Origin of the sequence: Paenibacillus sp. HJGM_3 (assembly GCF_045062745.1) — a bacterium.
Classification (GTDB): domain Bacteria; phylum Bacillota; class Bacilli; order Paenibacillales; family NBRC-103111; genus Paenibacillus_AA.
The window spans coordinates 1-57,671 of record NZ_JBJGED010000005.1; the positions used below are offsets into that span (position 1 = coordinate 1).

At 55.7% G+C, this 57,671-nt stretch carries 50 protein-coding genes, 1 pseudogene, 1 riboswitch and 1 other annotated feature (1 of these 53 running past the window's edge); of the genes and pseudogenes, 37 read left to right on the forward strand and 14 right to left on the reverse strand.

Features of this window, described 5'->3' with window-relative positions; translation table 11 throughout:
• From ACI5FR_RS07055 to ACI5FR_RS07065, 3 genes are all read left to right on the forward strand, one after another.
• Window positions 1–1,863 (forward strand): helix-turn-helix transcriptional regulator (locus tag ACI5FR_RS07055; protein ID WP_405452244.1); only part of this gene is annotated, 1,863 nt, incomplete at its 5' end.
• Between the two features lie 80 nt (window positions 1,864–1,943).
• Window positions 1,944–2,600 carry an acetylglutamate kinase gene (locus ACI5FR_RS07060; protein ID WP_405452246.1) on the forward strand — a complete coding sequence of 219 codons (657 nt, stop codon included), beginning with the start codon at window positions 1,944–1,946 and terminating at the stop codon, window positions 2,598–2,600.
• Between the two features lie 105 nt (window positions 2,601–2,705).
• The gene (locus ACI5FR_RS07065; RefSeq protein WP_405452249.1) at window positions 2,706–3,371 is read left to right on the forward strand and encodes an NAD-dependent epimerase/dehydratase family protein; all 666 of its coding nucleotides are present in this window, start codon (window positions 2,706–2,708) and stop codon (window positions 3,369–3,371) included.
• Window positions 3,372–3,381: 10 nt separating this feature from the next.
• Here ACI5FR_RS07065 and ACI5FR_RS07070 read toward each other — a convergent pair whose 3' ends face one another.
• Both ACI5FR_RS07070 and ACI5FR_RS07075 read right to left on the reverse strand, forming a co-directional pair.
• Entirely contained in the window at window positions 3,382–3,783 is a 402-nt protein-coding gene (locus ACI5FR_RS07070; RefSeq protein WP_405452251.1) for an Imm7 family immunity protein, read from the reverse strand.
• Window positions 3,784–3,798: 15 nt separating this feature from the next.
• On the reverse strand, window positions 3,799–5,898 hold the full coding sequence (locus ACI5FR_RS07075) for a restriction endonuclease fold toxin (RefSeq protein ID WP_405452254.1): 2,100 nt from the start codon (window positions 5,896–5,898) through the stop codon (window positions 3,799–3,801).
• A 207-nt stretch (window positions 5,899–6,105) separates the two neighbouring features.
• On the opposite strand from ACI5FR_RS07075, the gene ACI5FR_RS07080 reads away from it, so the two are divergent.
• The 3 genes from ACI5FR_RS07080 (at window position 6,106) to ACI5FR_RS07090 (ending at window position 8,064) form a co-directional block, all read left to right on the forward strand.
• Window positions 6,106–6,903, forward strand: a complete 798-nt coding sequence (locus tag ACI5FR_RS07080) for a DUF2935 domain-containing protein (protein ID WP_405452256.1) — start codon at window positions 6,106–6,108, stop codon at window positions 6,901–6,903.
• Window positions 6,904–7,052: 149 nt separating this feature from the next.
• The gene (rpiA, locus tag ACI5FR_RS07085) at window positions 7,053–7,718 is read left to right on the forward strand and encodes a ribose-5-phosphate isomerase RpiA (protein ID WP_405452258.1); all 666 of its coding nucleotides are present in this window, start codon (window positions 7,053–7,055) and stop codon (window positions 7,716–7,718) included.
• A 19-nt stretch (window positions 7,719–7,737) separates the two neighbouring features.
• Window positions 7,738–8,064, forward strand: coding sequence for a DUF3147 family protein (locus tag ACI5FR_RS07090; RefSeq protein WP_405452261.1), 327 nt, complete (start codon window positions 7,738–7,740; stop codon window positions 8,062–8,064).
• Window positions 8,065–8,256: 192 nt separating this feature from the next.
• Here the strand turns inward: ACI5FR_RS07090 and ACI5FR_RS07095 are convergent, their stop codons facing one another.
• Entirely contained in the window at window positions 8,257–8,538 is a 282-nt protein-coding gene (locus ACI5FR_RS07095) for a hypothetical protein (protein WP_405452264.1), read from the reverse strand.
• Window positions 8,539–8,613: 75 nt separating this feature from the next.
• Between ACI5FR_RS07095 and ACI5FR_RS07100 the strand changes: the two genes are divergently transcribed.
• The 3 genes from ACI5FR_RS07100 to ACI5FR_RS07110 are packed head-to-tail and all read left to right on the forward strand — an operon-like array spanning window position 8,614 to window position 14,136.
• Window positions 8,614–10,548: a putative thiazole-containing bacteriocin maturation protein gene (locus ACI5FR_RS07100; protein ID WP_405452267.1), complete on the forward strand. Its 1,935-nt coding sequence runs from the start codon at window positions 8,614–8,616 to the stop codon at window positions 10,546–10,548.
• Complete coding sequence (locus ACI5FR_RS07105) at window positions 10,545–12,497, forward strand: TOMM precursor leader peptide-binding protein (RefSeq protein ID WP_405452270.1); 1,953 nt, start codon at window positions 10,545–10,547, stop codon at window positions 12,495–12,497. Before ACI5FR_RS07100 ends, ACI5FR_RS07105 begins: the two co-directional genes overlap by 4 nt.
• A gap of 16 nt (window positions 12,498–12,513) precedes the next feature.
• On the forward strand, window positions 12,514–14,136 hold the full coding sequence (locus tag ACI5FR_RS07110) for a SagB family peptide dehydrogenase (protein WP_405452953.1): 1,623 nt from the start codon (window positions 12,514–12,516) through the stop codon (window positions 14,134–14,136).
• Window positions 14,137–14,189: 53 nt separating this feature from the next.
• Here the strand turns inward: ACI5FR_RS07110 and ACI5FR_RS07115 are convergent, their stop codons facing one another.
• A complete protein-coding gene (locus tag ACI5FR_RS07115; protein ID WP_405452273.1) occupies window positions 14,190–14,894 on the reverse strand; it encodes a TioE family transcriptional regulator in 705 nt (234 codons plus the stop codon).
• 213 nt (window positions 14,895–15,107) lie between these two features.
• Between ACI5FR_RS07115 and ACI5FR_RS07120 the strand changes: the two genes are divergently transcribed.
• Both ACI5FR_RS07120 and uvrA read left to right on the forward strand, forming a co-directional pair.
• Window positions 15,108–15,515: a GNAT family N-acetyltransferase gene (locus ACI5FR_RS07120; RefSeq protein ID WP_405452276.1), complete on the forward strand. Its 408-nt coding sequence runs from the start codon at window positions 15,108–15,110 to the stop codon at window positions 15,513–15,515.
• Window positions 15,516–15,536: 21 nt separating this feature from the next.
• Complete coding sequence (uvrA, locus tag ACI5FR_RS07125) at window positions 15,537–18,047, forward strand: excinuclease ABC subunit UvrA (RefSeq protein WP_405452279.1); 2,511 nt, start codon at window positions 15,537–15,539, stop codon at window positions 18,045–18,047.
• A 74-nt stretch (window positions 18,048–18,121) separates the two neighbouring features.
• Here uvrA and ACI5FR_RS07130 read toward each other — a convergent pair whose 3' ends face one another.
• The gene (locus ACI5FR_RS07130; RefSeq protein ID WP_405452282.1) at window positions 18,122–18,568 is read right to left on the reverse strand and encodes a hypothetical protein; all 447 of its coding nucleotides are present in this window, start codon (window positions 18,566–18,568) and stop codon (window positions 18,122–18,124) included.
• Between the two features lie 140 nt (window positions 18,569–18,708).
• Window positions 18,709–18,871: riboswitch (cyclic di-AMP (ydaO/yuaA leader) on the reverse strand.
• Between the two features lie 279 nt (window positions 18,872–19,150).
• Here ACI5FR_RS07130 and ACI5FR_RS07135 point away from each other — a divergent pair.
• The 4 genes from ACI5FR_RS07135 to ACI5FR_RS07150 all read left to right on the forward strand — a co-directional run bounded on the left by ACI5FR_RS07135 (window position 19,151) and on the right by ACI5FR_RS07150 (window position 24,667).
• Entirely contained in the window at window positions 19,151–20,143 is a 993-nt protein-coding gene (locus ACI5FR_RS07135) for a LacI family DNA-binding transcriptional regulator (RefSeq protein ID WP_405452285.1), read from the forward strand.
• Window positions 20,144–20,214: 71 nt separating this feature from the next.
• The gene (locus ACI5FR_RS07140) at window positions 20,215–22,008 is read left to right on the forward strand and encodes an L-fucose isomerase (RefSeq protein ID WP_405452288.1); all 1,794 of its coding nucleotides are present in this window, start codon (window positions 20,215–20,217) and stop codon (window positions 22,006–22,008) included.
• 6 nt (window positions 22,009–22,014) lie between these two features.
• Window positions 22,015–23,718 (forward strand): ribulokinase, encoded by a 1,704-nt coding sequence (locus ACI5FR_RS07145; RefSeq protein WP_405452290.1) that lies wholly within the window; start codon window positions 22,015–22,017, stop codon window positions 23,716–23,718.
• Window positions 23,719–23,755: 37 nt separating this feature from the next.
• On the forward strand, window positions 23,756–24,667 hold the full coding sequence (locus ACI5FR_RS07150) for an NAD-dependent epimerase/dehydratase family protein (RefSeq protein ID WP_405452293.1): 912 nt from the start codon (window positions 23,756–23,758) through the stop codon (window positions 24,665–24,667).
• Window positions 24,668–24,810: 143 nt separating this feature from the next.
• Here ACI5FR_RS07150 and ACI5FR_RS07155 read toward each other — a convergent pair whose 3' ends face one another.
• Entirely contained in the window at window positions 24,811–25,758 is a 948-nt protein-coding gene (locus tag ACI5FR_RS07155; RefSeq protein ID WP_405452295.1) for a substrate-binding domain-containing protein, read from the reverse strand.
• Window positions 25,759–25,928: 170 nt separating this feature from the next.
• On the opposite strand from ACI5FR_RS07155, the gene modA reads away from it, so the two are divergent.
• A complete protein-coding gene (gene modA / locus ACI5FR_RS07160) occupies window positions 25,929–26,756 on the forward strand; it encodes a molybdate ABC transporter substrate-binding protein (protein WP_405452298.1) in 828 nt (275 codons plus the stop codon).
• A gap of 64 nt (window positions 26,757–26,820) precedes the next feature.
• Here the strand turns inward: modA and ACI5FR_RS07165 are convergent, their stop codons facing one another.
• A complete protein-coding gene (locus ACI5FR_RS07165; protein WP_405452301.1) occupies window positions 26,821–27,822 on the reverse strand; it encodes a TIGR03943 family putative permease subunit in 1,002 nt (333 codons plus the stop codon).
• Window positions 27,823–27,855: 33 nt separating this feature from the next.
• The gene (locus ACI5FR_RS07170) at window positions 27,856–28,857 is read right to left on the reverse strand and encodes a permease (RefSeq protein WP_405452304.1); all 1,002 of its coding nucleotides are present in this window, start codon (window positions 28,855–28,857) and stop codon (window positions 27,856–27,858) included.
• A gap of 175 nt (window positions 28,858–29,032) precedes the next feature.
• On the opposite strand from ACI5FR_RS07170, the gene ACI5FR_RS07175 reads away from it, so the two are divergent.
• Entirely contained in the window at window positions 29,033–30,259 is a 1,227-nt protein-coding gene (locus ACI5FR_RS07175) for a GTP-binding protein (RefSeq protein ID WP_405452307.1), read from the forward strand.
• 100 nt (window positions 30,260–30,359) lie between these two features.
• On the opposite strand, the gene ACI5FR_RS07180 is transcribed toward ACI5FR_RS07175, so the two are convergent.
• Both ACI5FR_RS07180 and ACI5FR_RS07185 read right to left on the reverse strand, forming a co-directional pair.
• Window positions 30,360–30,578: a DUF1540 domain-containing protein gene (locus tag ACI5FR_RS07180; RefSeq protein ID WP_405452309.1), complete on the reverse strand. Its 219-nt coding sequence runs from the start codon at window positions 30,576–30,578 to the stop codon at window positions 30,360–30,362.
• A gap of 56 nt (window positions 30,579–30,634) precedes the next feature.
• Window positions 30,635–31,990 carry an MFS transporter gene (locus ACI5FR_RS07185; RefSeq protein ID WP_405452312.1) on the reverse strand — a complete coding sequence of 452 codons (1,356 nt, stop codon included), beginning with the start codon at window positions 31,988–31,990 and terminating at the stop codon, window positions 30,635–30,637.
• A 105-nt stretch (window positions 31,991–32,095) separates the two neighbouring features.
• On the opposite strand from ACI5FR_RS07185, the gene ACI5FR_RS07190 reads away from it, so the two are divergent.
• The 10 genes from ACI5FR_RS07190 (at window position 32,096) to ACI5FR_RS07235 (ending at window position 41,411) form a co-directional block, all read left to right on the forward strand.
• On the forward strand, window positions 32,096–32,419 hold the full coding sequence (locus tag ACI5FR_RS07190) for an ArsR/SmtB family transcription factor (RefSeq protein ID WP_405452313.1): 324 nt from the start codon (window positions 32,096–32,098) through the stop codon (window positions 32,417–32,419).
• Window positions 32,420–32,557: 138 nt separating this feature from the next.
• The gene (locus ACI5FR_RS07195; RefSeq protein WP_405452316.1) at window positions 32,558–34,048 is read left to right on the forward strand and encodes a bacteriocin maturation protein; all 1,491 of its coding nucleotides are present in this window, start codon (window positions 32,558–32,560) and stop codon (window positions 34,046–34,048) included.
• The gene (locus ACI5FR_RS07200) at window positions 34,045–35,994 is read left to right on the forward strand and encodes a TOMM precursor leader peptide-binding protein (protein ID WP_405452319.1); all 1,950 of its coding nucleotides are present in this window, start codon (window positions 34,045–34,047) and stop codon (window positions 35,992–35,994) included. Before ACI5FR_RS07195 ends, ACI5FR_RS07200 begins: the two co-directional genes overlap by 4 nt.
• Before the next feature lie 132 nt (window positions 35,995–36,126).
• Complete coding sequence (locus tag ACI5FR_RS07205) at window positions 36,127–36,240, forward strand: MYXO-CTERM sorting domain-containing protein (protein ID WP_405452321.1); 114 nt, start codon at window positions 36,127–36,129, stop codon at window positions 36,238–36,240.
• Window positions 36,241–36,392: 152 nt separating this feature from the next.
• On the forward strand, window positions 36,393–36,842 hold the full coding sequence (locus ACI5FR_RS07210; RefSeq protein WP_405452324.1) for an NUDIX domain-containing protein: 450 nt from the start codon (window positions 36,393–36,395) through the stop codon (window positions 36,840–36,842).
• Between the two features lie 70 nt (window positions 36,843–36,912).
• Window positions 36,913–37,608 (forward strand): DUF421 domain-containing protein, encoded by a 696-nt coding sequence (locus tag ACI5FR_RS07215; RefSeq protein WP_405452326.1) that lies wholly within the window; start codon window positions 36,913–36,915, stop codon window positions 37,606–37,608.
• Between the two features lie 61 nt (window positions 37,609–37,669).
• Complete coding sequence (locus ACI5FR_RS07220; RefSeq protein ID WP_405452329.1) at window positions 37,670–37,945, forward strand: WGxxGxxG family protein; 276 nt, start codon at window positions 37,670–37,672, stop codon at window positions 37,943–37,945.
• 149 nt (window positions 37,946–38,094) lie between these two features.
• Window positions 38,095–38,235: a hypothetical protein gene (locus ACI5FR_RS07225; RefSeq protein WP_405452332.1), complete on the forward strand. Its 141-nt coding sequence runs from the start codon at window positions 38,095–38,097 to the stop codon at window positions 38,233–38,235.
• Window positions 38,236–38,404: 169 nt separating this feature from the next.
• Window positions 38,405–39,319, forward strand: a complete 915-nt coding sequence (locus ACI5FR_RS07230; RefSeq protein WP_405452335.1) for a hypothetical protein — start codon at window positions 38,405–38,407, stop codon at window positions 39,317–39,319.
• A gap of 80 nt (window positions 39,320–39,399) precedes the next feature.
• Window positions 39,400–39,654, forward strand: a binding site (T-box leader).
• Between the two features lie 77 nt (window positions 39,655–39,731).
• Window positions 39,732–41,411 carry a glutamine--tRNA ligase/YqeY domain fusion protein gene (locus ACI5FR_RS07235; RefSeq protein ID WP_405452338.1) on the forward strand — a complete coding sequence of 560 codons (1,680 nt, stop codon included), beginning with the start codon at window positions 39,732–39,734 and terminating at the stop codon, window positions 41,409–41,411.
• A gap of 1 nt (window position 41,412) precedes the next feature.
• Here ACI5FR_RS07235 and ACI5FR_RS07240 read toward each other — a convergent pair whose 3' ends face one another.
• A complete protein-coding gene (locus ACI5FR_RS07240) occupies window positions 41,413–41,922 on the reverse strand; it encodes a hypothetical protein (RefSeq protein WP_405452341.1) in 510 nt (169 codons plus the stop codon).
• A gap of 222 nt (window positions 41,923–42,144) precedes the next feature.
• On the opposite strand from ACI5FR_RS07240, the gene ACI5FR_RS07245 reads away from it, so the two are divergent.
• From ACI5FR_RS07245 to ACI5FR_RS07270, 6 genes are all read left to right on the forward strand, one after another.
• The gene (locus ACI5FR_RS07245; RefSeq protein ID WP_405452343.1) at window positions 42,145–43,386 is read left to right on the forward strand and encodes a Gfo/Idh/MocA family protein; all 1,242 of its coding nucleotides are present in this window, start codon (window positions 42,145–42,147) and stop codon (window positions 43,384–43,386) included.
• Window positions 43,367–44,431, forward strand: coding sequence for an alpha/beta hydrolase family protein (locus tag ACI5FR_RS07250; protein ID WP_405452346.1), 1,065 nt, complete (start codon window positions 43,367–43,369; stop codon window positions 44,429–44,431). Before ACI5FR_RS07245 ends, ACI5FR_RS07250 begins: the two co-directional genes overlap by 20 nt.
• A gap of 160 nt (window positions 44,432–44,591) precedes the next feature.
• Window positions 44,592–45,566, forward strand: a complete 975-nt coding sequence (locus ACI5FR_RS07255; RefSeq protein WP_405452347.1) for a LacI family DNA-binding transcriptional regulator — start codon at window positions 44,592–44,594, stop codon at window positions 45,564–45,566.
• 69 nt (window positions 45,567–45,635) lie between these two features.
• Entirely contained in the window at window positions 45,636–46,985 is a 1,350-nt protein-coding gene (locus ACI5FR_RS07260; RefSeq protein WP_405452350.1) for an ABC transporter substrate-binding protein, read from the forward strand.
• 24 nt (window positions 46,986–47,009) lie between these two features.
• Window positions 47,010–50,315: a carbohydrate binding domain-containing protein gene (locus ACI5FR_RS07265; RefSeq protein ID WP_405452353.1), complete on the forward strand. Its 3,306-nt coding sequence runs from the start codon at window positions 47,010–47,012 to the stop codon at window positions 50,313–50,315.
• Between the two features lie 122 nt (window positions 50,316–50,437).
• Window positions 50,438–50,692: a hypothetical protein gene (locus tag ACI5FR_RS07270; protein ID WP_405452356.1), complete on the forward strand. Its 255-nt coding sequence runs from the start codon at window positions 50,438–50,440 to the stop codon at window positions 50,690–50,692.
• Between the two features lie 10 nt (window positions 50,693–50,702).
• Here the strand turns inward: ACI5FR_RS07270 and ACI5FR_RS07275 are convergent, their stop codons facing one another.
• Both ACI5FR_RS07275 and ACI5FR_RS07280 read right to left on the reverse strand, forming a co-directional pair.
• Window positions 50,703–51,149, reverse strand: a complete 447-nt coding sequence (locus tag ACI5FR_RS07275) for a sensor histidine kinase (RefSeq protein WP_405452359.1) — start codon at window positions 51,147–51,149, stop codon at window positions 50,703–50,705.
• A 13-nt stretch (window positions 51,150–51,162) separates the two neighbouring features.
• A pseudogene (locus tag ACI5FR_RS07280) lies at window positions 51,163–51,560 on the reverse strand (response regulator transcription factor); the annotation flags it as partial.
• Between the two features lie 113 nt (window positions 51,561–51,673).
• Here ACI5FR_RS07280 and ACI5FR_RS07285 point away from each other — a divergent pair.
• Together ACI5FR_RS07285 and ACI5FR_RS07290 are read left to right on the forward strand one after the other, a co-directional pair.
• Window positions 51,674–53,329, forward strand: a complete 1,656-nt coding sequence (locus tag ACI5FR_RS07285; RefSeq protein WP_405452362.1) for a copper amine oxidase N-terminal domain-containing protein — start codon at window positions 51,674–51,676, stop codon at window positions 53,327–53,329.
• Window positions 53,330–53,613: 284 nt separating this feature from the next.
• A complete protein-coding gene (locus ACI5FR_RS07290; protein ID WP_405452364.1) occupies window positions 53,614–55,539 on the forward strand; it encodes a PAS domain S-box protein in 1,926 nt (641 codons plus the stop codon).
• A 33-nt stretch (window positions 55,540–55,572) separates the two neighbouring features.
• Here ACI5FR_RS07290 and ACI5FR_RS07295 read toward each other — a convergent pair whose 3' ends face one another.
• A complete protein-coding gene (locus ACI5FR_RS07295) occupies window positions 55,573–56,049 on the reverse strand; it encodes a YqeG family HAD IIIA-type phosphatase (protein ID WP_405452367.1) in 477 nt (158 codons plus the stop codon).
• A 130-nt stretch (window positions 56,050–56,179) separates the two neighbouring features.
• Between ACI5FR_RS07295 and ACI5FR_RS07300 the strand changes: the two genes are divergently transcribed.
• Both ACI5FR_RS07300 and ACI5FR_RS07305 read left to right on the forward strand, forming a co-directional pair.
• Window positions 56,180–57,301 carry a Gfo/Idh/MocA family protein gene (locus tag ACI5FR_RS07300; protein WP_405452370.1) on the forward strand — a complete coding sequence of 374 codons (1,122 nt, stop codon included), beginning with the start codon at window positions 56,180–56,182 and terminating at the stop codon, window positions 57,299–57,301.
• A protein-coding gene (locus ACI5FR_RS07305) for a sugar phosphate isomerase/epimerase family protein (protein ID WP_405452373.1) crosses the window boundary here: on the forward strand, window positions 57,291–57,671 show its beginning. It continues 423 nt past the right edge of the window; 381 of the gene's 804 nt are visible here — the first part of the coding sequence; the start codon lies at window positions 57,291–57,293; the stop codon falls past the right edge of the window. Before ACI5FR_RS07300 ends, ACI5FR_RS07305 begins: the two co-directional genes overlap by 11 nt.

Genomic DNA, 57,671 nt, shown 5'->3' on the forward strand with positions numbered 1-57,671 from the left:
ACGTACAGCATTTACGGCTCGTCGCTGTTGGTCTGGGGCTTGCCTGCCCGGGAATGCCGCCCTATTCTGGAGAAGGCCATCGGTCATAACCTAGATTCGGGGAACGGGGCCTATATCGGTTACTGCATCGGGAGTTTGGCGACCTATTATGCCATGTACGAGCCTTTGGACGCACTCATAGAGTGGGTGCCTGCACAAGTCGAGCTGCTGAAGGTCATGTATCCGCTGCTCAGCGAATTCATCGGCATTTATCGGCAGTATGGGTTAAATTTGAAGGGGGTCTCGGGGGACCTGTTCTCGCTAAGCGGGGGGAAGTTCGAGAACGAGACGGACATTCGCCGTTCGGAACGGGATCCGTCCAGCGCGATGTACCGTTACATCTATTACGCGCTGAAGGCCCGGCTCTACTATTTTTTCGGCCACTACCGGGAAGCGATCCGCACGGCGGAGCTGTCCGCCAAGCTGTATCCGCCCATCAACGGACTGGGCTACCCGAATCATCTGTTCTTCTGGTCCCTGTCGATCGCTGCCGCATGGAATGGGATGGCGACCCTGGATCGATTGCGCTGGGGGAGGAAGCTTCGCCGGAATGAACGGTATCTCGCCCGGCTGGCTGCGCATTGCCCCGCCAATTTCGAATCGCGGTATTTGACGGTTGCAGCTGAGAGCGCGCGCCTCCGCGGACGCCGGGAACAAGCCCTCGCCTTGTTCCGCCGAGCGGTCGAAAGCGCCCGAACGCATCAGGATATCCAAGTCGAAGCGATTGCATCCGAGCATGCGGCAGCAGGCTGCGAGTTCTACGGGGAGACGGCCGCTGCCCGGCACTATGCGGAAGAGGCGATCCGATTATACGGACAGTGGGGGGCTCAGGCGAAAGCGGCCCATCTGCGCGCCGCCTATCGCCCTCTGCTGGAGCAGAACTCGCAGGAGGCGATCCGCTGGACCCATAGCGGTGATCCCACAACGGCCCATGCGGATGAAGAGATAAATGGAGGGGATCATTCGAAGCGAATAAGGGCAGCAGCCGATGGCGGACAACCCGGCGAAATAAGGGGATGGACCGGGGAAGCCCAATCGGACGATCGGGCCGCCATACCATCGGAGCCGACGCTTCGCTCGAAGGACGTTGTCTCCGGCGAGGAGGAGCTGATCCAGCTTCATCGCACGATGATGACCCGGATCGTGCAAGCGACCGGCGCGCAGACCGGCTCGCTCCTCTGCGAGCGCGATGGGGAGCTGTATCGCGAAATGTATATGGATGCGGACCGCGTTCTGATCCCCGATTCGGTCCGTGTGGACCGATGCGACCGGCTGTCGCCGGTCATCGCCTCCTTCGCTTTCATGAGCCGAGAGCTGGTCCTCCTGGGAGACGCAGCACGTGAAGGATTGTTCGTCCATGACGATTATGTTCGCCGGCATGGCTGCCGCTCGGTCTGCTGCTTGCCGATCTCGACTCCGACCGGCATTCGCGGCTTAATCTACTTGGAAAACGGCTTGGCCGCCAATGTGTTCAGCGAGGAGAGTCTCTTGTCCATCCATGGCATGGCCCGGCAGCTGATCTACTTGACTCAGCTGCAGCGTTCGGTCCGGACCGATGCGCTGGACGCCCAGGAGCAATCCGCAGCCGCGGGTCATGTCGAACAGGACCTTCCGGTCTATCTCGAGCCGCTTACCGACCGGGAGCGGGATGTCCTGCTGCGGATGGCCGAGGGGATGACGAATCATGAAATTGCCGCCAGCTTAAGCATGACCGTGGGAACGGTGAAGGTGCATTCCCGCAATATTTTCAGCAAACTGAATGTGAATCGCCGGACGAAAGCGGTCAAGATAGCTAGAGAGATGCAGCTGATTCAGCCTCAGTGAAGAAATGGATACCCCCATTCACCCAAACGCCCAGACTTGAATATATTGGCAGCAAATTTGGCTAAGGAGTGAATGTCCGCATGTATTCTTATTCAGAGAGCTGGTACTATTATCCGGTGCTGCCTCGGAACGATTTCAGACCCGATTCATACGGCAATCCCGGCTCTCATACAATGAGCATCCATTCTGGATGCATCAGCAAACATGAAGATGAGCTGAGCAAGACGCTGCGGGAGCTATGGGAACAGCACGTCTTCTGGACGCGTCTTGCTATCGTGAGTATAGTGTTCCAATTGCCCGATGTCTCTGTCACTTTGTCTCGTCTGCTGCGGAACGCAACCGATATGGGGAATGCGATCCGCCCCTTTTATGGCGATGAGGCCGCCAAAAAGTTCGAACAATTAATTCGGGATCATCTCGTCATTGCAGCGGATTTGGTGAAAGCGGCGGTAGCCGGAAATCAGAGTCAAGTGAATGCGCTGGAGAAGAAATGGTATGCCAACGCCGATGACGTTACGAATTTTCTAGCGAGTGCGAATCCGTATTTTCCTAAGGAAGCATTCCGCAAGATGTTCTATCACCATCTGGCCCTAACTAAGGCGGAAGCCGTAACCATGATCGGCAAAGATTATGCCCAATCGATCGCCTTGTTCGATCAAATCGAGAAGGAAGCGTTGATCATGGCCGATATGATGACGAAACCGATCGTCGCCCAGTTCCCCGCGCATTTCCGTTAGTGGGTTGACAGTAAAAGAGAGCTTGCCGTCTATCGGCGAGCTCTCTTATAATTGGAAATAGAACTATTTATTGGAGCGGTTAAGAGGAACAGGAGGTCCAGACGCATGTCCAAGCTTCGAATAATCGTGACCGGCTCAACCGGTATGGTAGGGGAGGGAGTGCTGCATGAATGCCTGAACCATCCCGATGTGGAAGAAGTGCTGATCTTGAACCGCAGGTCTCTCAAATTCTTCCACCCCAAACTTATCGAGGTGGTCCACGAGACTCTGGAGGATTGGAATTTGTTCGATCGGGAGCTGCCGGGCTATGACGCCTGCTTCTTCTGTCTAGGAGTGTCCTCCGTCGGGATGCAGGAGGAGGAATACACGAAAATTACATACGACTACACGATTCATGTGGCCGAGGTACTCACTCGAATCAATCCGAATATGGTATTCTGCTACGTCAGCGGAAGCGGCACCGACAGCAGCGAGCAGGGACGCAGCATGTGGGCGCGTGTCAAGGGCAGAACGGAAAACAAGCTGCTGTCGATGCCGTTCAAGCACGCGTACATGTTCCGCCCCGGTTATCTTCACCCGACCCCGGGCCTGAAGAACACGCATCGCTATTATGCCTATATCTCCTGGCTGTACCCGGCGGTCAAGCTGTTCCTGCCGAATCGGATCAACAGCTTGCGGGAGCTGGGCCTCGCCATGATTCACATCGTCCAGAGGGGATATGACCGTTCCATTATCGGGGTCAAGGATATCCACGAATTGGCCAAGCCTTGATCTGAGCGTCTTAGTCCGCTTCGTCCTCTATTACCGGAATGCAAGGCGACAATAAAGAGTCGCCTTGCTCGCTGATCCGCCCCCGTGCCATCACAAAAACCCGGAATTCATTATGGAGTTCCGCCGGGTGCTCGTCGTCCCGGACATAGAGCAGCCCATACGAGCCGGGGGCTATACGGCCTATATAGCCGAGCAAAGAATGAATGTCTTCGATTTCCTGGTTCCTGCGGTTCGCAACCCCTCCGATATTCAGGAAATACGTACCGTTCGAGGCTTGCAGCTGAAGCAGGCCGCTGTTCCAGCCAAGCGCACCAATCTGATCCCGAATGGCGCGGACCGCGCCCTCCAAATTTCCCGCATCGGCCTCAGACGCCGATTCTTGTATCGTAATCCATCCATGATATTCGATCATTTGGATTCCCCTTTCTTAGAGTAGTGGTTCGGTGTCGATCTTGACCTCTATTCCATATCTTTGGCTGTAATCGTGCAACTTGTCAATAACCGATTGGGCCGGCTCGCCTTCGAAATGGTAATAAACCTTTTTGCCCGTTTGCTGTGCGGCTTCGAACGTTGCCTTCATTTGATCCCGCACGCTTTTGTTGATCTGCTGCAGTGCGGGCTTCGTCTGGGCGACATAGTTGTCGCTGATGGCGTCGAACTCGCGGGCGGCCGGGTCGTTCGCGAACTTGACCCGGGACTGGCCGCCCAGCCGCTCCGCCAATGCATCGGCGGCCGGATCAGGCTTGTTCACCTGCACGAGCTCACCGGAATATCTCGGGGCAGGAGTATTGCTATCGGGCTGATCGTCGGGCTTCTCCTCCGGCTTGTTTTCCGGCTTCTCCTCCGGCTTCGGCTTCGGCTCCGGCTTCGGTTTCGGTTCCGGCACAGGATCGCTCTTCCGGGGCGGCGTCTCGACTGTGTCGGAGCCTGGCTTCTTTTTCCGCCCCCATTTCTCGGCGAGCGACTCCAGCGCCTTCCTCGCACGAGGCCCAACCTTGTCGATCAGCGACTTGAGCCCGCGGCCGAACGGAATACGGCTCAGCACAATACCGATCCCGACGGCGAGCGCATTCTCCGGGCTTAAGAGCTTCTTCGGGTCGCGGATATACCCGGCGATCTCATGCCCGCTTCCAGCGACGCCCATTCCCGTCAAGGCGAACCCCAAGGCCGGCCAGAAGCCGACGAACAAGAGCGCAAGTCCGAACGCACCGAGGACGATCGCCGCTTGCTCGAAGCCGTTCAACCGATCCCACCAATTTTGCAGGGAATCGAATAAGCAGGCGAAGCAAGAGGCTGCAGATGCATCCATATATGCGGTCATCGCCGAAGCGAATAGCGCGCCGAAGATCACTAGTCCGAGTACCGTAAGGCCTTTGGCCAATTGGCGCACGTTCGGCTCAATCGGCGCTACGTGGTCCAATGCTTCATGATTGCCGTATTGAAGCGCAAACCCAAGCTGACGGCGTTCCCGAAGAAACACGAGCAGCGGCCCGAACCGGGCTCGATCCGCAACCAGCGTCCGGCACAGCCGCCACAATTCGGTGAATGGATTCAAAAGCGATTCGCCGGCAAGCGCAGGCAGACGGGTACGCACTTTATTCAACGCCGCATAATCAAGGAAAAGCGCGAGGAGCAGCACCGCTAGGAACGTCCCTTTGGTCGTGTAGCCGCTTCCTGTCCAGTCGTAGAGCGTCATGATCCACTCGGGCATCCGGTAGTTGCCGTTGTAAGCCGCATGGTTCAGAATCGCCCACAGCAGCACGATCCCGGGGAACATGTATCCCCAGCGCGACCATGACTTCCGGAAACGAAACGCATACCCGAGCGCGAGGGCGATGAAGGCGGTGTGCACAGGATGGCTCACGCTCATCATATCGGAGCCGAAACTCGGCTCGAAGTAGCCGGGGAACAGGGTGAAGAAGTCCCAATGAATCGTCTCGCCTCCGAGCATCGTGTAGCTGTAACCGTACCGGTCCGCGATCGCCCCCGAGTTGATCCAGCGGCGTGACAGCTCCTCCATGAATTGAAAGCCTACCCCGGTCGCAGCCCCCAAGAGGGTAAAATCGCTCAAGCTGAGCGCCGTGGCGCGTCGGGAGAAGACCAGAAACAAGCCTAGCGGGAGCAGCTTCCACAGCTCTTCGAAGATCGGTGTGATGCCGGCCACCGACCATATGTCGGAAGTTCTGCCTCCGAATATCGAATGGAACGCCTGAACCGTCCATGCCGTGAACGGGGTCACGAGAAGGGCGCCGGCCAGGACGAACAGAGCCACCTGCTTCCAGGGCAGCGTCTTGCTGCGGCAGAGGGCCCAGAATTGCAGCAGCACATAGAACGACCATAAATATTGGACGAACATCTTGCGGGAATCTTCGGACAGGAACAGGCTGACGGCAAAAGATAGAAGCGATATCCACATCCACACCCCGTATACACGGGATATGGCCGGATACCGCTTGATCCACGCGCGAACGGCCCCGATGGCGCCCTCCAGCCGACTTCGGATTCCGTTTCGGACCCGCATGATCATGATTGGAATCGCAGCTCACCTCCCTAAAAACTTCCTATAGGGTAGCACATGACGGTTGAAGGTGACAGGCCCATTTCGCCCCCGGGTTCCGGGTCAATTGCCCCAATTATGTCGAATGCGGACGAATGGCTGTCGTACTAAACGATGCTTCGGGTTCATACCTTGGGAGTGGAGAAAGGCCATTATGGAACTCGGGAGGAGATTGATTTGGCTTCATCGGCCTTGTTCGAGCATCGCTTTTGGCTGCAAATTTTGGGGGACCACAGCAGGTTCATCTTCAATTCGCTATCACCTAAGGAGACCCAAGCGATTCACACCGCCCAACAGTTTATCGTCAGCTTCGACCAGCTGCTGGATCGTGCCAGGAAGGCTTCCACCGAGGCGGAAGCAGGTCCGATCAGCCAGCAGGCGCTCCCCTTAACGACCGAGCTTCGTAAATTCAAGCTCGATCTTCTCCAGAGACTGCTGTTCGGTAAAGTCGCGGTCGGTTTGCCGCCGACTTTTTTCAATCACATGGTCAATGAGCTGGAGGAATATTTGCGGATCTTAACGGACCTCGTGGCGGGGAAGCCTGTTCCCCAGTTCAACGCGATCCATCACGATTTCTTGTGGCTACTGGACGCCGTAGGCCACGCCGCGTCAATCGCGAGCGGTCTGGATCCCGTAGAGCAAGATCTGATCCAGAAGAGTATGAAATTCGAAAAGCATTTTGAACATCTGTACCTGAAGAGCATTGAATTGGCCGGCTACATGCGGACCCATCTGCGCGAGTTTCCCGCTTTCAAGAAATTTCATAAAGATATCAATTTGGAGATGAAGCTGTTCGTGGGGTTCCTGGCCGAGCTGGAAGAGATGCAGTTGACCGCCGAAGTGCTGGACCGCATCAGTCCGCTGATCCCGGACCATATGATGCGCGAAGAATGCTACTACTTGACCAAATTAGCTTCGCTCGGACTGGTGCCGGGTCCGAATTGCGATCCGACGAAGCCGCGTACCGAAGCGTAGTAGACGGGAGTCTTCCAGACCTCGCAGACCTCAACTTGGTCCGTGCAATTACCGCCACGGACTGGGGGCGGTGGACAAGCCCAGCAAGGTATGATTTACTAATCAGAAAAGAGAATCTCGGGTAGCCGGCACGAAAGGAGGAAGCACCGATGGAAATGAAAAAGCGGGTAGCGGAAGCCGCCGTAGAATACGTACAAGATGGAATGGTGGTGGGCTTGGGCACCGGTTCGACCGCCTTCTGGGCCATTCAAAAGCTGGGCGCTAGAGTCAAAGAAGGGCTGCGCATCAAGGCGATCGCAACCTCCGCAAAGTCGGAAGCGTTAGCTATCGAGTTGGGAATTCCAATGGTCCCGTTCGCCGAGGTGGATTACATCGATGTAACGATAGATGGCGCGGATGAAGTGGACATGGAGTTCAACTTGATAAAGGGGGGCGGCGGAGCATTGCTTCGTGAGAAAATCGTCGCCGCGGCAAGTCGCCAATTGATTGTGATCGTGGACGAAACCAAGCTAGTCCGACAGCTGGGCCAGTTTTCTTTACCGGTAGAAGCGGTCCGATTCGGGATCGAGACGACCAAACGCGCGATAGAACAATTAGGATGTCGAGCCGGCTTGAGGCTGCACGATGGAAGTCCGTACATCACCGATAATGGGAATTACATTTTGGACTGCGAATTCGGGACGATCGAGCATCCGGAACAATTGACGCATCGGCTGAACGCGATCCCGGGCGTTGTAGATAACGGGCTATTTATTCAAATGGCCCGGAAAATCATAGTCGGGTATCGAGACGGAGTCATAAAGACATTGGAGTAACCGGTGAGGAGAGTCGGACATGTTCGTCTTGAAAATTATGGTTTCAGCCATCCTTATCGCCATTGTGACGACGATCGCCAAGAGGAATACACTGCTGGCCGGGTTTATTGCGGCGTTCCCGATCACTAGCATGATCTCCATCGCGTGGATGGCATACACCAAGCAAAGCACCGACGACATCGCCAAATTCCTTACCAGCGTCTTATGGGGAATTATTCCCGCCGTGGTCATGCTGGCCGCTACTGTGATCGGGTTGAAGAAGGGGCTGCCGCTGCTCGCGTCCGTTGGGATCGGTTTCGGCGTTTGGCTCGCATTTACTTATGTATTTCATAAAATCCATATCTAAGCCGGACAGAGCCTGCAATTTTCCCCTCAAAATGACCTCCCGCAATAGTAACACTAGCGGAGCCGCTTTCATAGCATATGGAAGGGAATACGCCCAGTACATCATGCGGAGGTTAGTACAATGACCAACTTCAAGAAGGATATTCAAAAGCTGAAAGTCAGCAATTTCAATGCGAGCGAAATGACGCAAGCCTTAAATCAAGGCCAACTCGAGGACCAAATCCAAGGTGACCCGAACCGCTTGTGCGTTTTCTTCTGCTTCTTTTTCTGCTTCAATCGATGCAGTTGCTCTTGCAGTTGCTCTTGCAGTTGCTCTTGCAGTTGCTCTTGCAGTTGCTCTTGCAGTTGCAGCTGCAGCTGCAGTTGCAGTTGCGTCCGCTGTGGCGGCGGTCGGTGCGGCGGTTGCGCTCGCTGCCGCTAAGCTAGTTTGCAGAACCCCTGCTTCCTTCGAAGCAGGGGTTCGTTTTTTTGACATGACGGACAAAAGGTCCTACATAACCATAAATGAGAACCGGTTCCTCTGCACGAGGAATAAAGGAGGACGAGAACATTGAAAGCATCCGTGCGTCTGAAAGTGAAGGGGGATACGTTTTTTATCCCGGACCCGCGCGGTGGGGTATATTTTCGGAATAATACGGGCTCCTTCCGTATGGAGGGCGAAGATATCGAGCAATGGCTCGAAAGCCTAATGCCCGAGTTGAACGGCGAGCATACGATGGAGGAATTGACGGACGATTTGCCGGAGCCTTACCAGAAACGAATCCATGAGATCGCGGACGTCCTGTACGGAAATGGGTTTGTGCGGGATGTGAGTCAGGATAGGGAGCATCAGTTGGACGAGAGCCTCATCCTGACGTATAAACAGCAAATCGACTTTTTGGACAGCTTCGGCGGCTCTGGTGCCTACCGATTCCAGACGTACCGTCAAGGAAAAGTATTGGCGGTCGGCTCAGGCCCGTTCCTGGTGTCGCTCTGCGCCGCTTTATTGGAGTCCGGATTGCCGCACTTTCAAGTGCTGATCCTGGACCCGGATACGACCAATAGGCAAAGGTTGTCGGAATTGGCCGCATCAGCGCGCCGCGCCGATCCCGTGGTGAATGTGGAACTAATAAGCCCGGGCGAGGGCGGGCCGATGAATTGGAGCGAGCTGGTTACTCCGTATGATGCGGTCTTGTATGTAGCATCGAACGCGGAGGAACTCGATTCGCTATGGGAAGTTCAATCGGCATGCCGGGAGGAACGGAAGGTGCTGCTTCCCGCTCTGTTCGTTCGGCAGACAGGCATGGCGGGGCCTTTGGTGCGTCCCGATTCGGACTATGGCCTGGAATCGGCATGGCGACGGATTCACGAGCCCCTCGTAACTAGGGATCCTGAGCTGCATACACCGTCCTCTACAGCACAAGCGTTGCTCGCGAATGTGATCGTCTTGGAATGGTTCAAGGCATCGACGGGTGTAACCGAATCCCATCTCCCCGGCCGGTTGTTTCTGCTGAACTTGGAGACGCTGGAGGGAAGCTGGCATGCTTTCCTGCCCCATCCGCTGGAAGGCGAACGTCAGCCAGCCGACACCCAAACGCTGGAGATCGGGAAGCTGCTGGAGCCTAACTCCTCGACGCAACCCTCGAACGGCCTTCTGCAAGCACTCGCCCGTCTGACATCGCCGGCGACGGGGATTCTCCATCTATGGGAGGAAGGCGAGCTGAAGCAGCTTCCGCTATGCCTCTGTCGCGCGCAGGCGGCCGATCCGTTGTCCGCCGGGCCGGCAACGCTGCTGCCGGAACTGGTCTGTGCCGGCATGACGCACGAGGAGGCTCGAAGGGAAGCGGGACTCGCGGGAATTGAGGCTTACGTCTCGCGGTTGGCTCAGCAGAACGATCAGCCGGCAAGCCCTCAATCGGTTTTAGCGGGTATTGGGACGGGGGAGACGGCAGCGGAGGCGGTATGCCGGGCATTGCAGCATGGCTTAACCGAGCTGTTCGCCAACCGGACGCAAGCCGGTAAGCCGACCGTTACACTGGCGCGGCTGAACGCTATTGAGGATGCACGGTGCAACTATTACCTGCAGGTATTGGGCGTAATGCAAGGAACCCCTGAGATTAGAGTAGGAGAAGACGTGGCGGGCTTTCCCGTTTTTTGGGTTCGATCCCAGGACAGTTGGTTCGGCGGTGTCGGCTTGACTCCAGCATCGGCGCTTCGTAACGCGCTCCAGCTCGCCGTGATGAGAGCGCAGCTGGAAGAGGGGTTCCACCCGTCACAAGCTGTAGTTCAATCCAGGCTGCATATTGATGAGAAGCAACCTGAGCGAATGATTGCGATTGGCGTTGACACCGATGGAGACTATGCGGATCGTCTGCGCTCCGCCCTCCAGGTGCTGCAGCGGCAGCAGAAGCGTATTCAGATCGACGAGTTGCCTTTAGAGCCATTTCTGAAAGAAAATCTGGCAGGGGCGTACCGTGTCACTGTTCGCGAGGAGGTGATCTCGTGAATCCTAAGATTATGGTTATTGGCGTAGGACGACTTGCCGATCTCGTTTGCGACCTGTGGAGCCTCTCGTCCGTTTCCTACCGGCTCGTGCGTCAGCCCAATTTGGAGTCGGCCTTTTTAGAATCGGCGGATTTGTCGCTAGTGCTAAGCGATGGATGGGATCCCGGTCTGCTGCAAGCGGCGGAAGAGCGGTTCCAGAGCAGCGGCAAGCCGTGGCTGCGCGGTCATGTCTGGATGGGCGAAGGCGTAGTCGGACCCTTGGTCCGTCCGGGCACGGCCGGGTGTTCCCGGTGTGCGGACACCCGGTCGTTCATGGCAGGGAACGACCGGCCGTCGACATGGGATTTGCAGCAGTACCTCACCGAGCAAGGCGGAATCGCTTCCGATGCCTGGGGCTCGCGTACCGCGATGCTTCAGCTGGCGCACTATCTGGTGGAGGAAGCCCAAAGCTTCCTGCAGGGCAATCCCGTCCGCACGGAAGCCAGAATGATGCTGATGAACTTGAACACACTAGGCAGCTCGCTGCATCGGGTACTCCCCGATCCGCAATGTACGTTGTGCAGCCGTCTGCCGGAGGATACGGCCGACAACGCCCGGATCGAGCTCCAGCCAAGCCCCAAGATCAATCCCGACCGGTATCGATGCCGTCCGATGGAGGAGCTGAAGCAAGTGCTGGCTAGGGACTATCTGGATTTGCGCACGGGCTTGCTGAACGGAAAGATGATGGACCTCGTAGCGCCTTTCGCCGACTCGAGCGTCAATCTGCCCCTGTTCGGGGCGGATGAAGGCTGCGCGGGTCGAACGAATTCCTACGCGGACAGCGAGCTGACGGCGATCCTGGAAGGCTTGGAGCGCTACTGCGGCATGTCGCCCCGCGGCAAGCGCACAATGGTGTACGGCAGCTACCGCGAGCTGGAGGATCAGGCTCTCGATCCCCGCTCCGTCGGAGTTCATGACCAGCAGCAGTACGAGAAGCCGGATTTTCCGCTGCAGCCGTTCGATCCCGATCGCCAGGTCAACTGGGTTTGGGGGTACTCATTCCTGGAGGAGCGCCCGATTCTGGTGCCGGAGCAGCTCGCCTACTACAACTCGGGCTGCGGTCAAGGATTCGTGTACGAGACCTCCAACGGCTGCGCCCTGGGCGGCACATTGGAGGAGGCGATTTTCTACGGCATCCTGGAGGTCGTGGAGCGAGATTCGTTCCTCATGACCTGGTATGCTAAGCTGCCGCTGCCGCGGCTCGATCCCTACTCGGCCGACGATCGGGAGCTGGAGCTCATGTTGGAACGGCTGCGGGCGGTTGCGGGCTATGACGTCTATTTGTTCGATTCGACGATGGAGCACGGCATCCCAAGCGTATGGACGATTGCGAAGAACCGCAATCAGCGGGGCGTGAATGTGATTTGCGCGGCAGGCGCCCATCCGGACCCGATCCGAGCGGTGAAAGGCTCGATCCATGAGATCGGGGGGATGCTCATGGCATTCAACGAGAAATTGGAGGCGAATCGGAGCACGTATCTCGAGATGCTGAACGACCCTTATCAGGTCAGGCAGATGGAGGATCACTCCATGCTTTACAGCTTGCCGGAGGCGGAGGAACGGTTTGAGTTCCTGATGGCGGGTGACCGTCCCCTGCGAACGTTTAAGGACCAGTACCGGCCGAGGGCCCGGCACGCCGACCTCACCGACGACCTTAAACATTTGCTGCACACGTTTCGCAGTCTGAGCATGGACATCATCGTAGTCGACCAAACGACCCCCGAGATGGAGCGCAACGGACTGTCATGCGTGAAGGTGCTCATTCCGGGCATGCTGCCGATGACCTTCGGCTATCACATGACGCGCTTAGTCGGACTGGATCGAGTGCTGAAGGTGCCGGCGAAGCTGGGGTATGCCGATGCGCCGCTTAGGCCCGAGCAGCTCAATGCGCATCCGCATCCATTCCCTTGAGAGCGATGGTGATTCGATGAGCCTGCGCGAGTTTTTGCATCATTTGCAGTTCGAACCGGACAAAATCAAACCACCGGGCTGGGAGACGGATTGGGAGGATGCCCCGCTGCCGTATAAGCTGTATCGCCGGCTCCCGACTATCCCGCTGTGCGCGGAAGTGCCTTTGACCTTGTATGGGGATGAGGCGTCGGAACGAGTAAAAGTAACGCTGAAGGATCTGGGCCATCTCCTCTGGCATGTCTATGGGCTGACGCAGATCAGCCAAACCCAATATGCCATGGATGCGCCAACGGGCGAAGGGGAATTTGAAGAGGAGGAACCGTCGTTTCCGTACCAAATGTATCGGCGCTTCATCCCATCGGGCGGAGGACTGTATCCGAACGAGCTGTATGTGTATTTGAAGCTGGAGGGCGCGCCGCATGGGGTGTATCATTACGATGTGGCCCACCATCGCTTGGTGCTGCTGCGCGAAGGCGTCTATGACAGCTATCTGGACCGAGCGCTGGGACATCGGAGCGAAGTGTCGGCTTGCTGCGCGGTTGCTTTCGTCTCGGCCTACTTCTGGAAAAACTTTTTCAAATACAACAATTTCTCCTACCGCCTGCAAGGGCTGGACGCCGGCGTGTTGATCGGGCAGCTGCTGGAAGGGGCAAAGCGGTTCGGGTTCAAGGAGGCGTGCGTTCATTACCAGTTCCTGGATCAGGCCGTGAACCACTTGCTGGGGCTAAGTGATCAGGAGGAGAGCGTATATGCCGTCATCCCGTTATCGTACGATGCGGAGATTTACAGGGCGCTAGATGCACCAACAGACACGATCACGGTCACCGCTAGCGACCTGATGCAGGAGCTCTCAGAGCTCCGGCACGAGCAGTATGTGCATTCGGCGCGAATCGTTCCGTTTCCTAAGCTGCTGGAGATGAACGAAGCGTCCCGGATCAGTTGTACGCAGTCGTTTCGATCGATAGGAGAACGGACCTCACCGACCTTTCAGTTCGAGGAGACCGAGGCTATCGAGCTGCCGCATGTGGATAGAATGTCATACGATTGGGCGGCCGTGTGCCGGAAGCGGTACTCGCCGGAGGCGGATTATATTCTGCGTGAGGTCAGTCTGGTTCAATTGGCTGGACTGCTGCGTGAGGCGACCGCATCCTGGGCTTATCGAAACGATTTGGACCGTGAGTCGGCGGCGCGAAGTCCCCGAGTTTTTCTGTATGTAAGCCTCTATGCGGTTGAAGGGGTGCCGGACGGTGCGTATCGCTACGATGCGGTGCGGCATGCTCTATGGCAAGTGCGTCCCGGCGATCATCGGCCCTGGCTGCAGAAGGCCGTTGCGCTTGGTAATATTAGCCTGTACCAGGTTCCGTTAATCTTCCATGTAGCCGGCGACCGTAATCATCTTATTGAACCCTTGGGTTACCGGGGCTACCGGATCCAGCAGATGGAGGCAGGCATGCTCGTTCAGCGCTTGCTTCTGGCAGCGGGTGTTCACGGCTTTGGGGGACGGCCTCTGCTCGGTTTCGACCCGGGCCTAAGCGATGAGCTGTTTCGGGCAGCCGATGCGGATGCGACTTGTTTGATCCAAATTCCGATAGGTCCACATCGCGGACGTGAGCGGCTGGAAGGGAAGTTATCCTGTTAAACGAATCGGCCTTGGTCCTCAACTACATGGGACTAAGGCCGTTTTAGTTTTGCTCACATCAGCTTCAACACTTGACAGAGCTCAACCAACCGATGAACGCCGAGGAACTGTTGTCGGTTCCGCTCATGAATGGTGCGGATGGCGTCTTCCGTGAGCTTCTTCGCTTGCTCGATACTTTGGTGTTCCACCGCGTGCACGATCTCCTTGATGGTGCTCAGGAAGTAAACCGTGCCTCGCAGCGTGCGGATAAGCAAGATCTGGCGGATGTGCAGAGGACTGAACCGCCGATAACCATTTTCGGGGTCCCGCTCCGGGGTGAGCAGCCCTTCCTTCTCCCAATGTCGAATGGAGGATGTCGTTACCCCTGTGCAGGCAGCCGCTTCTCCGATCGTCATGTGCGCCATCCGCTTCCGGCTCGGCAGGACCGGCAGCTCCGGCGTCTGCAGCAGCTCCATCGTCTGATCTGCGGCGACCTTGTCCCGATGCAGGTTCGCTTGTTCCCGGTTGACCAGCCAGAAGGCCGCATCCAACCGGGCGTTCTGAATGTGGCGAAGCACATCGCAGGTCAGTGCGACGCCGAAGCCCGGGAACATGGCGCGCAGGCATTGAAAATATGCCAAGTGCTCCTCGGTGTAGAGGCGATAGCCATTGGCGGCCCGTTCGGGAGCCGGCACGACGCCCCAAGCTTCGTAATGGCGCAAAGCGCTCGTGCTGATGTGCAGCTGCCTCGCGATCTCGTGGGGTTTGTAGTAGCGCATCTCTCAACCTCCGTGGAATCCGGTGCGATACTTTACTATAGCAAGGGGCATGAGGCTAAGGCAAATGTTGCACAAAAACCTTTGAACACCGCGATAAGGTTCACACCAACCGGCAAGGTTAGTTATCTCGAACTTTAGCACTTGCATCAATGTTGTATAGTATAGGGTGCAGGTTAAGTTTCCGATCTGACAAAAACAAGGAGGAGCTGAAGCATGCATATTCGCCATGAAGTACCGGACACCCAGACCTATCAGAACTTGAGAATAGCGGCGGGATTGCCGCCCAAAGAACACGAAATCGCCACAACCGCCTTGAACCGCTCGATCTTCACCGTAATCGTTAGGAAGGACGGTTCCGAGATGATTGGCATGGGAAGAATCGTGGGCGACGGAGGCTGTTATTATCAGCTCGTCGATGTCCTCGTTCATCCCGATTACGAGGATCTCGCGGTGAAGGAAGTCGTAATCCGCGAGCTGCTGAATTACTTGGACCAACACGCTCCAGCCGATGCGGAGATCATCGTAATGGCGGACGTCCGTAACCTTCCGATCTATCAGAACCATGGGTTTAAGCTAGTATATCCGGAGTACTACGGCATGACGCGACAGTCCGTTCATTAATTCGAATCCGAGGAGTTGTGTATGAATCCTTTTATTGAAATTCGAGGCGCCAGGGAAAACAACTTGAAAGATGTAACCCTCCGTATCCCCAAGCACAAGCTGGTCGTCCTGACGGGCCCGTCCGGGTCCGGCAAGTCTACGCTGGCGATGGATACGCTGCAGCGGGAATGCCAAAGGCAATACATGGAGTCGATGGGGATGACCTCCGATGCGATCGCCAAGCCGAAGGTCGACGCCATCGTCGGCTTGTCGCCGTCGATCAGCGTGGGACAGCACGTCACGAACCGGAATCCCCGTTCGACGGTTGGTACAGTTACCGATATTCACACCTATTTGCGTGTGATCTATGAAAAGCTGGGCGAGCGTCCGTGCCCGCATTGCGGCCACCGCTTCGTTCCGTCTCCGGATCCGATGGCCAGCTCGGCGGTCGGAGACGATCAGGTGGAGGATGGACATGCATCGGTCCGTTGTCCGCAATGCGAAGGCACGATGGAGCGCTACACGCGCAGGCATTTCTCGTACAACACGCCCGAAGGGGCTTGCGAAGGCTGCGATGGCCTCGGCCATACCGTGAGCCTAAATCTGGATGCCGTCTTCGACCAAGAGAAGAGCTTGAATGAAGGCGGCGTAACGATCTGGTTCGACGCTTGGCTCAAGTACAACGTGTCCATCATGAAAGCGGCGGCCGATCACTACGGTCTAACGTTCGATCCGGATGTGCCACTCAAGGATTACAACGCCGTCCAGCGAGACTTGCTCTATTATGGCGTAGAGAGCGAGTCATTTATCGCCCATTATCCCGACGTAAAACCGCCCAAATCGGTATCGGGAGGCAAATATGAAGGTGTCGTAACCGGAATCTGGAGACGGTACAAAGAAAAGGGGGGCGAATCGGGGGAAGCGGCGCTGTTCCAGGAAGAGACGTGCGCCGTCTGCCATGGAGCCCGGCTCAAGGCAGCCATCCGCCAAGTCATGGTCGGCGGCGCAGCCATCTCCGACATCTCCGGATGGGCGCTCCAGAACGCACTCTTCTGGCTCGAGCGGCTCATGGGCGAGCTGCAGCCGGACGCCCGAGAGCAAGTGGAATCGCTGCTCCACGATTTGATCGTTCGGACGGGACGCATTGTCGACGTCGGGCTCGGGTACTTGTCGCTGAGCCGCCAGTCGATCACGCTGTCCGGCGGGGAAGCGCAGCGGCTGCGTCTTGCCTCCATCATAGGGTCGGGACTGACCGGCGTGCTGTACATCCTCGACGAGCCGACCGCGGGCCTGCACCCCCGCGACACGGCGGGGCTGATTCAAGTGCTGCAGCAGCTGCGGGACCTAGGGAATACGGTGCTCGTCATCGAGCACGATGTCGAGATGATGCGCGCTGCAGACCACGTGATCGACATGGGTCCCGGGGCCGGCAGCTTCGGCGGAAGGGTCGTCGGGGAAGGGACGCTGAAGGAATTGATGGCGAACCCCGAGTCGGTCACCGGTACTTTCCTGCGGGAAGAGGATGTTCGACGCTTGGGTGCAGCCCAAGGTCGAAGGAGACGTCCGGGGACCGGTCAAGTGCTCCAAGTCCGCGACGCGTACGAGCGGAATCTGAAGCATATTGACGTAGCGTTCCCGCTCGGCTGCCTCGTCGCCCTCACCGGCGTCTCCGGTTCCGGCAAGTCGACGCTGCTGTTCGATCTCGTCGCCGCCGGAGGCCGTGACGAGCAGCAGCGCCACGGCTGCGCGAGCATTACCGGCTTCGGCGCGATCGACAACATCGTGACCGTCGACCAGTCTCCGATCGGCAGGATGAGCCGGTCCAATGTGGCGACGTATACGGACGTGTTCACCGCGATGCGGAATCTATATGCGGGATTGCCGGAAGCGAAGCAGGCCGGGCTGACGGCGAAGCACTTCTCGTTCAACACTCCGGGCGGGCGCTGCGAGCACTGCCAAGGGCTCGGTGTCGTACCGATGGATATGTTCTTCCTGCCCGGGCTTGAGGTACGCTGCCCGGTTTGCCGCGGCAAGCGGTTCCAGGATGAGGTGCTGCGCATCACTTACAACGGACTGTCGATCTCCGAGCTGCTCGATCTGACGGTCCAAGAGAGCCTGCCGCTCCTGCAAGGGCGGACGAAGATGGATGGACAGATCGCGCTGCTGAACGAAGTGGGCCTCGGTTATCTTCATTGGGGCCAGTCGATCGTAACGTTGTCCGGCGGCGAGGGCCAACGGATCCGGCTGGCCAAAGAGCTGAGCGGGAAGACGAAGCGTCATTCCCTCTATTTGCTGGACGAGCCGTCCACCGGGCTGCATCCGCGCGATACCGCGCAGCTGCTCATCTTGCTGAACCGGCTGGTCGACGCCGGCAATACGGTCATCGTCGTGGAGCACAACCTCGATGTCATCCGCGAGTGCGATTGGGTCATCGACATCGGGCCCGATGGGGGAGACAAGGGCGGTGAAGTAATTGCGACCGGCAGCCCGGAGCATGTCGCGACGATCGACGCCTCCCATACGGGTCGTTATTTAAGAGAAGTGTTAAGGTAACGGCGCATACGTCTGACAGGAAGCCTTCATATCCGGTACTCGGATGGGGGCTTCTTCGTTTGGAACGCGGTCCGTTAGAACGAGAAATACGAAACCGATCGCCGCAAACATTCATCCTCCTCCAGCTGGAAGGGGTCGTGCGCGGGAGGGTATTCGATATTGTCAGCCAGGTCGTTAAGCGCTGCGGCAACCAGATCGCCTCTCACCGTACCCCAGCAAAGCCGATTGCCTTGAATGACGTGAAACGCTTCGGGGATGGAGAGGCCCTTGAGTGGAGTATAGACCGCTGCCCATTTAACGAGGTCGAGCGGCTGTTCTCCGCGGGGCAAAGCGAACGAGCCCCAGCCGACCGCACCCCGGGCCGCCATTCTCAACAATCCGGTGTAGCCCCGCTCTCCCGACCCGGGAGCAAAGCCTTCCAACCAATCGTAATCGAACAGGAACAGTTTCATTGAACCGATCCGGTAGAGGGTTAAGTCGGATTGGCTCAAGTCAGGCAGCGCTTCGATTGCTTTCACCATTAGGCGGAGCTCCTTTGCAGATCATATTGGGCAGATCGAGTAACAAGTACAACAAAAAAGAAGCCCGAACAGAGAATGTCTGTTCTCGGGCTTCCCGTGTCGCAACGCGTGCAGGGCGTGGCGAATTGGATGAGCGAGTCAGGCTCTCTCAATGACGCTTGCGAGGTTAGCTGTCGGATTCGGGCTTGAGAGTGCCCTACCTTGGCGGATGCCTCGGATTCACCCCATGGATTCGATGCCGCCGCGACGGCTCGTTCCGGTGGTTCCCCCGCTTCCTGGATCGGAATTCAGCGTTTTGACTACATATGGATTTGTTGAACCAAATGATACGACGAACAAACGACATTGTAAAACCGGATGCAGCGAAGGAAAAGAGGGTATTGGACCTATTTGGGAAAGGAAAGCGGATAAACTTGCCTGGGACTTTCATTATCTTGCCTTTTGCTCTACGAAGCTCATCGTTGCTTAATAGGGAGAGGGAAGCCGATTTCTCCGATTGCATGGCTCCGAATCCTGTGCTACGTTAGATGTGTAAACGTTTAACTAACTGAACCGCAAGAGTTAGGAGGTGTTCAGGACAAGGTGCGCAAGCTGACCATCAAAGATGTAGCAAAGGTTGCGGGAGTATCTACGGCTACTGTATCGAGGGTGTTAAACGGAACCGGATATGTCAGCGACGAAGTCCGGCAGCAGGTGCTCAGCACCGTGCAGACCTTGAACTACCAGCCGAACGCGATCGCCCGCAGTCTCAAGCTGGACCGGTCCCGCAGCATCGGCATGATCGTACCGGATATGACGAATCCGTACTTCACGGCGATCGCTGGCACGCTGCAGCGCAAACTGCTGTCCGCAGGGTACCGGGTGCTGTTCATGGATTCGGACGAGAATCCCGAGAAGGAGCGGGAGGCGCTCGACGTGCTGCGCAGCAGCCGGGTCGACGGCATCGTACTGGCCGGCACCGGCGGCAACAAGGAGCAGCTGCGCCATATATTGGGGGCAGGAATTCCGCTCGTGCTAGTAGACCGCAGCATCACGGGCGTCGGGGCCGATCTAGTCATGGAGGACAACCGGTCGCCGGCGAGCGATGCCGTCACTTTCTTGCTGGAGCGAGGGCATACGCGCATCGGGATCGTGGGCGGCCCCAACCATATCAGAACCGCGAACGAACGACACGGGGGCGTTGTCGAAGCGTTTGAAGCGGCAGGCATCCCGATGCCGAGCGATACGGTCGTTCAAGGAGATTTCACACGCGCCTCCGGCAAACAGGCGATCCGATCGCTTCTGTCGTTGCGGGAACCCCCGACTGCCGTCTTCTCCGCCAACAACGAGATGACGTTCGGGTTGTATCTGGGGATGAAGGAGCTCGGGGTCGCAACGGATAGCTTAGAGGTGGTGTCGTTCGGCGACCTGGAATTCGCTTCGCTATTCCGGCATCGATTGTCGGTGATCGTACAAAACCCGGAATTGATCGGGGAAACGGCGGCTGAAATGCTGCTCAAGCGATTGACGGATGAGACGAAGATGAGGGAAAGCCGCATATTCGTCCCTCAGTTTAAGATTCGGTTAGGGGAGTGAGCGAGCGTCAGCCATGATGTTGGATGTGTAAACGTTAACACATAATATTTTTTTAAGGGAGGCTTTATCCTATGACTTCATCCTTTTCAAACCGATTGAACGGCATGATGCCCAAGATTGGCATTCGCCCGACCGTTGACGGGCGCCGTGGCGGGATCCGCGAATCGCTGGAGCAGGTTACGATGGACATGGCGCAGGCGGTGGCCCGGCTGCTGACATCCGAGCTCCGGTATTCGAATGGCCTTCAGGTTGAGTGCGTCATTGCCGATACGTGTATAGGCGGCGTTGCGGAGGCCGCTCAAGCCGCGGAGAAGTTCGCCCGCGCGGGCGTCGGCGCGACGATCACGGTAACGCCTTCCTGGTGTTATCCTCTAGAGACGATGGATACCGATCCTTCGATTCCGAAGGCAATCTGGGGCTTCAATGGTACGGATCGTCCCGGCGCGGTGTATCTGGCCGCGGTATTGGCCGCCCATAATCAGAAGGGGCTTCCAGCCTTCGGCATCTATGGCCGGGACGTGCAGGATTTCGAAGATGCGGCGACAATCCCGCACGATGTCCGGGAGAAGCTGCTTCGCTTCGCCAAATCCGCACTCGCCGTCGCGACGATGCGCGGCAAATCTTACCTTTCGATGGGCTCGGTCTCGATGGGCATTGCCGGCTGTATTGCCGACGAACCGTTTTTCCACAACTACCTCGGTATCAGGAACGAATACGTCGATATGACGGAGTTCGTCCGTCGGATGGAGCAGGGCATCTACGATCCGGCCGAGTACGAACGGGCATTAGCCTGGACTAAGATGAACTGCAAGGAAGGCGCCGATGTGAACCCGCCTGCCCTGCAGCGTACGAGGGAGCAAAAGGACCGAGACTGGGAGACGGTCGTGAAGATGGCGCTAATCGCACGCGACCTGATGGTCGGCAATCCGGCGCTTGCCCGGCTCGGCTACGGGGAAGAAGCGCTCGGCCGCAACGCTATCGCGGCAGGCTTCCAAGGACAGCGGGCCTGGACGGATCATTTCCCGAACGGCGATTTCATGGAGGCGATCCTTACGAGCTCATTCGATTGGAACGGGGTCCGGGAGCCGTTCATGCTCGCTACGGAGAACGATACGCTCAATGCGGTCACGATGCTGTTCGGGCATCTGCTGACGAATGCGGCGCAAATCTTCGCCGATGTGCGTACATACTGGAGTCCGGACGCGGTTAAGCGGGTCACGGGCCATACATTGGAAGGCGCCGCGCAGCATGGGGTCATTCACCTCATCAATTCCGGTCCGGCGTCGCTTGACGGTACCGGCCGGATGACCACCGACGGCCGACCGGCGATGAAACCTTTCTGGGACATTACGGAAGCCGAAGCACAGCAATGTCTGGACGCGACGCGGTGGTGTCCGGCGGTCGATTTCTTCCGCGGCGGAGGCTTCTCGACCGACTTCACGACCCGCGCCGGCATGCCGGTGACGATGGCGCGGATCAACTTGATCAGCGGCGTCGGACCTGTGCTTCAGCTCGCGGAGGGCTACACCGTCGAGCTGCCGGACGACGTGCACGACCAGCTCGATGCGCGCACGAACCCCTCGTGGCCGACGACGTGGTTCGTGCCGAATTTGACCGGCGTCGGCGCGTTCGCAGACGTCTACTCGGTGATGAACAACTGGGGCTCCAACCATAGCGCGGTTAGCTATGGCCACATCGGAGCGGACTTGATCACCCTTGCATCGATGCTCCGAATTCCGGTCAGTATGCATAACGTTCCGGACGATCGCATTTTCCGGCCGAGCATGTGGTCGGCGTTCGGGGCCATGGACCCGGTGGGTGCCGATTACCGAGCTTGTGCCAGCCTCGGACCGTTGTACAAATAAGTTGTGATGTATAATAAGGAAGTTGGAGTTAGGAGAGGAGGAACACGTTTGACAACCGCACGTTATGCCATCGGCATCGACTACGGGACCGAATCGGGTCGCGCGCTGCTCGTGAACGTAGAGACCGGGGAAGAGCTGGCTTCCCATGTAACCCCATATCCGCATGGGGTGATCGACGAGGTTCTGCCGGGGGCCGGAGTGAAGCTTGGGTCCGAATGGGCGCTGCAGCATCCTAACGATTATATCGAGGTGCTCATTCGTTCCGTCCCGGAGGTGGTGCGACAGGCAGGAATTGACCCGGCGGCTGTAATCGGGATCGGCATTGATTTCACGGCATATACCGTACTGCCGGTAGACAAGGAAGGGGTTCCGCTCTGCTTCGATCCGCGCTTCCAAGCGCTGCCTCATAGCTGGGTGAAGCTGTGGAAGCACCATGCGGCCCAAGATTATGCGAACCGGATCAACCGGCACGCTGAAGAGAGCGGGCAGTCGTTCCTGCAGCGGTATGGCGGTAAAATCTCTTCCGAGTGGATGCTGCCTAAGATCTGGCAGGTGCTGGAGGAAGCGCCGGATGTCTTCGAACACGCCGACCGGTTCGTCGAAGCCTCGGATTGGATTCCGTTCATGCTGACCGGCAATTGGACCCGCAATAGCTGCGCCGCCGGCTACAAGGCGCTCTGGCACGAACAGACCGGCTACCCGGATCGCAGCTTCCTGCGCGCCCTCGATCCGCGTCTGGAGCCGCTCGCGGAGACGAAGCTGCGCGGCGCCGTTGCATCGCTCGGCTCCAGGGCTGGGACGCTCAGCGCGCCAATGGCGGACCGGCTCGGGCTGCGCCCCGGCCTCGCCGTGGCGGTCGGCGTCGTGGACGCGCACGCCGGCGTCGTCGGCACGGGCGTAGTCTCGCCGGGCAAGCTGGTGCTCGCCATGGGTACCTCGACGTGCCATCTGCTGCTCACCGAGGAGGAGAAGCTCGTGCCCGGGATATGCGGCGTCGTGAAGGACGGCATCGTCCCCGGCCTGTACGGCTACGAAGCCGGTCAGGCGGCCGTAGGGGACAGCTTCGCCTGGTTCGTGGAGCAGAGCGTACCCGCCTATGTGCACCGCGAAGCGGAAGTGGCGGGCGTCAGCGTACACGAGTGGCTGGAGCGTCGGGCGGCCGCCTATGAACCGGGTCAAACCGGCCTGCTGGCGCTCGACTGGTGGAACGGCAATCGCTCGGTTCTGGCCGATGCGGACTTGAGCGGCCTCATTGTCGGGATTACGCTGCAGACGAAGCCGGAAGAGCTGTACCGGGCGCTTCTGGAAGCGACCGCATTCGGCACGCGCCGCATCATCGAAGAATTCGAGCGGGGAGGCGTCGAGGTGCACGAGCTGTACGCCTGCGGCGGCTTGCCTCAGCGCAACCGGCTGCTCATGCAGATCTACGCCGACGTCACCGGCCGCGAGATCCGCATTGCCGCCTCGACGCAGCCGACGGCGTTGGGGTCCGCGATCTTCGGAGCGGTCGCGGCAGGTTCCGCCGCCGGCGGCTACGATACCGTCGCCGAGGCGGCTTCGCGCATGACGCGCCGCCAAGAGATGGCATTCCGCCCGATTGCGGCGAATGTCGACCGTTATGAGCGGATGTATCGCGAGTATGTGCAGCTGCATGATTATTTCGGCCGAGGCGCGAGCCAGGTCATGAAGACATTGAGATCGTTCAGGTAAGGTTAGCGGCGTCACCACATCTCCAGGAGGTGCGATTATGGCGGGAACGGCATTGGTAATCGGCGGGAGCGGATTTCTCGGCAGTGCGATCACGGCACGGTTGGCGGGTGACGGCTGGGACACACATGTGCTCAGCAGGGGGAACAAGGCCGGAGGTGCCGGTTGGACCATGATCCAGGCGGATCGTTCCGATCAGGAGCAGCTGCGGGCTGCACTCGAGGGCCGTCACTATGATATGATCGTAGATTGCGCGGCTTACAATGGACTCGACGCGGAACGCGCCTTGGCTGCCTTGGAAGGCCGATGCGGCCATTACATATTCATCAGCACGGACTATGTATACGCCTCTACGGCCGACACGAGCTACCCGATGACGGAATCGGCGGCGGTACAGCGGGAGACGGCATACGCGAGAGGCAAACTGGATGCGGAACGCGTATTGCTGGAGGCGTGGAAGGAGCGCAATTTTCCGGTTACGGTGCTGCGGCCTCCCCACATTCTGGGCGCGGGGAAGGAGCTCGGCAGCGACCAGGTGCTCGGGCGGGACAAAGATTTGCTGGCCAAAATCCGCAGCGGAGATGGACTCGCGCTTCTGAACGAAGGGCAGCTGATCGTTCAACCCGTCTGGAACCGCGAGATCGCCGGCTGTGTCGCTCACCTGGCCGGGATGGAGAAGAGCTTTGGCCAACTGTTCAACTGTACCGGACCGGATGCCGTTACGGCGAAGCGGTACTACAGCATCGTCGCCGGGCTGCTTGGCGTGGAGCTTCGATTCCGCTCTGTGGCGGTGTCGGACTTCGTCCAGGAGCGACCGGGCGACTATCATCATGCCCGACACCGCATTTATGACACTTCGCATTTGACACGAGTCACAGGATATGTTCCGCATCTGAAGCTGGAGGACGCGCTCAAGGAAACGCTCGATTGGATGCTGGCGAGTGAAAGGTAACGCTTGAAACTGCTTAACCTCGTAGTATAAAAACAACCCCACCGACGGTGGGGTTGCTCGATTATTGAACACACGTTATCCATTCAATATCATATTCCGATAAATCAAAGCCGCCGACTTGGCGGTTTTTTTCGGCAAGCACCTTAATTCTCGAACAAGATACGTCCCGTCTGAGATAGATCGTAGCCTTGAATAGGCCGCAGCTCGCGATGGAACGATTCCGATTGCACGATTTGAATCACCTCCTCGATCCAGGGCAAGTTTTCCGGTTTTTTAAGCATCACGAGATCATACCGTTCCTGGACGAGCGGGATGAACTCCACACCGCCCACCATATGTGCGGCTTTCTCGATGCCCACTCCGAAATCCGCTTCTCCCGTGGCGACTTTCCCCGCTACACTTAAGTGATTGGATAACTCCTGCTCGTAGCCGATGAGCTGCCGGCATGGAATGCCATGCAGACGCAGCTGTTCGTCGAGAAGAACGCGGGCGCCGGAGCCTTTCTCGCGATTGGCGATACGCAGACCCGGAGTGCGGAGATCGCTCCAGCCGGACAGCTGTTTCGGATTGCCCTCCTGAACGTACAGGCCGGCCGAGCGGGAAACGAGATTCATCACGATCAAGGAATAACCGGTCAGCAGCTTGCGAATATAGGGAAGGTTGTATTCACCGGTGTCGCCGTCCAGCAGATGCGTGCTGACGATATCGGCTTCCCCCCGATACATGGAGATGAGACTATCGAGACTGCCCACATAAGCCCGGAGCGGCCTGAGGCTAGGCGCCTGCCGTTCGATATGCTTGGCGAGTATGTCCAGGCTGACGTCTTGACCGGTTATAACCAACGAGGTCTGCAGCCCAGGGACGGCAGGCTTCGACGGATACGCGGGGGCGGGCTCGATCGGTACCGTCCCGGGTGCGAGCGAACGGCTGCGAGCCTTATATGCCTCCAGATCCGAGGCGTCGACGCGCATTTGTTTGCCGACCCGATACGCCGGCAGCTCGCCTTTCTTGATTAAGTCGTAAACGGTCAGCTTCGAGATCTTAAGGATCTTGGCTAATTCTTCGGTTGTATACGAAATGTCCGCAGACATGGTCATCCTCCGCTCTCAGGGTTCAGCATAACCCTATCATAATCGGTTGTATGAGGGAATACAATCGGAGCGCACCTGCTAGAGTCCCGAATTGTTATTATATGGACGAAACATTACTTATATCATATTATAATGTAATAGATACATATAATCGATTTGGGGGAGCTGAAATGACGTTGAAGATTAAGTATAGTTATGTTTTGATATGTTTAGTATTGATGCAAATTGTGCTGACTGCATGTGTCGACAAGCAACAGCCAACTACGGGCAACCCAACGGCCGCACCGGCTACTTCCACAGCTAAAGTAGAGCTGATCGTTTCCGCCGCCGCTAGCCTAACAGACGCCCTGAACGAAATCCAGACTAAGTATGAGCGAACGAACGACAGGATCCGGCTAAAATTTAACTTCGGCGCATCCGGAGCTCTGCAGCAGCAGATCGAACAGGGTGCCCCGGCGGACTTATTCATCTCAGCCGCTGCTAAGAACATGCAAGCTCTGATTGACAAGCAATTGGTCGAAGCCTCTCGCCAGAAGCCTCTGCTGCTCAATGAGCTGGTCGTCGTCGTCCCGGCCGCAGACAAAGCCCCTCCGCAGATGCTGGAGCAGCTGACCGGCGGAGCCGTCAAATACTTGGCGATCGGGGAGCCACAGACGGTCCCGGCCGGCACTTATGCGAAGGAAGCGTTGACGAACGCCAAGCTATGGGACGTGCTTCAGGCCAAGATCGTGCAGGGGAAAGATGTGCGCCAGGTGCTCACTTATGTGGAGACGGGGAATGCGGAGGCCGGGTTCGTTTACAAAACGGACGCGCTCTCTTCCTCCAAAGTGAAAACCGCCTTCGTGGTCGATCCGAAAACGTACACCCCGGTCGAGTATCCGGCCGGTATCGTGAAAGCGACGAAGCATGACAAAGAAGCGGATGAATTCTACAAGTATTTGTTTAGCAAGGAAGCACAGGATATTTTCGTCAAATACGGCTTCTCGTTGCCCAAATAACAACAAGGACCTCACGAGCTTATGGCTCCTGAGGTCCTTTGTCGGTTTTTGAGGTGTTCCGTCCTTACTCAAGAAAGTCATAATCCGGGTACACGTACGGAGTCTTGGGCGCTTCAATCTTCTCGATTTGTTTGGCGTCCAATTTCATGTACTCGTAACCGTTGTATTTCGTTTTCCCGATTGTACCAGTAATTTTGACCCATGTGTCGTCGGCATAGGTTATGGGCTGGGACGACTCCACCATGACACCGTAGGGGGAAGCATCCGCTGAGCAGCATTGCATCGCTAATCGCGCGATAACGAACTGATTCGGCTTCATTTCGTTCTCGCGATAAACGAATCCGCTAATTTCCACTTTTTTGCCGATAAATGGGTCCATGAACAGGTCCAGCGTTGTTAAGATCTCCATAAACCCTTTCTCCGGAAACGTGATCATCTCTTGCTTATACAGCTTCATGCCGAGCTTGGAATAAGCTTCGTTGAAGTCCTCCGACTTGAACAGCTCTTGCAGCTTTTGATCTTCGGCGGACAATGGCGCTGCCGTCGTGCTTCCCTTGCCCGTCACAGCCGCCTGAGTAGAGACTGGAGTTGGTGTCGGGGCCGCAATTGGAGTTTGAATTGGAGTGGGAGCCGGAGTGGAACTATTTAAGACCTGCTCAGTGGGAGCGGAAGCGGTCAACTTCGAAGTCCCGGAGGTCGAGAGATTCATCCCTTTCTTCGACGCGATACTGCTGCCCATGACTTGATCGGGCATTCCGAATGCGAGAACGAGCGGGAGCAAGAACAACCCATAGACCAGCAGGCCGCCAAGGAAAGACCGGGGCGCTTCATGGCCGCAGTCGCACGAATCCGGCTTCTCAAAGAGTGAGCGAAAGGCCATGTACACTTGATGCACAGCCACCGCGAACAGTGCGATAGCGGCCAGCTTTACGTAGATCTGCATCCTGGGGGCGATATAATAGACGAGGTGATCGGACTTCACGAGATGAACGATATAATAGCAAAATGCTCCCATAATGGCGGACCGAAGCAAGTAATGCCCGATTAACGAACGATTCTCCCTCATATGTACTCCCTCCTAATCGATATTCTGTGCGGCTCACAGCAGGAATGTCTCGAACAGCACAGAGCCTATGAAAACGACTCCGACAAGCACCGCGGCGAGGAAAACGACAAAGCGAGCCCGGAAAACCGTGCCAAGCATGATCGTACTCTTCAGGTCCAACATCGGTCCGAAGACGAGGAATGTCAAGATAGAGCCGGCGGAAAACGTACTAGCGAACGAGGAAGCGACGAAAGCGTCCGAAGTCGAGCACAGCGACAACACGTAGGCTAGCCCCATCATAAAAAAATGAGAGCCGATCCCGCCTTGTCCGAGCTCCATTAATTCGCTTCGGGGGACGAACGTCTGAATGGACGCGGCAATAAGCGACCCGAACATCAAATATTTGCCCATGTCGAAAAATTCATCCGCGGCGTGTCCGAACATCGTAAGCAGTTTACCGTCCGAACCGTGCGTATGGCCGGACCCGCCCGCCATTTGAAACCGGTTCTTAAGCGGATTAATCCGTACCCATCGATAAATAATGAGCCCGATGACGGCCCCGACCAGAAGGGCCAATCCCATACGGGAGTAAACGAGCTCCGGCTTGTTCCGGAATGCGGTATAGGTTGCGGCGAAAACGACGGGATTCACGATCGGCCCGACGAAGATGAAGACGACCGCGATGTAGAGCGGCATTCCCTTCGCCATTAAGCGCCGGATGACCGGGATTAATCCGCATTCGCAGATCGGGAAGATGACGCCAAGCACACACGCGAACAAGACGCCCATGAGGGGGTTGCTCGGAATGAATCGCCCGATCGTTTTCTCAGAAATGAACACCTGCATGAAGGAGGAGACGAGCACCCCGAGCAGCATGAAGGGAAACGCCTCAAGGATAATACTGATGAAAATCGTCTTGAACGCCTGCAAGTCTGTCAAGTAGATGGTCGGAAGGCTGGAGTAGAGGACCGGATTCATTGCAACTACGATAACGGCGCTTAACACCATAATGAAGAAGCAATGGATGGCAAGACTTCCATAGGAGAAGGAACGCAAGGGAAGGCCTCCGAACGTTTATACGTAATAGTTACTATTAAGGAGAGTATATAGGAGCGGATTAAAGGCTGTCAACATGCGATAACTGCGATTAAATATATTTGACAGAGTAGAAAAAGCATATTATTGTTTAATCGTAAATATTACGAATAAACCATGAAATGGAGGGAATCGATTGCAAACCGATCAGGAACGAAACAAAAAATTACCGGTTACGGTTTTGAGCGGCTATCTCGGCTCGGGCAAGACGACGATACTTAACCATGTGCTGCATAATAGGCAAGGCTTGAAGGTAGCGGTCATCGTGAATGACTTGAGTGAAGTGAACATCGATGCGGCCATGGTGAAGCAAAATGGCGGGCTATCGAGAACGGATGAAAAATTGGTGGAGATGTCCAATGGTTGCATTTGCTGTACGTTACGTGAGGATTTACTTCGCGAGGTCGAGCGGTTAGCTCGTGAGAATCGATTCGATTACATCCTGATCGAATCGACCGGAGTTGGGGAGCCGATTCCGGTAGCGCAGACGTTCACGTATATCGATGAAGAGCAAGGGATCGATCTGTCCGCCTTTTGCAAGCTTGATTGTATGGTGACGGTCGTGGATGCCTATCGGTTCTGGTCGGATTATTCGTCCGGGGAGACCCTGCTGGATCGTCAAGTTGCGGTAAGTGAAGACGATACTCGTGACGTTGTTGATTTGCTCATCAGCCAGATTGAATTTTGTGACGTGATGATTTTGAACAAATGCGATTTGGTAGCTGCTGAGGAGCTCGATCAACTGGAACGCGTGCTCCGTGCCCTCCAGCCGCGTGCCGTGTTCATTCGTGCGGAATACGGGATGGTGGAACCCACTGCTATTCTGAATACCGGTTTATTCGATTTCGAGGCGGCAAGTGTTTCAGCCGGCTGGATCCAGGAATTGCAGCAAGACCATCACACGCCGGAAACCGATGAATATGGGATTTCATCCTTCGTGTTCGAACGTCGGAGACCCTTTCATCCCGAGCGATTGACGAGCTGGATGTCCGAATGGCCCACTGATATTGTACGGGCAAAGGGGGTGGTCTGGCTGGCGACGAGGAATGCGATGGCGCAAAGCCTGAGTCAGGCCGGACCCTCCATTCAGTTCGGACCGGCCGGCTATTGGGTGGCGGCTCTTCCTTCGGCTGAGCAAGAGCGAGCCCGGCAAGAGGATCCGGAGCTGACTAGCAAGTGGGATGTGGCGTATGGGGATCGGATCAATCAGATCGTCTTCATCGGGATCGATCTTGAGCCGGATAAGATGATCTCCGAACTGGACGCTTGCTTGCTGAGCGACGAAGAAATGAAGCAGGACTGGACGCAGTTCCGCGATGAACTGCCCAATATCGGGCCGGATCAAATGGAGATGATCGGGTAACTCCTGACAGCTACATCATCGTCTTAAGGATTTTGAACGGACAAGAGACCCGGCCATGAAGGACCGGGTCTCCTCGCATTTCATTAATAACATTAACTAATCAGTGCGTTTTCTCTCGAAACGTGTGACAGCATGTGTCCGTTACGCCCTTAGCCTGATCGTGATGACGCGTGTCATATTGCTCGGCGCCTTTGCCTTCCGGCAGCGGCTTCTCAGCATGGGCGTTCACCTCGATCATAATAGTGTCCGCGGCACAGTTGTTGCCCTCCGCCCAGAATTCACAATTGTCCACGCTGCATTTTACCATCGTAGTGTCCATGATCCTCACCTCGTTGTCCTTAATACTATTCCTTACCCAACGACGGACAAGGTTAATCACGACGCCGTCACTTTTGCATGGCGCGAGCGCAAACGGAGGTACATCGCCGCACAGCCGACGGCGAGAAGTACGAGAACCGCAAGTCCCCAGTATATGTTGCTATAAGCTTGAGAAGGCGAGAGGTTCCGCTGCCAGCCGAGGGCGCTTGCCGTCATCGCTACCCCGAACGCGCCGCTGAAAAATTGCAGCAGCTGAAACAGCCCTAAACCGGATCCGATCTGTGCCGGCTGCAAGATTCTCGTCATTTCGTTCGAGATGCTGCTCGTCAAGAAGGTGAAGCCGACGCTTAGGAGCATGTAGATGAACAATAGAGAAGCATAACCCGTCGTCTCCAGCAAGGCGAACAGCACTACGGAAGCGAGCAGCAGGAATGGAGCATACAGAATGATCTGCGAATTTCCGCGGACATCAATAATCCGGCCGACTAGCCGTGATACCAGCATCGCCAGCATCGATCCCGGGAAGATGACGAGTCCGGCTCCGATAGCACTAAGGCCGTACTGGTTTACAAGAATCTGCGGCATTAGGAACAGGGTGGCGAAGCTGCACAAATACGCCGCGATACCTACCGCTCCCAGCAGGAGATAAGTCCGATTGTTGAACAGGGCGGGGAGCACGAAAGGATCGGCGGCCGTCTGGATCCTCCAGACGAACAAGCTGATGGCGACGACGCCAGCGATGAGCGCGATCCAGGTATGATTCGTAAGATACAGCAGCAATCCGGTTGTTCCGATTCCAATGAGGAGCGCGCCTAGCACGTCGAACGAGCCTTTGGTCGGCTTTTCCTTCGGCACGAGCTTCAGGAAGAACGGAAGAATTACCAAAGTAATCGCCGTTACGAGAAACAAGTCGTGCCAACCCAAATACTCGACGATGGCTCCGCCGACGACAGGGCCGAGTCCCAGACCAAGCGAGGCCGCGGACATAATGGTCGCCATCGCTTTGCCGCGACGTTCCATCGGGACGTAGCGGGAGATAAGGACAAGCGAGAGGGCGGGAATGGAGCCGGCACCGGAAGCTTGAACGATACGGACGATCAACAGCATGATATAGGAGCTGCTGAAATAGCCCGTAATCGCGGCGAGACTAAGGGATAACGTCCCAATCGTCAATAAGCGTCGAATGGGGATGAAGTCCGAGAGCCTGCTGTAAGTAATGGATGAGATGGCGAATACAATCGAGTAGCCCGTCACAATCCAGGAAGTCGACGTTGCCGTAAGCTGAAATTCCCGCGATACATCGGGCAACGCCAAATTGAACATCATAGTATTCATGATGACGAGCACAATGGTCATGCCTAACAGCACAGTGACCAGCCCCTCGCGCATCGCAGGCTTCAATGGTTCCGCCATTTTGGATCCCTCGCTCCTTGTTTTATATTTCGATTATAATCGAACAATAGAAATATAGCACACGTTGTGGTATGATGCAATTAAAGATTCAAAGGGGGGATCCGCATGAAATATTTGCACCATCCAGACCGAGAAGAGATTCAATTATCGTCCGTTCTCTACGCGCTAAGCGACCCCATCCGGTTGAACATCGTGGCGGAGATCCGCAGATCGGGAGAATGTACGTGCGGCGATGTCGACGTACCCGTGGTGAAATCGACCTTGTCCCATCATGCCCGTACATTGCGGGAATCCGGAGTCATTCACGTGCGCGTGCAAGGCACGCAGCGCTATTTGTCCCTGCGGACGGAAGATTTGGAATACCGGTTCCCGGGGTTGCTCGAGTCCGTGCTTCAAGCGCATGAACGTTCGGCCGTAAAAGTGGATTGACCTCCATGCATTCTAAATAGATCGTTCATAAAAGGGCAGCCCTAGGCTGCTCTTTGTTCATATATAGGGCGGAACCATTGCGAAATGCGCCACATAGGCTATCGTATATTTTTTTCACGATGGAAAGAAGGTGCGCCCATGACGGATGCTTCAAATGCCGGAACACAGTCGCACGTATTGGCAATCGGTTCGGGTCCCTTATTAGCCGCCCTTCTGGCGGCCATGGTTAAGTCGGGTCTGGATCGATTGGATATAATGACTGCTCCCGATCCGCAAAACAAAGGGATTGAACGATTCTGGTGCGAAGTCGTCCGACCGTATCCGCTGGTTGTGTACGTGTCCCAAGATGGCTATGTTGACGAACTTAGATTCCTCCATTCCGTTTGCAGACAGGAGAAGAAGCGGTTGCTTCCTGCTTTGTTCCTAGGAAGCGCCGGTCTAGCAGGCCCGATGCTCCACCCGGAGTCGACAGTGTGCTGGGAATCCGCTTGGCGCCGCCTGCACCGGACCGCATGGGACCAAGAGGCTCCGAAGGAATCCGGCTACAAGGCAGCAGCAGGGGCTCTGCTCGCCAATGTGATCGTGTCCGAACTAAGCCAAGCGCTTGCAGGCACAACGGATTTGGTCTCGAGCGGAGCCGTCTACTGGCTGGACACGCAAACCTACGAAGGGGATTGGCACGCAGTCATCCCTCATCCATTAGTTACGGGACGTGCGGCGGCGGAGCGGGTCCTCAATATCCCTGAGAAGCTCGAAAAGGAATCTGGCAGTAGCTGCATAGGGCCCCAGCAATGGTTCGATTCCTTTACCAGGATAACATCGGACCGATTCGGAATATTCCGCTTATGGGAAGAGGGGGACTTAAATCAGCTTCCCCTGTCGCAATGCCGTGTACAGGCAACCGACCCGATTTCGGACGGACCGGCCGATCTATTGCCGGATATCGTCATTGCCGCGCTTACTCACGAGAAGGCTAGGAAAGAATCCGCACTCGCCGGAGTGGAGACGCATGTATCGCGGATGGCCGGACGGCTGGTTGAAGCCGATTTGATCGGAGTCGGAGCGGGATTGAGCATGGCGGAGGGCGTAAGCCGCGGGTTGCTCGGCCATTTGTTCGAAGTACATGCCTCTCGGACCCGCAGTCAGCGTCCTTCCGTGCGTCTTGCGCAGCTCGAGGCGGTGGAGGATGAGTGCTGCCGGTATTGCATGCATGCTTTGGTTACGCTCCTGGGCCGTATACCCGAGATCGGACTTGGAGAAGAAGTTTACGGGTTTCCTGTCATATGGGTGTGTCAAGACGCGTATTGGTACGGCTGCGTAGGTTTGGATCTTCGCTCCGCCTTGCGTCAAGCGCTGCTGCAAGCGGTGCAGATGGCCCAAAACGACGGGACTTACACGGAGTATCGTCAAGCCCGCGTTTTATGGGTCGATCCCCAAGATGACCGTCCGATCCTGCTGGAGATTCCTCACCGGGAGGAAGATCATCCCGCTGTGACCTTGAAGTCCGCCCTGCAGGTTCTGGAGGAAAACCGAAGGCGTCTATGCGTCTTCCGCCTGCACATCAAGCCTTTTCTTCAGGATGAGCCGATAATGGTTTACGGTGTGCATCTGGAGGAGGTGGGCCAATGAAGCGCGTAGCGGCTATTGTCGGAACTGGAATGTTGGCAGAGCTCGTATATGAAGAACTGACATTGTCTCACACGGTGGATCAGCGAGACGATTTCTCGGAAGGTATTCCGGATAAGGCCGAGATTGTGCTAGTACTAGCCGATAACCTAGACGGCTCCGTCATCGAACAAGCAGAGACAATGATGCGAGGATCGGGTATCCCCTGGCTAAGAGGGGTTGCGTCTCCACGGGAGGGGGTGATCGGGCCCATGGTCAGACCTGGAGCCGAGTACTGCTCCAAGTGCGCCGACCGGCGTAGGAATACGGCGGGCCCAAACTCTCCAGAGGCTCTCGAAGAAATGATGAACCAGCTGTTCTCGACGGATGGTTCTAGTGCGCCCGTCCCGGATCCGCCGAGGATGGGGCTGGTGCATATGGCGCACCTGATCGCCGCTGAAACGGAACGAGTGCTGCAAGGAGATCAGTCCCATTTAGAAGAGCATTTATATATCGTCCAGCTGAGGTCGCTTAAAACATCCCTTCATTTTTTTCTGCCGGATCCACTATGTCCGGTCTGCAGCCCCTTGTCCGACGACACACCCGAAGCCGCCAAAATTTCTCTGAAATCCAATCCCAAAACAGACCTCGACCATTATCGGACCCGTCCCATACGGGAATTGGAGCCGGTCTTGAGGCGCGATTATTTGGATGCCCGCACCGGACTTTTTAACCAGAGTTGGCCTGTACTTGACTCGCCCTTCGCGAATGTAAGCGTCAATCTGCCTACCGTGATGGGCAGCGAGATTACGGGGGGACGCTCGCATTCCTTCGCGGACAGTGAGCTGATCGCGTTACTGGAAGGCTTGGAACGCTACTGCGGGTTCACTCCCCGGGGCAAAAAAACCGCGATTCGCGACAGCTATCGCAATTTGGCCGAGCAGGCCCTCCACCCTCTCGCGGTAGGCGTGTATTCGAGCGAACAATATGCGCTGCCGGATTTTCCGTACCAACCGTTCGACCCTGATCGGCCGATCGACTGGGTGTGGGGCTATTCGTTCGGGCAAAACCGATCGATACTCGTTCCGCGGCAATTGGCTTACTACAGCTGGGGGGAAGAAGGCGATTTTGTCAAAGAAACGTCCAACGGGTGCGCCATCGGAGGGAGCCTGGAGGAAGCCATCCTGTATGGCATTCTGGAAATTGTCGAGCGCGATTCGTTCCTCATGACGTGGTATGCCAGCCTGCGGGTGCCGAGACTCGATCCCCGTTCCGTTAACGACCGGGAACTGCAGCTTATGCTTGAGCGTATGAGAGTGGTAGCAGGGTACGATGTACGCTTGTACAATACGACGACGGAGAACGGAATCCCGAGTATAGGGGCGCTTGCGAAGAACCGGAACCGGACCGGGCCCCATCTCGTCTGCGCTGCCGGAGCCCACCTCGATCCGGTCCGGGCGGTTAAGGGCGCGATCCATGAATTATCCAATACGATCCTGATGCTGAGTCGGAATTTCGAAGAGAGTCGGGAAGCTTGCGAGGCCATGTACGAAGATTCTTCCCTCGTCCGGGGGATCGAAGATCATTCCTTGTTGTATGGGCTGCCTCAAGCTGAGGAACGACTTCAATTTTTGCTGGACGAGAGCCGCCCCATGCGTTCGTTCGACCAGGAATATCGGTCCACAGTCCGGCATGCCGACCTGACGGACGATCTGCAAGACGTCCTGCAGCGATTTCGCCAACTGAACCTCGATGTGATCGTCGTGGACCAGACTTCCCTGGAGACGCTGCGGAATGGGCTCTATTGCGTCAAAGTGATCATCCCGGGGATGCTGCCGATCACATTCGGGCACCATCTTCGCCGATTGACCGGTTTGGAGCGGGTGTTCCGGGTTCCGGCGGTGCTGGGATATAAGGAACGGCCCCTGACGGTCGATGAGTTGAGTCCGCATCCGCACCCCTTTCCATGAGCGGGTGCCGGAGGTATATTCGTCATCCAAGGGCAGTTGACATATTTATGTGTTCGCCCCGCACCATACACCCATACACAATTCGTCTTACTGCATAAATTGGCATTATCTCTTGTGAAGGAGGAGAAGCTAATGGGATTCGGAGTCGGAGGAGTAGGTTGTTCTTGCGGTGGATTCACTAGCGTAGGGGTTATCCTTGTGCTCTTCATTTTGTTGGTAATTGTACTTCGCGGTATTTTCATCTAATGCAATCGCCAACTGAGCATTCTCCCATCGGAGTAGTCGGTTCCTAAGAACCGGCTACTCCTTTTTACTGGAAATCCCTTCCCCGCTTAGCGGTTCCGAGTTATACTTGTGGTTTGTTGTACATATTCGGACGAAGGCGAGGGAAGTAAGGCGTGGAAAACAACTTGATTCGTGTACGCGTAACGGGGCTGTTGATTGAAAATGAGGAAATCCTGCTGGTGAAGCAAAAGGTCACTTCGGAAAGAATGTGGTCCCTGCCGGGAGGAAAACTGGAGCGCGGCGAATCGCTGGCGGACGGGATCGCGAGGGAAATGAGGGAAGAAACCGGACTTGAAGTGAAGGTGGAGCGGCTCCTTTACGTTTGCGAGCTTCCTGAGGCGGATCCATCGGTCGTTCATCTTACGTTCCTGCTAGAAAAAGTGAGCGGACACTTGACCTTGCCCTCTAACGAGTACGAGACTACTCCCATAAACGATATCCGGATGGTTCCGATCCACGATCTCGGTGCCTATGGGTTCTCTCAGCGATTCATCGACCTGATAGTAGCCGGTTTCCCGGAGGCGGGGAGTTACCAGGGGCATAAGCGAAACATCGGTCTGTGAGTCCGGCTTCATCCCCCCGCTAAACGGGTATTCTCTTGTAGAGAATTCTATGGAGATAGAGGGTGTGGATATGGATTACTGGTTGATCGCCGCGAAGCTTGTCACCGCCTTTATCGCCTTGTGGCTGATGACCAGGCTGCTCGGCAAGAAGGAGATTTCGCAGCTGACGCCGTTCGATTTCATCTCTTCCCTGATGCTCAGCGAGTTGGTGGGCAACACGATCTATGATCGCGAAGCGCATTACGCGATGCTCCTCTATGCGCTTGCCGTATGGATGGGCTTGTCATTGGCGCTCGAAAAAATCGTACAGCTGCTGCCCTGGCTATCCGTGCCGTTAAGCGGCAGACCGGATATCGTCATCCGTGACGGCAGTGTCGATGAGCGCGCGATGAAACGCAATAAGCTGGACATGCACCAGATCGGCATGCTGCTGCGGGAGCAGAGCGTGTTTAGCGTGAAGGAGGTGGCCTATGCCATCTTCGAGCCGAACGGCAGCTTGAGCGTGATGAAAAAGCCGAATGCCGACACCCCGACCCGGGAAGAGCTGCGCTTGCCGGACAAGCCGATCGAAATGCCGGTAATTCTAATCGATCAAGGATATATGGAGCGGGATGCGCTACAGGAGATCGAGCGTGACGAAACGTGGCTGAAGGCCTTGCTTCAGGAACAAGGAGTGGAGCGGATTCGGGATGTGTACTACGCGGAGTGGTCGGAGGCGGAAGGGCTGCATTTGCAAATGAAAAAAAGGTGCGGAACGGTCACATAGTTCATGAAGAATTGGGGATACCAAGAAGGTAGTCCAGCCGATGAAGAAACGAGGTGAAAAAATGAAGAAGAAAATGCTGCTATTCCTCCTAGTTGCTTGCCTCACCTTCAGTTTTACGGCCGTTTACGCTAGTGCGACTGCTACGAGCGAAGCTGCCGGTACTACGGCGACAAGCACCTATGACATGGCGACGGGTACGGGCGCGTACGGTACGACCGGCACCAACTACCGGACAACCGCTACGACGGATGGTACACGGTCCAATTGGGGTTGGTTAGGCCTGCTGGGTCTGTTCGGCTTGACCGGGCTGAGAGGCCGGAACCGCGAGCGCACATAACCGGAATGAAGCGAAATAACGTCTGCTCGAGTGCAGACGTTTTTCTTTGTTCGGAGGTTGGAAGATATTACGCCCAAGATTCCGGGTAAGCCCAATTCAGATAAGGGTATCCTATGCATGAGAATTACATCAGCTATGAGGTGAGGTACATGCCAAAGGGAATGAAAAAGAATGAAGGCAATAAATACAATACGAATCCGAACTATGCGGCGCAAGTTCTGAAGAACCATGAGGTTCACCCGGCACAAAACAATCCGCGTGAAAGCGACGATACGCCGCGCCATTCGTAAGGGGCAGACACCGCGAATAACCCAGCCGACAAGGGCCGGGTTATTTTTTTGATTTTCAAAATAGGCCAATGAATCAGGAACAAACATCGTGCCAAGGACAATCATCCATCCATAACAATGTTAAATCTTGACATCAAATCAATTTGTATGGAAAGAAGGGATGATTGCTGTGGTCAGAAGGCTTACGCTGACCGAGCGGGTCAGCAGACTGGAACGGCCCGTTACGGCGAGAAGAATTGCCGCAAGAGCGGTCACGTCGTCGAAAATAGCTCCAAGAGCCGTAACGTCGACTAAAATAGCTCGAAGAGCAGTAACGGCAAGCAAAATCTCATCCAATGTCATACCCGCGCTTGTGTCCAATCCGAGATTCAACCGGTCCGTCCAAGAGGTATTGCCCGAGCTCATCGCGACTCCAGCCTTCGATAAAGTTGTCCGTTCCGTACTGCCTGAACTGATCGCCCACCCCACGTTCGATAACGCCGTACGGGCCGTATTGCCCCAGATCGTGGCTACTCCTTCCTTCGCGCAAGCCATTCAATCGGCGAGAGTCGCCGCTTCGCCTTCAGCCGGCCCTCCAGGGCCGGGTGGACCTCAGGGACCCGAAGGCCCACAAGGATCGCAAGGCCCTCAGGGGCTTCAGGGTCAATCCGGACCGCCGGGGATTGTCGACGTTCGGTTCTCCGGCAGCAATGAGGCGGTGGGCTTCACGAATAACGAAGCTGCGGCGGAGCTCACTTTGCCTCCTATCGAACTCTTGGCGAATCAGGTCGTGAAATTAGACGCATTCGCCAATGTAAGTATGAGCGATGTTCATGAGTACTCCGTGAACAGCAACTTATCCCGAAATTCGAACGACATCGTCGCGTCGGATAATGATGCGATCACTCAAGAAGCGAACGTACCCAATCTAGTGGAAGTCTCCGCGAGTACGGTGATCTCCTGGGTGGATAACCCCGGACCTGGCACTTATATTTACGGATTTACGATAATTGCATCGGCTCCTGCCGGAATAGCCGAAGGTTCCATTAACAGCCGAGGGCTTACGGCCACAATCATTCATGTAAGCCCAAGCGAGACGAGTTAAGTCGTTCGTTGATTTGGATCGGTTATAGAAGAATACCCGTTTACACGATTGGGTAAGATTTGATATTATAGTAGCCAAATTCAAACGCGTTGATGAGAAGAGTAAGGGAAATCGCTTTTGCACAGAGAGCTCCAGCCGCTGAAAAGGAGCCAAGAGCGTTTCCCCGAACCAAGCCTCTGAGCAGCACGCCGGAACCTAGGACGGGGGATGGCGTGACGGGAGCTCCCGTTATTGAGCTAGAGTATAAGCATGGCCCGCCATGCCGTACTTGAAGAGGTTAATATGGCGACATATTAATGAATCTGGGGTGGCACCGCGAAACTTTCGTCCCCAAGACTTAAGGTCTTGGAGGTGAAGTTTTTTTTGTTTTGCACGGAACGGCCAATAACCCATTCATTAGGAGGCGCCGACAATGGCTATGGAACAGGAGCATACGACCGATCATTTTCTATATAAGCTTATTCGCGAGGAGCTGGAGAACAGTCCATTCAGCCGGGAGATGTGTACACGGTTCCCGCCCGAGCCTAACGGCTATCTTCATCTCGGAAGCGCCTATGCCATCCACACGAACTACACGATGGCTCGTCGATTCGGCGGAACATTTCATTTACGATTGGACGATACGAATCCTCTCAAGGAAGACCTTGAATACGTAAATGCGATCATCGAGGATATCCGCTGGCTCGGCTACGATCCGGGTCCGCATATCTACTACGGCTCGGACTATTCACATGAGATCTATGAGGCTGCCGTCACCCTGATCAGGAAAGGGAAAGCGTACGTGTGCGACCTCACACCCGAAGAAATCTCGGAGTATCGGGGGACGTTGACCGAGCCCGGGCGGAATAGCCCGTATAGAAACCGTTCTTTCGAGGAGAATCTGGAGCTCTTCGCGGGAATGAAGCGCGGCGACTACCCCGCGTCGTCCCGAGTGCTTCGAGCCAAGATCGATATGGGCTCGCCCAACATGAATTTGAGGGATCCGGTGCTTTACCGAATTCTCTATGCGGAGCACTACAGGACGGGCAATGAATGGTGCATCTATCCGATGTACGACTTTGCCCATCCGATTCAAGACGCCATTGAGGGCATCACGTATTCCTTATGCTCCATCGAATTCAAGGACCATCGCCCGTTGTACGAATGGGTCCTGCAGGAGCTGGAGATCCCGGAGCCTCCGCGGCAAAGGGAGTTCGGCCGGCTGAACCTGACGGGCGTCGTGACGAGCAAGCGGTTCCTAAGGCAGCTGGTCGAAGGGGGCTATGTGGACGGCTGGGACGATCCGAGGTTGCCGACGCTTCGAGGAGTTAGAAGAAGGGGCTTCACGCCTGAGAGCATCCGCAGCTTCATCGAGGAGATCGGCAGCATCCGAACCCAAAGCACGGTGCACATCTCGCTCCTGGAGCATTGCCTCCGGCAGGATCTCAAGGAGCGGACGGTTAGCGTCATGGCCGTTTTGCAGCCGCTGAAAGTCGTCATCACCAACTACCCCGAAGATGTCGTGGAACTGTTGACGGTTGAGAACAACAAGGAGAATGAAGCGATGGGGAGCCGAAAGGTGCCTTTCTCAAGAACGATCTACATCGAGCGGGACGATTTCGAGGAGCAGCCGCCTGAAGGGTTTCACCGGCTCAGTCCGAATACGGAGGTCCGGCTGAAGGGCGCCTACTTCATCCGATGCGAAGAAGTGATCCGCGATCCCGCTACAGGAGCCATATCAGAGCTGCGTTGTACGTATGACCCGCTCACGAAGAGCGGTACGGGATTTGTCGGACGCAAGGTGAAGGGGACGATTCATTGGGTTTCCGCCGATCACGCCGTAAGAGCAGACGTTCATTTGTACGAGAACCTGCTGCTCGATCAAAGCATTCCGCAGGAGGACGGCGGGGATTGGACGTATACGCTCAACCCGGACTCGCATGTCCTGCTCCAGGATGCACGGTTGGAGCCTTTCGTACTAGACGCCTGCCCGGAGCATCGATTCCAATTTTTCCGGCATGGTTATTTTTGCGTGGACTCCAAGTCCACGACCGGCGACCGGCTCGTCTTTAACCGCATCGTCCCGTTGAAGGATACTTGGAACAAGCGGTGAGTTACGGCCTAGATACCGCAGCTGCAACTTCTTCTTCTTCGCTAAGTACGCCCAGCCTGAGCGTCCTCTCCACGGTGCAAGTGCTGATGAAGGGCCCTTCCAGGTGAATCCCGTGCACCGAAGCTTGCGTCAGGGGATCTCGATCGCGAGCTAGCGCGATCGCCCGGACGGCCTGGGTGATGTTCTCGGAGGAATTGGTGATGACAGTCGGATAGTAGGTCGTGACCCCTTCGTCCCAGAGCGCCCGGGTCATCCGCTCTGTCATGCCCTCCGGGATCGGCAACGTATTGAAATCCATCCCTGTATAGCCGTTCAACTGAAGGTCGATGAGGCCAGGGCCGATCCAAGGCAGGCTGCCGGTCCTTCCGTCGATGCCGGATAAGGGGGAGCCATATGGTTCGATAGGCGGGATAGGCTCGATCGAGGTGATAAAGCCTTCGCGGATCCCAATCTCGATGGGCTCGCCCGTTCGATAATGAAGGCCGCGCATGACCGTATCGTTAGCAGGCATCACGGACACCTCCAGCCTTCGCCTTAGTCGAGGCAACCTCGGGGTCGAACATTCGGTTCATGCTGCATTTCATGCCATTCCCATACCTTTCCAAAAAAATAATGTTGAGCAAGGATGAAAAACGCCATTGGAAATTTGAAAGCGCTATGATACACTAGCGTAGAAATCGATTACTATCTTGTACACACCTATAGTTACCATTAATCAGGAGAGGAGTCAAGCATGAAAACAGTCGTCTTGGTAGGAGCAGGCGGGCGGGCGCGCGCTATGTTTGCATTGCCGTTTGTCCATGAGCTCAAAGGATCAGTCCATTTCGGAGGCATCTATGATCCGAATACCAGCCGGGCTAAGGCGCTCAGCGAGGAATGTGAGGGCGTGCCGATCTATGATGATTTTGACACGATGTTGCAGAGCGTTCGGCCAGATACGGTCGTCGTAGCCAGTTCAGATTCTACCCATCACACCTACATCATAGCGGCTATGGAAGCGGGCTGTGACGTGATTTCCGAAAAGCCGATGACGATCGACGCCGAGAAATGCCGGGAGATTCTCGACACGGAGAAGCGAACCGGCCGTTCGCTCAAGGTCACGTTCAACATGCGGTATGTCCCGTATGTAGCCAAGATCAAAGAGCTGCTGCTGCAGCGGGTGATCGGCGATGTCCACCATGTCGCGCTGGAATGGTTCCTGGACCGGTCGCACGGTGCGGATTATTTTCGAAGATGGCATGGGCAGATGGAGTACAGTGGAGGACTGCTCGTGCACAAATCTACCCATCACTTCGACATGGTCAACTGGCTGCTGGACCGGCATCCCGAGGAAGTGCACGCCTTCGGCAAGCGGGTCTTCTATGGCCCTACCCGCGAGAAGCGGGGACATCGCTGCCTGACATGCGAACATAAGTCCGATTGCGAGTTTTATTTCGACATCTCAAAAAATGAGTTTGTGAACCGCTACTATTTGCAAGCCGAGCAAGAGGATGGCTATTACCGCGACCAATGCGTGTTCGGCGAACGGATCAACATCTACGATACGATGTCCGTCCATGTCCAGTATGCAGGCGGGCCTCTGCTGACGTATTCTTTGGTGGCATTCAGTCCGGTCGAGGGCTGGAAGGCTACGCTGCAGGGTAGTTCCGGCCGAATGGAGATCAGCGACCAGCATCAGGAGCAGGATAGCGCGCTCAAGATCAGGATCACGAGACCCAGCGGAGAGACGGAGGTGTACCGCGTACCGATCGCCGCCGGTGGGCATGGCGGCAGCGATGAACGGCTACGCCGGATGCTATTCGTCGGGGATGTGGCGGATCCGCTCGGCCAACAAGCCGGGAGCTTGTCGGGGGCCATGTCACTCTTGATCGGTGCCGCAGCCAACGTCTCTATCGCGGAAGGAAAGCCGGTTAGCATCTCGGAGCTGCTAGCTCCGTCACTAGGGAGGCAGCCCGATGGCGTACGAGCAATATGAGGATCGGATTCGTCTGCCCAAGCAGACGGGCGAGAAGGTGAACCAGACTTCGCCTTATTGCGACTTCGTCTACTACGAGTCGTCCCGTACGCCCGGAATCCAGCTCGCAGCCCGGATCTTGAAGCCGGCCAAGCCGGGTTATATCCTGGCCGGCACACATGGCTGGCATATGGGGATTCGCGGCTTCACCCCTATGGATCAACCGCAGGATGAGAGTGCGTACTTGAGGGTCGAGGTCGATATGCGCGGCAGACCCCACTCGGAAGGGGAGGCGGACTGCAACGGCTGGGAGCTGTACGACATCATCGATGCCATCGACTATGTCCGACGCCATTATGCGGAGTATATCCTGGATCCGGATATCGTGTATTTCGAAGCGGGCAGCGGCGGCGGGGGCAATGCGCTATCGATCGTGGGCAAATTCCCCGACACCTTCGCAGCGGCTACGTCCTTATGCGGCATGTCCGACTATGCCCTCTGGTATCGTCAGGATGAGGTCGGGGAATTCCGCGATGAATTGGACGTATGGATCGGGTGCAGCCCGGAGGCGAATCCGATGGCGTATGAGTCGAGGAGCGGGCTGACAACGGTGGTCAATTTGCAGACTCCGATCTACATCGTGCATGGAGAGGCGGATTCCCGCGTGCCGTCGGAGCATTCCAGAAAGTTCGTGGCCCGGGCGGCTGATGCCGGCAAGGGCAGTCTGGTGCGCTATCGAGAGCTGCCGGACGTAGGGAAGCACGGTCATTGGGGCGGCGCGACCGAGGAGATGCTGGCGCTTATCGCAGCCGAGAGCGAGGAGCACCGGCAGAAGCACCGATCGCCCGTAGAGTTGGCTGTTAAGGGAAGATTGACCGTAGCCGGCTACATTTTCACTCGCCGATTCTCTGTCGTGCTCGATTCGATCGATAAGGTGGCCACGCTCGTTTACGATCTGGATATGGGGGCGGTCGAGCTCTACTGCGAGACGGAATGCGAGTATGCGTGGGCGTCAGGGGACGACTCGTTCACCCGCAAGGCGATACTGTTGCAGCATGAAGCGTGAAAATTCTCCATAGGACCGTTAACGTGGTGAATTTTTTTATGCCCATTACTTAAACGTTTACTTAAAAATCTTTAAATCGGATTCATTTAATTAAATATTGTAAAGACATACTAGCTGTACTATACTGAACGTAAATCGCAATTCAAGGAGGCGCGTGGTCATGGTTACGATCAAAGATATCGCAAGAGAGGCTGGCGTTACCTTCGTAACCGTGTCCCGTGCGTTGAATGACGAGCCCGGTGTAAGTGAAGAGAAGCGCCAGGCCATTAAGAAGATCGCCGATCGGATGAATTACGTGCCGAGTCTGGCGGCCAAGAAGCTGGCGCAAAAGCAACCAAGCATGCTCGGAATGATCTGGCCCAAGTTGAAGGGGCTGTTCTTCTACGACTTAAGCTTCGAGATTCAAAAAGAAGCGGCGCGGCGCGGGCTGCAAGTGATTTTCTCGATGGCGGGGCCTGATGAAGCGATGCGCACGTTCAATCGCTACTTCGTCGATTATGTCGTGTACTGGCGGCCGGATTGGAATCCGACCTTGGAGTTCCTGCAGGAGAAGGAGAAATTCCGCGGGGAGATGCTCTTGCTGGGCGGCTGGAGAAGCGAACGGGCCCATAGCCTCGCGATTGACAGGATCGGGGCGGTGCGGAATGCCGTCGGCCACTTGGCGGACTTGGGCCATCGGAGAGTGGCCTTCATCGGCCAGACGGATCTGCACAAATTCAACGGATACATGCAGGGGCTTGCCGCGTTCAAGCTCGATTATCGTCCCGAGTATATCCTGGATCCGACTGATCCTTCCTTTAAGTCGCAGCTGACGAACATGATGGGGCATGACGAGAGGCCCAGCGCGATCGTAGTAGACAGTCAAGGCAGCTTGTTCCCTACGACTCGATTGCTTCGGGAGCTGAATATTAGAGTGCCGGAGCAGGTGTCGCTTGTCGTATATGACGATATTCCGGAGCTTGAGGCGTCTGACGTGCCGCTGACGACAGCAGGGCCGTCCATCGAATATTTGGCGAAGCGCACGTTGGATATTTTGACCCGGGAAGCATCGGAGAAGGAAAAGGTTAGATGGGTGGAGGAAGAAGTAGTATGTTCCGTTTCGATGAGAGGCTCGACGATTCCTTGGAAGGGTTAGCGGGGTTGATCTAGTCTCTCTTTTTTAAAGTGAAGAAATCGATTACTTAACCTTGAGAGGAGCAGTTCCATGAAAAAGGGAAAATACTGGAGTTTCTTGATCGTGCTCGTCATTCTAAGCCTCTTGTCAGCTTGTTCGGGCAACGGAGGATCCTCTACCGCCCCGAAGGCGGAACCAAGTCCAAGCCCTGCAGCCAATCCGCCGACACCGTCGAATGAACCGGCAGAAGTCGTGTTTTATTCCAATAACGGCGATCCGGTCGAGAGCTTTGATCTTCGATTCGGCAACATGCTGCGCAAGAAATTCCCCAACTACACGATCAAATACATCATGAAAGGCCCTGGCACGAACCTGCCAGAATTGATCGCGTCGGGTACCCGGTTTGATATTTTCTTCCAGACGATTGGCAATTTTGAAAATTATGCGTTTGGCAGCGATATTCAATTCGATATGTCCGACTTGGTATCGAAGCACCAGGTGGATCTATCCCGGATCGAACCTACGATTGTCGAAGCGGTGAAGCAAGCCTCGGGCGGGAAGCTCTACGCCCTGCCGATCTACAATAATAATCTGGTCTTGTACTACAACAAGTCGCTGTTCGATAAATTCGGCGTCGAGTATCCGAAGGATGGCATGACGTGGGACCAGATTGCGGATCTGTCCAAAAGGCTCACCCGGGTCGACGGTGGAACCCAATATGTGGGATTCGCCCAGTCTCCGGCACACTCCGTTCGCATGATGCAGCTTTCTGTGCCTTCCGCCGATCTGAAGACGGATACCCCGACGATCAATTCCGACGATAGATGGAAGCGCTTTTTTCAGACGGTATTCCTGGATCCCGTACAAGACTCTAATTTGCAGAACATGATGAAAACTACGAACAAAGCGCCGATCATTGATGATTTCGTAAAGGCGAAAAACATAGCGATGATCAATTATGTATCCAGCCTTGCCACCGTATGGGAGGAGCAATTCAAATCGATGGAGTGGGATATGGTATCGATGCCGACCTTCAAGGAACTGCCGGGCGTAGGCTCGCAGGCGTACCCCAGCTACTTCGGCATTACGAAGATGGCGAAGCAGAAGGACGCCGCCATGGAAGTGCTCAAGTATATGCTCTCGGACGAGTTCCAGACGGAGCTGGCCCGGATCGGCACGATGCCCGTCTTGAAGAGCGAAGCGGTACAGCAGGAGCTTGGCAAGAAATCGGTCTTCAAGGATAAAAACTGGAAGTCGGTCTTCTACAACAAATTCGCCGCCATCCCGCCCAAAGCGTCTTACGAAGCGGATATCGCCGGAATCTATGCGAGCTATGGGACGAAGATCCAGATCGGCAGTGTGGATATGAATACCGGCCTGCGCCAGGCGGATGAGGATGCCAAGAAGCGCATAACGGACCTGAACGCGGCAAAGAAATAACCATTTTCATTGGAGGGTCGACAAATGGCAATCACCCTGCGCAAGCTGCCGACTTTTGTCCTAGTCCTACTTTTGGTTGTGTCCACCTTGTCCATCCGGCCGCAGCAGGCCGAGGCGCTGCATGTGAATCCGAACTTATTGCAAAATGCCGGCTTCGAACAATCGACTGGCGGAGTGCCGGAATCATGGAACGCCATCGGCGGATGGGGCGGCTCGGCGGTCACCCTTTCCTCGCAAGCGGCGCGTACCGGGCTGGCCGGGGTGACCGTCCAGTCCGGTTCCCTGACGAATCCCTGGGTCTCCCAGGTCATCCCGGTGGAGGCGGGAAGCACGTATGACTTTTCCGCCTGGTTCAAGACGTCCGGCGTTCAAGGCAAGGGTGTCGTCATTAAGGTGGAGTTCTATAAGGGGACGCAACCTACCTCCGCCAATTGGGTTTCTGGCGTATTCGGGCCTTATATTCGCGAGGTGACCGGAGATTGGCAACCCTATTCCTTGCGTCTGACCGCCCCGGAAGAGTCTGTCATTGCCGTTGTATATTTGCGGCTATGGGGGACGGGGACGGTGCAGTTCGAAGATACTTCCGTTCGACTGGCCAATCTGACCCTGACAACGGATCAAATCGTTTATTACACGGATCAAACGCAAGGGAATGTGCGGCTGAGCACTCGGTTTACCGATCATGATTACGCCGGCAAAACCGTGGCGGTTCGCGTATCCGATGCCGTTTACGGCACGGTCGTCGCTTCCGTGTACGGGTTGCCGGCTCAGCCGGAACTGGCAATCGCCTTCGATCCTTCCGTCATGACCCCGAATACAGCCTATGAGGTAGAGGCTATTCTCTATGGACCGGATGCGTCGGTATGGGAGGAGGAGTCCTCCCTTATCTACCGGTGGGCCCGGCCGGCGACGCTGCCCTCGGTAGGTGTCATTCAATCCGGAGGCGAGCCCTTCTTCCCGGTAATCGCTTATCATGCCAATGTGAATCAATATGATCAGCTTCACCAGATCGGCATAAATACGGTGCAGGGGCCACAAACGTCGTCGATAGCGGATGTCCGCAGCGCGATGGACGCTGCCCAGGCGAGCGGGCTTAAAGTGCTGTTCCCGCTGTACTATTACGCGAACGTTACCAAGGACTATGAGAAAATGCGGATGTACGTGGAGGAATTCAAGCACCACCCGGCTCTGCTGGGCTGGATGATCATCGACGAACCGAGCGGTAACTCCGTCTCCGTGGAGCAGGTCACGGATGCGTATACGCTCGTGAGAACGCTGGATTCGATCCATCCGGTGTACATGGTGGAGGGCGATCCGCTGCAATATGGGAATTATGCCCGAGTTCCTGACATATTCACAGTGGATGCATATCCTTTGCCGAATTACCCGATCACGAATGTCGGGGATCAAGTGCGCGATGCGAAGGAAGCGGCGCGTGGGGGCAGGCCCGTATGGTCCATTCTGCAGACGTTCGCCTATCCACCGCCGTCGGCGTGGACCTACTTGCCTACAATCACAGAAGTGCGCAATATGTCCTATCAATCGTTGCTCGCCGGGGCGACAGGGCTTGGGTATTATGCCATCAATGATCCGGGCTGGAGCTTGCCTGCGTCGGAGCTATGGCCGGGGCTTGTAGCCTTCAAGCCGGAGCTGGAGCTGATCGGACAGTTGGCGCTTTCGGCTCCTATAAGTCAATTCAGGGCGGGCGGTGTGGAATGGGCGATCTGGAACAGCGGGAGCAGCAATGGCGAGCTGTACGTCGTCGCGCTGAATGAGACGAACCAGGGAAAATCGGTCTCGATTCCGATGCCTGTCACCGGCTATGAAGCGGAGCTGCTGTACGGGGATTTGCCTTCGTCATTCAGCAGCCCGTCGGCACAATTGAACGTAGAGCTAGGGGCATATGACACGCATATATATCGCTTGACCCCTTTTGCCGACATAGCCGATCAAGCTGCTGGAAGGCTGCTGCAGGATGAGTCGTTGTCGACACAGCCGCACTGGTCGAACAAAACCGCACAGTTGATCGCGAGAACCCAGGAGGTCGCCGACCGGTTAAGCGGGCTGGTTCCTAATTGGAATATCGTGGTATCGGATGTGATGGACTTGATCCAACAGGCACAGTCGCTGAAGGCGTGGGTGGAGGAAAAGCCCTCGCATACACTAGGCGGTGACCGTGAGGACATGGTCGACGCGCTCCAGCGGTATTTGGACGCCATTATGCCGCTGGCTGGGTCCCAGATCGGGATTGAGCTGGAGACGGAGCCCGACGGCACGGTCCTGCTCGGGGATGCGTCGGAGATCCATGTGACGGTTACGAATAGGGGGGCGAACGCGATTACGAATGCGGCAGTGACGATCCGGTTCCCCGATTCGTTCCAGCTGGCGCCTATTACGGAAGTCGTGGGCAGCCTGATTCCCGGCGGGACGTACAGCAGCACCTCCTCCTTTATCGTCCCGGCCAGTGTAGGTGAAGCTGACTATGGCGTAAGCGGGGTTGTGGACTTCGAATACGGCGACGTAAATATGGCGGCAAAGTCGATGACGAGCATTCGTACAATGCCGTTGATGACTGTAGAGCTAAACCCGGATTCTGTTTTGTTGTCGGGGCCAGATCAAGCTTCTTTTCAAGTCGAATTGACTAACAGGGCAAACCATGCCATAACAGCTGAGCTGTTGCCGCAAGTCGCTCCGCTGCTTGGCGTGAATATACCGGGAGCCGTCAGCGTAGCAGCCGGAGGAAAGGTGACGGTTCAAGGCTCGGTGTATTTGAACTCGAGCACGGCGATAGACGGCATGTACCCGTTAGGCATTCAGGTCAAGGTCGGCTCCTTGACGTTCTACTCCCCGACTCTGAATGTGAACATGAGCCGGAACCTGGTCAAAAATCCGGGATTCGAGACGGCTGCGGGCAGCGGTGCGGCGCCGGCGGATTGGAATATGAGCGCAGGGTACTGGGACACGGAGAGCGTGCATGCCGGCCTGCACTCGGTGCGACTGTCGCCTAGCAGCACGAACGGCAACAATTTCGTCTCCTCGTCGGTCATCCCGCTTGTTGCTGGGCGAAGCTACACCCTATCCGGTTGGACGAAGCACGAATCGTCAGCAGGACAAGTGCTGCTAGGCATGCGCTATGCCAATGCAGCGGGCGCGACGATATCCTACCAATGGCTGACCGTGCCATCCAGCTCGAGCTGGATGTATCGCAGTCTGCCTCTCGTCGTGCCCGCCGGCACCACACAAGCCTATGTCCAGTACAGGATGAACCAAACCGCGAACGCTCCGGCTTGGCTCGATGACCTTACTCTAGTGGAGAATGTGACTCCGTAGCCGGAAATGGCGGCGCAGGGATGAATCCCTTAGCGCCGCCATTTCGTCATTTTGGGACAGCCTCTTGTTAAGCATTGGGCAGACTAATTTTTAAAAGATAACTGAGCGAGCGGGGGACCACTTTGGACAGGGACAACATCCACAACCACGAATTAGACTATCGGGACAAAAGTAATAACAAAATCGCTTCGTTCCTCATCTTTCTCGCTTGGGCGGTAGTCGTGATCGGGTTGATTCTCCCGTTTTTCCCGCGTGCCGACGACACTCGCGTCCCTTTTTTCTCAACAGTAAGCGTCTTTGTTTTGATTGGAGCTTTTTTGCGCGGCACTGCCGAAATCATCAAGCTGTTGCACAGTATCAACAAAAAGCTTAAGTAATGGTGCAGGTCTACGGCAGATGTACATAGAACGAAGTCGTCTCATTCGGCACGGTCTTCGCGTAAAGCTTGCCCTTATGCTGCTCCACAATCGATTTGGCGATAGCCAAGCCGAGGCCGTAGCCGCCATGCTTGCGGGAACGGGACGGATCGGCGCGATAGAAGCGGTCGAAGATGCGATCGAGATGCTCGGGCGCAATGCCTTGGCCGGTATTCGTTTCGGTAAGCAGAATATCGTGATGCCGCTTGGCCAGCGTAAGTGAGATCGAGCCCTTCGGGTTCGTATACTTGATCGCATTGTCCAACAGAATCATCACCACCTGCTTGAGCTGCTCGCTGTTGCCGCGTACGAACAAGTCCGGTTCGATCTCGTAACGGAATGTGAGCTCTTTCTCGAAGATGACGGCTTCCATCGTAAGGATGACGCTTTCGACCGCATCACTCAGATTTATGTGCACGTAGAAGGTCGTTGGTGAGGTTTTTCCACAGGAACGAAATGTACACTTCCACGTTGTTATGCTCGACCTCCGTATCGAAACCCCATAGCTTCTCGATGATCTGCTCCTTGGAAGTCACCGAGTTTCTCCTCGTCATCAGCAGCTCCAAGAGCTCGCTCTCTTTCAGAATCAGCTTGAGCTCCTTCCCGTTGCAAGCGAGCTTGTGATTCGTCGTATTCAATTCGACATCTCCGACCTTGAGCGAATCCTCCGCCACGACCTCGCCCTTCCGTCTAAGCGCCGCCCTGATTCGGGCAAGCAGCTCCCCTGTCGAGAAGGGCTTCGCTACGTAGTCCCCGCTCCGTAGTCCAGCCCGGAGATTTTGTCAGAGGTCTCGCCCTTGGCCGTCAGCAGAATGACAGGGCTGGAGATCCATTTAGAAAAGAGGAGATTTTCGCTTCCTGTCGAATAATTCTAGTTTTGGATAGAGATTAGCATTTAATGGGAGAGGGACAGGTGAGTCTATGAAGAGACCGCGTTGGAAAATGAGTTGGAGTAAAGTATTGTTTGTAGCCTTGTTAGTGATTCTTGCAAGTTGTCAGGCCGTAGGGGGCTTCGATGTAAATAAAGCATTGGTAGAAGCCGTGGTCGCGAAATCGATGGAAGGGAAAGGCGAATTCGCACTCCATCTTGAGATGGACGAGAAAGCGCAAATGGCGCCTGAACAACGGGCGATGCTGAAGGTTTTCGAGAAGATGACAGTCAGCCTCGAATCGATCAAAATGGAGAGCAGCGCGCGAATGTCCGTGAAGGGGACAGCCTCGATTGCGAGTTACACGATCCCGTTCGAAGCGGGTGTGACCGAAGAGCAAATCGTGCTAAAGGTCGATGGCGGCAAGAAGCCGATCGTGTTCAATCTGAAGGACCAATCAGCTTCAACCGAGATGGAGCCTTTTCTCACGGAGCTTCAGAAGAAGTTGAGCGACGGCGAATTGTCGCGCGGCATCATGTCCTATTTCATCAAGCAGCTGCCTAACCCAAGCAAGATCAACGTAGAAAACGTGAGCGAGCTCATCCATGGAGAGACGGTATCCTTACATAAGCTGCATAGCGAAATTACGGGCAAAGAACTGCTGCCGCTGGTGAAAGCTTTTGTCAAAAATGTCCTGAAGGATGACGAGTCGCTCAAGGAGCTGATCGGTCAGCTTTACGATGCATTATACCCGATAATCGCGGCAGAGCTGGAAAAGGCCATCAAGTCGGTGCCGGAAGAAGTGGAAGGCATGGATGAGGAAGGCATGGACGAAGAAGAAATGGATTTATACTACGTGGACGAACTGACTCCGTACAACAGCAGTCCGATAGGCCAAGTCAAAACGGTCATGCAGCCGATCGTGACGGGGATCAAAGCGGTGTTGGACGATCGTGACATTGCGATCGAAGTGATTCATACGGAAGTGAAGCAGTTGTTCGTCATTGCGCTAGTCGCCCTGGAAAGCACCGGCAAGGAAGCTCAGAAAGCTCTGGACACCGCATTCAACCAAGATTCATGGTTCAAGACGGATCTCTTCTTCGATAACAGCTTCAAGCTGAGAAAGTCGGACACTTCCATGAAGATCGCAGTGCCGCCGCAGGAGAATTCCGGGGGAATCGCCTCCGTAGGCATCACGATGTCCATGGAGAACTGGAACGTCAATGGTAATGTCAAGGCTGATTCGATCCCGATGCAAGGGGGAGCGTTCACCTTCGATAAGGGAATGAAACCGGCAGATCTTCTGCAAAATTTCGACCCGAACTCGGCCGTGTACCAACTGCTGAAAAAGGACCTCGGGATTGCCAAAATCTCGCTGCCTCTGTTCCTGGGCACCGGTGAATATGTACCGAATCGACAACAGCCTTTCATCGAGAGAGGCGTCACAATGGTCCCGATCCGATTTATCGCCGAACGATTGAATGCCAAGGTGGAATGGAATTCTACCGATCAAACGATTACGGTGACGGATCCGCTGGCTTCTCGAACTATTGTTCTCCGGGGAGGCAGCAATATTGCTATCGTGGATGGGAAGAGCACAGCAATGGAAGTTGAGGTTCTCATTCGGGATGACAATAGCTTCGTACCGCTGACCTTTATCGTAAACCAATTAGGCGGCAAAACAAGCTGGAATGAAGCCATGCGCACGGTAATCATTACAAAAGATTAATGGGTTGGGTATCCAACCGACAGGAAAATTGTACGGGGAGAGCGGGCCGGCTATGGCTTGCTCTCTTTTTCATATTGCCAATCATTTCACGATTAGGACGGATTCAGAAACGCGACTATTGGGTATTACAGCTTGAAGTAGCCGCCCGTACACAGCCAGTAGACAGTCCGGAACCGTTGCGAATGCAGTCGAAACGGATCGTTCGGTTCTCAAAATGTATCGCGTATTTGGGGAGGATTCGCTCTACGACTGTTGTATAATAGTCGATGGAGGAGGTGCAAAACATGCAGAATACGGACGTAATTAGCCAGCAAGCCCTATTCGAACATGTATTTAAGAATGCTTCGATCGGGATCGTTCTGATCTCATTGGACGGCAAGTGGATGAGTGTGAATCCCTCGGTATGTAAAATATTCAAGTATACCCATGAAGAGATATTGGCGCTTGACGCGTCAGATTTCATTTATTCCCAAGATGCCGGCAAGAGTGAGCAGTTGGTAAGCGAATTATTCGAAGGACTTACTTCTTCCTACGAACTCGAGAAGAAGTATACGCTCAAAAACGGCGAAATTTTGTGGACGTCCATTCATGTCTCGCTCGTTCGGGATGAAGACACGGGGAAACCTCAATACTTTATCTCGCAGATTATAGATATTACGAAGAGCAAGGTGGCGGAACAAAAGCTGCAAGAAAGTATTGAGCGTTACACTTCGCTCAAAAAGTACAATCACGACGCGATCATCTCCTTTGGGCTGGACGGCACGATCATTAACGGCAATCGGATGGCGGAGCAGCTGACAGGCTACACCATTGAAGAACTGATCGGTTCGAGCATCTCCTGGATCATCGGGGATCGCAATCTGGTCAATGTCTTGTCCGCCTCGGAGGATTTCACCGCGGCTGAGCAAGATATCAATTATATCAAACACAAAGAAGGTCTCGCGGTGGAGGTGTTGGCCACCCTCGCGCCGATCATCATTCACGGCAGCAATGTGGGATTCTACTTGATCGCCAAGGACATGACCGAACAGAAGAGGCTGATTATCGAGAAGGAAGCGGCGGAAAAGACGAATAACGCGAAAAGCGAATTTTTGGCCATGATGAGCCATGAGATCCGCACGCCTATGAACGGCGTAATCGGGATGACCGATTTGCTGATGGAAACGTCGTTGGATGAGGAGCAGCAGGAGTACGTTCAAATTATTAAAAAGAGCGGCGATACGCTCCTTATGATCATCAACGATATTCTGGACTTTTCCAAAATAGAAGCCGGCAAGGAAGTGTTGTCGGAGGAGCTGTTCAGCGTGAGGGGGATTCTCACGGAGGCGATGAATACGATTTTGCCGAAAGCGCTGGAGAAAAATCTGGAGATCACGACTTCCGTCAATCCCGATGTGCCCACCCTGGTGGTTGGCGATGTTACGAAAATCAAGCAAGTGCTTATGAATCTTCTCAGCAATGCCATTAAGTTTACCCCGAATGGAGCGATCACGGTCTCTGTTCAACGGCTTATGCAGGAACAAGGGATGGTGCGTCTACTGTTTACGGTCCGCGACACCGGTCTCGGAGTGCCTAAGGATAAAGCCGCAAGGTTATTCGAACCGTTTTTTCAAGCGGATAACTACATGACCCGGAAAGTGGAAGGGACCGGATTGGGACTCGCGATTTGCAAAAAGCTGGTTCAACTGATGGGCGGCGAAATCTGGTACGAGCCTAGCACCGATCACCCGGGGTCGGTTTTTAAGTTTACGACGAGCTTACAAATCGGAGCCCATCCGGGCAAGCAGCAGGACGACGCCTCGGCCAATCCGGAGAATCTCGCCGATAATACGCTGAAAATTCTGATCGCGGAAGATAACGAAGTGAATCACATCGTCTTGAAAAAAATGGTCGAGAAGCTGGGCTACAACTCAACGGCCGTGCTGAACGGACAAGAGGCCGTGGAAGCGTTCCGGCGGTACCCGTACGACATCATATTCATGGATGTCCAGATGCCGGTGATGGACGGGTTAGCCGCTACCAAGCTCATAAGAGAGACGCTGTCCGCGAGTAAGAGTCCGTATATCGTAGCGGTGACGGCCCATGCAATCAAGGGCGACCGCGAAAAATACTTGGCGGCGGGCATGGACGAATACGTCAGCAAGCCCATCAGCATCGAAGCGATCTCGGAAATTATTGCGAGATCGCTAAGACATAAGAGCCCCCTTTAGTTTGCAGGCGGGGGACGAGTGGATTACATCGAATCACACTCGAAGCACTTTGACCATCAATCGTTTGATGGCGCCGAGAAACCGGGGTTTGGTCCAAGAAGGCGAGACGAAGATCGTATACATTCCCAGTCGGTTGCCGCCCCATAAGTCAGTAACAATGCCATTGCCGATCACCGCGGTCTCCTTCGTATGTGTGCCGAGTACCTCCAGAGCCGCGAGAAACGCTTTTTTCCTCGGTTTAGTCGCCCTGAACAGCGCCGGAATCTCCTGAACGAGCTCATTACCCGCCGCGGGAGGTTTACTGTTCGAGACGATGATCAGCTTGATGGGGTAACGAGACTTGAACGTTTTCAGCCAGTTCATCATCGAATCCGTCGCGGACACGGAATTCGCCGGAATTAACGTATTGCTCCAATTGACGATAATGCCTTTGATGCCTGCCCGCTGCAGCGCGTCTCCGTCCAAGTCCTCCATGGACCGAACGATAAGCGACGGCTTGAAAATACGCATGAGCTTCCTCCGTGATGTTCTATCCGTAAAGTGGTTGGTCCTGATTCGCATATAGTTTTCCATTTCTCACATGTTTCATTCCGGGCCCGGAAATTCGAGCGTAGGAGGAATTCCACTGGCGGTTCGCGAAATGAGTTTGGGAATAAAGCTGAAGCGGGGGGAGCCCATGGGGAGCAAAATCAAGTTGGGTATCGTAGGATGCGGCATGATCGCCCAACATCATCTCAAGCACGCGATGGAGTCCGAGCACATTCTAGTAACGGCGGTTGCCGATATCCGGGAGCAGGCGGCGCGTTCGACCGCCGACAAATTCGGGATTCCCACCGTATACACGGATCCGGATGAGCTCTTCGCCAACCCGGAGATCGAAGGAGTCGTACTGGCCCTGCAAACGAAATACCGCACGGAGCTTGCTCTGAAAGCGTTCGCGCAGGGCAAACACGTGCTGCTGGAGAAGCCGGCCGGTATGAATGCGGAAGAGGTACGCCGGATGATCGAGGTTAGAGGAGAGCTGATCGCCGGATGCTGCTCTTCCCGGTTCCGGTTCTTCGATTCGGCGCGTGCTGCGGCTGAATTCATCCAGACCGGCGCGCTCGGAGACATCCGGGTCATCCGCTGCCGCAACATCGCTCCGGCCGCACCTCCGAATGCTCCTCCTCTGCCTTGGCAGTACAGCAGAACGGTGAACGGCGGCGGCGTGTTGGCGGACTGGGGGGTCTACGACCTGGATTATATCCTCGGCATTCTGGGTTGGACGCTCCAGCCGGAGACGGTGTACGGCCGTAAATGGAACGTCGCTCCGCCCTATGAATCGTACATTGCGCCGGAGTCCGACGCCGAGACGCACGTAGTGGCCATGATCGGATGTTCGGGCGGCGCCGTGATCCACTTCGAGCGGGGAGCGATGATACCGGGAAACCGTGAACATGCGTGGCAAATCGTCGGCACAAAGGGAACGCTCGACTTGTACTTGCTTCCTTCGGAGGAGAAAGAAATCGTTTTCCACGAGGCCGTTACGGAGGAAGGGGTGGTCCGGCATACGATCTGGAAAGGCGCCGATACTTGGTCCGGCGTTCACGCGGGACCTATATCCGATTTCGCCGCCTCGATTCGGGATCGCCGACAGCCCGGGACGAATCTGGAAAATGCCTGGACCATTCAGTCCATCATCGACTCTATCTATGCGTCATCGGACACGGGCAAGCTTTCGATAATAGCTGGAAGAACGGGGGGCATGTTCGATGAACATTAGCGGATACAGCTCGAATTTGTACGGCTGGGAGGAGCGCTATAAAGCGGACGGCCGGGATTCGTCTCTGGACGCGATCCTTAGGGATTGTGCGAAGGCGGGGCTGGATGCCGTGGAGGTCGCTCCGAGGCACGATGCGGTCGCATTAACTCGGGCGTATGGTCTGAGAATAGCCGCGATGTATGTGGGGCTGCCTCTTCATGAACCGTTCGAGTCGCTACGGATAGACGAAACCGTCATAACGCCTGCGAGAAGGTTCTCGGAAGCCGGGGGCACCGACCTCCTTCTCAACGCAAACCCGAAGGGAGAATGGGCTAACCCGCAGCAGAAGACGGAGGAGGAGCTTAAGCGGCAGGGGGACAATATGACCCGC

What these genes read in the sequence shown, in the direction of transcription:
- ACI5FR_RS07060 (WP_405452246.1), top strand. Translation starts at nt 1,944, where the DNA reads ATGTATTCTTATTCAGAGAGCTGGTACTATTATCCGGTGCTGCCTCGG.
- ACI5FR_RS07065 (WP_405452249.1), top strand. Translation starts at nt 2,706, where the DNA reads ATGTCCAAGCTTCGAATAATCGTGACCGGCTCAACCGGTATGGTAGGG.
- ACI5FR_RS07070 (WP_405452251.1), bottom strand. Translation starts at nt 3,783, where the DNA reads ATGATCGAATATCATGGATGGATTACGATACAAGAATCGGCGTCTGAG.
- ACI5FR_RS07075 (WP_405452254.1), bottom strand. Translation starts at nt 5,898, where the DNA reads ATGATCATGCGGGTCCGAAACGGAATCCGAAGTCGGCTGGAGGGCGCC.
- rpiA (WP_405452258.1), top strand. Translation starts at nt 7,053, where the DNA reads ATGGAAATGAAAAAGCGGGTAGCGGAAGCCGCCGTAGAATACGTACAA.
- ACI5FR_RS07090 (WP_405452261.1), top strand. Translation starts at nt 7,738, where the DNA reads ATGTTCGTCTTGAAAATTATGGTTTCAGCCATCCTTATCGCCATTGTG.
- ACI5FR_RS07095 (WP_405452264.1), bottom strand. Translation starts at nt 8,538, where the DNA reads ATGTCAAAAAAACGAACCCCTGCTTCGAAGGAAGCAGGGGTTCTGCAA.
- ACI5FR_RS07110 (WP_405452953.1), top strand. Translation starts at nt 12,514, where the DNA reads ATGAGCCTGCGCGAGTTTTTGCATCATTTGCAGTTCGAACCGGACAAA.
- ACI5FR_RS07115 (WP_405452273.1), bottom strand. Translation starts at nt 14,894, where the DNA reads ATGCGCTACTACAAACCCCACGAGATCGCGAGGCAGCTGCACATCAGC.
- ACI5FR_RS07120 (WP_405452276.1), top strand. Translation starts at nt 15,108, where the DNA reads ATGCATATTCGCCATGAAGTACCGGACACCCAGACCTATCAGAACTTG.
- uvrA (WP_405452279.1), top strand. Translation starts at nt 15,537, where the DNA reads ATGAATCCTTTTATTGAAATTCGAGGCGCCAGGGAAAACAACTTGAAA.
- ACI5FR_RS07130 (WP_405452282.1), bottom strand. Translation starts at nt 18,568, where the DNA reads ATGGTGAAAGCAATCGAAGCGCTGCCTGACTTGAGCCAATCCGACTTA.
- ACI5FR_RS07140 (WP_405452288.1), top strand. Translation starts at nt 20,215, where the DNA reads ATGACTTCATCCTTTTCAAACCGATTGAACGGCATGATGCCCAAGATT.
- ACI5FR_RS07145 (WP_405452290.1), top strand. Translation starts at nt 22,015, where the DNA reads ATGTATAATAAGGAAGTTGGAGTTAGGAGAGGAGGAACACGTTTGACA.
- ACI5FR_RS07150 (WP_405452293.1), top strand. Translation starts at nt 23,756, where the DNA reads ATGGCGGGAACGGCATTGGTAATCGGCGGGAGCGGATTTCTCGGCAGT.
- ACI5FR_RS07155 (WP_405452295.1), bottom strand. Translation starts at nt 25,758, where the DNA reads ATGTCTGCGGACATTTCGTATACAACCGAAGAATTAGCCAAGATCCTT.
- modA (WP_405452298.1), top strand. Translation starts at nt 25,929, where the DNA reads ATGACGTTGAAGATTAAGTATAGTTATGTTTTGATATGTTTAGTATTG.
- ACI5FR_RS07165 (WP_405452301.1), bottom strand. Translation starts at nt 27,822, where the DNA reads ATGAGGGAGAATCGTTCGTTAATCGGGCATTACTTGCTTCGGTCCGCC.
- ACI5FR_RS07180 (WP_405452309.1), bottom strand. Translation starts at nt 30,578, where the DNA reads ATGGACACTACGATGGTAAAATGCAGCGTGGACAATTGTGAATTCTGG.
- ACI5FR_RS07185 (WP_405452312.1), bottom strand. Translation starts at nt 31,990, where the DNA reads ATGGCGGAACCATTGAAGCCTGCGATGCGCGAGGGGCTGGTCACTGTG.
- ACI5FR_RS07190 (WP_405452313.1), top strand. Translation starts at nt 32,096, where the DNA reads ATGAAATATTTGCACCATCCAGACCGAGAAGAGATTCAATTATCGTCC.
- ACI5FR_RS07195 (WP_405452316.1), top strand. Translation starts at nt 32,558, where the DNA reads ATGACGGATGCTTCAAATGCCGGAACACAGTCGCACGTATTGGCAATC.
- ACI5FR_RS07200 (WP_405452319.1), top strand. Translation starts at nt 34,045, where the DNA reads ATGAAGCGCGTAGCGGCTATTGTCGGAACTGGAATGTTGGCAGAGCTC.
- ACI5FR_RS07205 (WP_405452321.1), top strand. Translation starts at nt 36,127, where the DNA reads ATGGGATTCGGAGTCGGAGGAGTAGGTTGTTCTTGCGGTGGATTCACT.
- ACI5FR_RS07215 (WP_405452326.1), top strand. Translation starts at nt 36,913, where the DNA reads ATGGATTACTGGTTGATCGCCGCGAAGCTTGTCACCGCCTTTATCGCC.
- ACI5FR_RS07220 (WP_405452329.1), top strand. Translation starts at nt 37,670, where the DNA reads ATGAAGAAGAAAATGCTGCTATTCCTCCTAGTTGCTTGCCTCACCTTC.
- ACI5FR_RS07225 (WP_405452332.1), top strand. Translation starts at nt 38,095, where the DNA reads ATGCCAAAGGGAATGAAAAAGAATGAAGGCAATAAATACAATACGAAT.
- ACI5FR_RS07235 (WP_405452338.1), top strand. Translation starts at nt 39,732, where the DNA reads ATGGCTATGGAACAGGAGCATACGACCGATCATTTTCTATATAAGCTT.
- ACI5FR_RS07240 (WP_405452341.1), bottom strand. Translation starts at nt 41,922, where the DNA reads ATGCCTGCTAACGATACGGTCATGCGCGGCCTTCATTATCGAACGGGC.
- ACI5FR_RS07245 (WP_405452343.1), top strand. Translation starts at nt 42,145, where the DNA reads ATGAAAACAGTCGTCTTGGTAGGAGCAGGCGGGCGGGCGCGCGCTATG.
- ACI5FR_RS07250 (WP_405452346.1), top strand. Translation starts at nt 43,367, where the DNA reads ATGGCGTACGAGCAATATGAGGATCGGATTCGTCTGCCCAAGCAGACG.
- ACI5FR_RS07255 (WP_405452347.1), top strand. Translation starts at nt 44,592, where the DNA reads ATGGTTACGATCAAAGATATCGCAAGAGAGGCTGGCGTTACCTTCGTA.
- ACI5FR_RS07260 (WP_405452350.1), top strand. Translation starts at nt 45,636, where the DNA reads ATGAAAAAGGGAAAATACTGGAGTTTCTTGATCGTGCTCGTCATTCTA.
- ACI5FR_RS07265 (WP_405452353.1), top strand. Translation starts at nt 47,010, where the DNA reads ATGGCAATCACCCTGCGCAAGCTGCCGACTTTTGTCCTAGTCCTACTT.
- ACI5FR_RS07285 (WP_405452362.1), top strand. Translation starts at nt 51,674, where the DNA reads ATGAGTTGGAGTAAAGTATTGTTTGTAGCCTTGTTAGTGATTCTTGCA.
- ACI5FR_RS07290 (WP_405452364.1), top strand. Translation starts at nt 53,614, where the DNA reads ATGCAGAATACGGACGTAATTAGCCAGCAAGCCCTATTCGAACATGTA.
- ACI5FR_RS07295 (WP_405452367.1), bottom strand. Translation starts at nt 56,049, where the DNA reads ATGCGTATTTTCAAGCCGTCGCTTATCGTTCGGTCCATGGAGGACTTG.
- ACI5FR_RS07300 (WP_405452370.1), top strand. Translation starts at nt 56,180, where the DNA reads ATGAGTTTGGGAATAAAGCTGAAGCGGGGGGAGCCCATGGGGAGCAAA.